This window comes from Tenacibaculum sp. M1.3A (genome assembly GCF_057732375.1).
This window is the reverse complement of record NZ_JBYJEF010000001.1, coordinates 57,672-115,342: the sequence shown is the minus strand read 5'-3', so window position 1 is coordinate 115,342 and position 57,671 is coordinate 57,672. Positions and strand designations below refer to the sequence as shown.

At 30.5% G+C, this 57,671-nt stretch carries 51 protein-coding genes and 1 other RNA gene (2 of these 52 cut by a window edge); 20 read left to right on the top strand and 32 right to left on the bottom strand.

What is annotated here, in order from left to right:
* The 8 genes from AC28QF_RS00545 to AC28QF_RS00510 form a co-directional block, all read right to left on the bottom strand.
* Positions 1 to 18: the start of an aconitate hydratase gene (locus AC28QF_RS00545; protein ID WP_488200301.1), read on the bottom strand. It extends 2,250 nt beyond the left edge of the window; only the first 18 of its 2,268 coding nucleotides appear in the window; its start codon is at positions 16 to 18; its stop codon lies off the left edge, out of view.
* 175 nt (positions 19 to 193) lie between these two features.
* Positions 194 to 2,971, bottom strand: a complete 2,778-nt coding sequence (locus AC28QF_RS00540) for a bifunctional aconitate hydratase 2/2-methylisocitrate dehydratase (protein ID WP_488200302.1) — start codon at positions 2,969 to 2,971, stop codon at positions 194 to 196.
* A 322-nt stretch (positions 2,972 to 3,293) separates the two neighbouring features.
* An RNA gene (gene rnpB / locus AC28QF_RS00535) (RNase P RNA component class A) lies at positions 3,294 to 3,602 on the bottom strand.
* A gap of 230 nt (positions 3,603 to 3,832) precedes the next feature.
* Positions 3,833 to 4,966, bottom strand: coding sequence for a molecular chaperone DnaJ (gene dnaJ, locus AC28QF_RS00530; RefSeq protein WP_488200303.1), 1,134 nt, complete (start codon positions 4,964 to 4,966; stop codon positions 3,833 to 3,835).
* 63 nt (positions 4,967 to 5,029) lie between these two features.
* Positions 5,030 to 5,590 carry a nucleotide exchange factor GrpE gene (locus AC28QF_RS00525; RefSeq protein WP_488200304.1) on the bottom strand — a complete coding sequence of 187 codons (561 nt, stop codon included), beginning with the start codon at positions 5,588 to 5,590 and terminating at the stop codon, positions 5,030 to 5,032.
* Positions 5,591 to 5,697: 107 nt separating this feature from the next.
* Entirely contained in the window at positions 5,698 to 7,011 is a 1,314-nt protein-coding gene (murA, locus tag AC28QF_RS00520; RefSeq protein ID WP_488200305.1) for a UDP-N-acetylglucosamine 1-carboxyvinyltransferase, read from the bottom strand.
* Positions 7,012 to 7,668, bottom strand: a complete 657-nt coding sequence (locus tag AC28QF_RS00515; RefSeq protein WP_488200306.1) for a DUF4290 domain-containing protein — start codon at positions 7,666 to 7,668, stop codon at positions 7,012 to 7,014. It abuts the gene before it with no gap.
* Positions 7,669 to 7,717: 49 nt separating this feature from the next.
* A complete protein-coding gene (locus AC28QF_RS00510) occupies positions 7,718 to 10,045 on the bottom strand; it encodes an ATP-dependent helicase (RefSeq protein WP_488200307.1) in 2,328 nt (775 codons plus the stop codon).
* A gap of 222 nt (positions 10,046 to 10,267) precedes the next feature.
* Between AC28QF_RS00510 and AC28QF_RS00505 the strand changes: the two genes are divergently transcribed.
* From AC28QF_RS00505 to AC28QF_RS00495, 3 genes are read left to right on the top strand one after another with little or no spacing between them, the layout of a single operon-like run.
* Positions 10,268 to 10,882: a SatD family protein gene (locus tag AC28QF_RS00505; RefSeq protein WP_488200308.1), complete on the top strand. Its 615-nt coding sequence runs from the start codon at positions 10,268 to 10,270 to the stop codon at positions 10,880 to 10,882.
* Positions 10,879 to 11,592 (top strand): DUF3307 domain-containing protein, encoded by a 714-nt coding sequence (locus tag AC28QF_RS00500; RefSeq protein ID WP_488200309.1) that lies wholly within the window; start codon positions 10,879 to 10,881, stop codon positions 11,590 to 11,592. Before AC28QF_RS00505 ends, AC28QF_RS00500 begins: the two co-directional genes overlap by 4 nt.
* Positions 11,582 to 12,094 (top strand): DUF7935 family protein, encoded by a 513-nt coding sequence (locus AC28QF_RS00495; protein WP_488200310.1) that lies wholly within the window; start codon positions 11,582 to 11,584, stop codon positions 12,092 to 12,094. The genes AC28QF_RS00500 and AC28QF_RS00495 overlap by 11 nt, the downstream gene beginning before the upstream one ends.
* Before the next feature lie 3 nt (positions 12,095 to 12,097).
* On the opposite strand, the gene AC28QF_RS00490 is transcribed toward AC28QF_RS00495, so the two are convergent.
* Entirely contained in the window at positions 12,098 to 12,937 is an 840-nt protein-coding gene (locus AC28QF_RS00490; RefSeq protein WP_488200311.1) for a sulfurtransferase, read from the bottom strand.
* A 275-nt stretch (positions 12,938 to 13,212) separates the two neighbouring features.
* Positions 13,213 to 14,538, bottom strand: coding sequence for a dicarboxylate/amino acid:cation symporter (locus AC28QF_RS00485; protein WP_488200312.1), 1,326 nt, complete (start codon positions 14,536 to 14,538; stop codon positions 13,213 to 13,215).
* Positions 14,539 to 14,660: 122 nt separating this feature from the next.
* Here AC28QF_RS00485 and AC28QF_RS00480 point away from each other — a divergent pair, with 122 nt between their 5' ends.
* From AC28QF_RS00480 to AC28QF_RS00470, 3 genes are all read left to right on the top strand, one after another.
* Positions 14,661 to 15,308, top strand: coding sequence for a DUF937 domain-containing protein (locus AC28QF_RS00480; protein WP_488200313.1), 648 nt, complete (start codon positions 14,661 to 14,663; stop codon positions 15,306 to 15,308).
* Positions 15,309 to 15,380: 72 nt separating this feature from the next.
* Positions 15,381 to 15,686 carry a DUF6787 family protein gene (locus tag AC28QF_RS00475; protein WP_488200314.1) on the top strand — a complete coding sequence of 102 codons (306 nt, stop codon included), beginning with the start codon at positions 15,381 to 15,383 and terminating at the stop codon, positions 15,684 to 15,686.
* A gap of 214 nt (positions 15,687 to 15,900) precedes the next feature.
* A complete protein-coding gene (locus AC28QF_RS00470) occupies positions 15,901 to 16,353 on the top strand; it encodes a hypothetical protein (RefSeq protein ID WP_488202403.1) in 453 nt (150 codons plus the stop codon).
* A gap of 11 nt (positions 16,354 to 16,364) precedes the next feature.
* On the opposite strand, the gene AC28QF_RS00465 is transcribed toward AC28QF_RS00470, so the two are convergent.
* The 5 genes from AC28QF_RS00465 to guaB form a co-directional block, all read right to left on the bottom strand.
* Positions 16,365 to 17,219, bottom strand: coding sequence for a mechanosensitive ion channel family protein (locus AC28QF_RS00465; protein ID WP_488200316.1), 855 nt, complete (start codon positions 17,217 to 17,219; stop codon positions 16,365 to 16,367).
* Positions 17,219 to 19,933 carry a DNA gyrase/topoisomerase IV subunit A gene (locus AC28QF_RS00460; protein WP_488200317.1) on the bottom strand — a complete coding sequence of 905 codons (2,715 nt, stop codon included), beginning with the start codon at positions 19,931 to 19,933 and terminating at the stop codon, positions 17,219 to 17,221. The genes AC28QF_RS00465 and AC28QF_RS00460 overlap by 1 nt, the downstream gene beginning before the upstream one ends.
* A 241-nt stretch (positions 19,934 to 20,174) precedes the next feature.
* Positions 20,175 to 22,034 (bottom strand): DNA topoisomerase IV subunit B, encoded by a 1,860-nt coding sequence (locus AC28QF_RS00455; RefSeq protein WP_488200318.1) that lies wholly within the window; start codon positions 22,032 to 22,034, stop codon positions 20,175 to 20,177.
* A 132-nt stretch (positions 22,035 to 22,166) separates the two neighbouring features.
* Entirely contained in the window at positions 22,167 to 22,646 is a 480-nt protein-coding gene (locus AC28QF_RS00450; RefSeq protein WP_488200319.1) for a hypothetical protein, read from the bottom strand.
* 157 nt (positions 22,647 to 22,803) lie between these two features.
* The gene (gene guaB, locus AC28QF_RS00445) at positions 22,804 to 24,279 is read right to left on the bottom strand and encodes an IMP dehydrogenase (RefSeq protein ID WP_488200320.1); all 1,476 of its coding nucleotides are present in this window, start codon (positions 24,277 to 24,279) and stop codon (positions 22,804 to 22,806) included.
* A gap of 175 nt (positions 24,280 to 24,454) precedes the next feature.
* Between guaB and AC28QF_RS00440 the strand changes: the two genes are divergently transcribed.
* Positions 24,455 to 25,453, top strand: coding sequence for a metal-dependent hydrolase (locus tag AC28QF_RS00440; RefSeq protein WP_488200321.1), 999 nt, complete (start codon positions 24,455 to 24,457; stop codon positions 25,451 to 25,453).
* A gap of 14 nt (positions 25,454 to 25,467) precedes the next feature.
* Here the strand turns inward: AC28QF_RS00440 and AC28QF_RS00435 are convergent, their stop codons facing one another.
* The 7 genes from AC28QF_RS00435 to AC28QF_RS00405 all read right to left on the bottom strand — a co-directional run bounded on the left by AC28QF_RS00435 (position 25,468) and on the right by AC28QF_RS00405 (position 31,822).
* Positions 25,468 to 26,049, bottom strand: a complete 582-nt coding sequence (locus AC28QF_RS00435; protein ID WP_488200322.1) for a methyltransferase domain-containing protein — start codon at positions 26,047 to 26,049, stop codon at positions 25,468 to 25,470.
* Positions 26,050 to 26,094: 45 nt separating this feature from the next.
* Entirely contained in the window at positions 26,095 to 26,598 is a 504-nt protein-coding gene (locus AC28QF_RS00430) for a hypothetical protein (RefSeq protein ID WP_488200323.1), read from the bottom strand.
* On the bottom strand, positions 26,599 to 27,135 hold the full coding sequence (locus tag AC28QF_RS00425; protein ID WP_488200324.1) for an FMN-binding protein: 537 nt from the start codon (positions 27,133 to 27,135) through the stop codon (positions 26,599 to 26,601). It abuts the gene before it with no gap.
* Between the two features lie 104 nt (positions 27,136 to 27,239).
* Complete coding sequence (locus tag AC28QF_RS00420; protein WP_488200325.1) at positions 27,240 to 28,424, bottom strand: hypothetical protein; 1,185 nt, start codon at positions 28,422 to 28,424, stop codon at positions 27,240 to 27,242.
* Between the two features lie 152 nt (positions 28,425 to 28,576).
* Positions 28,577 to 30,121, bottom strand: a complete 1,545-nt coding sequence (locus AC28QF_RS00415; protein ID WP_488200326.1) for a bifunctional metallophosphatase/5'-nucleotidase — start codon at positions 30,119 to 30,121, stop codon at positions 28,577 to 28,579.
* A gap of 33 nt (positions 30,122 to 30,154) precedes the next feature.
* On the bottom strand, positions 30,155 to 30,901 hold the full coding sequence (locus tag AC28QF_RS00410) for a hypothetical protein (RefSeq protein ID WP_488200327.1): 747 nt from the start codon (positions 30,899 to 30,901) through the stop codon (positions 30,155 to 30,157).
* A 63-nt stretch (positions 30,902 to 30,964) separates the two neighbouring features.
* Positions 30,965 to 31,822, bottom strand: a complete 858-nt coding sequence (locus AC28QF_RS00405; RefSeq protein WP_410016835.1) for a hydroxymethylglutaryl-CoA lyase — start codon at positions 31,820 to 31,822, stop codon at positions 30,965 to 30,967.
* 199 nt (positions 31,823 to 32,021) lie between these two features.
* On the opposite strand from AC28QF_RS00405, the gene AC28QF_RS00400 reads away from it, so the two are divergent.
* Genes AC28QF_RS00400 through AC28QF_RS00390 form a run of 3 tightly spaced genes read left to right on the top strand, consistent with a single transcriptional unit; the run spans position 32,022 to position 34,168 of the window.
* Positions 32,022 to 32,588: an RNA polymerase sigma factor gene (locus AC28QF_RS00400; RefSeq protein ID WP_488202402.1), complete on the top strand. Its 567-nt coding sequence runs from the start codon at positions 32,022 to 32,024 to the stop codon at positions 32,586 to 32,588.
* Positions 32,578 to 33,108: a hypothetical protein gene (locus tag AC28QF_RS00395; RefSeq protein WP_488200329.1), complete on the top strand. Its 531-nt coding sequence runs from the start codon at positions 32,578 to 32,580 to the stop codon at positions 33,106 to 33,108. Before AC28QF_RS00400 ends, AC28QF_RS00395 begins: the two co-directional genes overlap by 11 nt.
* Positions 33,092 to 34,168 carry a hypothetical protein gene (locus AC28QF_RS00390; RefSeq protein WP_488200330.1) on the top strand — a complete coding sequence of 359 codons (1,077 nt, stop codon included), beginning with the start codon at positions 33,092 to 33,094 and terminating at the stop codon, positions 34,166 to 34,168. The genes AC28QF_RS00395 and AC28QF_RS00390 overlap by 17 nt, the downstream gene beginning before the upstream one ends.
* Here the strand turns inward: AC28QF_RS00390 and AC28QF_RS00385 are convergent.
* Positions 34,158 to 34,814, bottom strand: coding sequence for a lysoplasmalogenase family protein (locus AC28QF_RS00385; protein ID WP_488200331.1), 657 nt, complete (start codon positions 34,812 to 34,814; stop codon positions 34,158 to 34,160). The genes AC28QF_RS00390 and AC28QF_RS00385 overlap by 11 nt on opposite strands.
* Positions 34,815 to 34,863: 49 nt before the next feature.
* On the opposite strand from AC28QF_RS00385, the gene AC28QF_RS00380 reads away from it, so the two are divergent.
* Positions 34,864 to 35,592 carry a head GIN domain-containing protein gene (locus AC28QF_RS00380; RefSeq protein WP_488200332.1) on the top strand — a complete coding sequence of 243 codons (729 nt, stop codon included), beginning with the start codon at positions 34,864 to 34,866 and terminating at the stop codon, positions 35,590 to 35,592.
* Positions 35,593 to 35,662: 70 nt separating this feature from the next.
* Here AC28QF_RS00380 and AC28QF_RS00375 read toward each other — a convergent pair whose 3' ends face one another.
* A complete protein-coding gene (locus AC28QF_RS00375; RefSeq protein WP_488200333.1) occupies positions 35,663 to 38,302 on the bottom strand; it encodes a valine--tRNA ligase in 2,640 nt (879 codons plus the stop codon).
* Between the two features lie 185 nt (positions 38,303 to 38,487).
* Between AC28QF_RS00375 and AC28QF_RS00370 the strand changes: the two genes are divergently transcribed.
* Positions 38,488 to 38,895 (top strand): DUF1573 domain-containing protein, encoded by a 408-nt coding sequence (locus tag AC28QF_RS00370; RefSeq protein WP_488200334.1) that lies wholly within the window; start codon positions 38,488 to 38,490, stop codon positions 38,893 to 38,895.
* A 51-nt stretch (positions 38,896 to 38,946) separates the two neighbouring features.
* Here the strand turns inward: AC28QF_RS00370 and AC28QF_RS00365 are convergent, their stop codons facing one another.
* Positions 38,947 to 40,284 carry a retropepsin-like aspartic protease gene (locus AC28QF_RS00365; protein ID WP_488200335.1) on the bottom strand — a complete coding sequence of 446 codons (1,338 nt, stop codon included), beginning with the start codon at positions 40,282 to 40,284 and terminating at the stop codon, positions 38,947 to 38,949.
* A gap of 155 nt (positions 40,285 to 40,439) precedes the next feature.
* Here AC28QF_RS00365 and AC28QF_RS00360 point away from each other — a divergent pair, with 155 nt between their 5' ends.
* The 6 genes from AC28QF_RS00360 (at position 40,440) to lipA (ending at position 45,820) form a co-directional block, all read left to right on the top strand.
* The gene (locus AC28QF_RS00360; RefSeq protein WP_488200336.1) at positions 40,440 to 41,630 is read left to right on the top strand and encodes a pyridoxal phosphate-dependent aminotransferase; all 1,191 of its coding nucleotides are present in this window, start codon (positions 40,440 to 40,442) and stop codon (positions 41,628 to 41,630) included.
* A gap of 4 nt (positions 41,631 to 41,634) precedes the next feature.
* Positions 41,635 to 42,642, top strand: a complete 1,008-nt coding sequence (gene murB, locus AC28QF_RS00355; protein ID WP_488200337.1) for a UDP-N-acetylmuramate dehydrogenase — start codon at positions 41,635 to 41,637, stop codon at positions 42,640 to 42,642.
* An 86-nt stretch (positions 42,643 to 42,728) separates the two neighbouring features.
* Entirely contained in the window at positions 42,729 to 42,935 is a 207-nt protein-coding gene (locus tag AC28QF_RS00350) for a membrane or secreted protein (RefSeq protein WP_488200338.1), read from the top strand.
* A 106-nt stretch (positions 42,936 to 43,041) separates the two neighbouring features.
* Complete coding sequence (locus AC28QF_RS00345) at positions 43,042 to 43,605, top strand: RNA polymerase sigma factor (RefSeq protein ID WP_488200339.1); 564 nt, start codon at positions 43,042 to 43,044, stop codon at positions 43,603 to 43,605.
* Positions 43,606 to 43,690: 85 nt separating this feature from the next.
* Positions 43,691 to 44,911, top strand: a complete 1,221-nt coding sequence (locus AC28QF_RS00340) for an Nramp family divalent metal transporter (RefSeq protein WP_488200340.1) — start codon at positions 43,691 to 43,693, stop codon at positions 44,909 to 44,911.
* A gap of 39 nt (positions 44,912 to 44,950) precedes the next feature.
* A complete protein-coding gene (lipA, locus tag AC28QF_RS00335) occupies positions 44,951 to 45,820 on the top strand; it encodes a lipoyl synthase (RefSeq protein ID WP_218772680.1) in 870 nt (289 codons plus the stop codon).
* 583 nt (positions 45,821 to 46,403) lie between these two features.
* Here the strand turns inward: lipA and AC28QF_RS00330 are convergent.
* Both AC28QF_RS00330 and AC28QF_RS00325 read right to left on the bottom strand, forming a co-directional pair.
* Positions 46,404 to 47,765, bottom strand: a complete 1,362-nt coding sequence (locus tag AC28QF_RS00330; RefSeq protein WP_488200341.1) for a pyridoxal-phosphate dependent enzyme — start codon at positions 47,763 to 47,765, stop codon at positions 46,404 to 46,406.
* Positions 47,766 to 48,544: 779 nt separating this feature from the next.
* On the bottom strand, positions 48,545 to 49,780 hold the full coding sequence (locus tag AC28QF_RS00325) for an ABC transporter permease (RefSeq protein ID WP_488200342.1): 1,236 nt from the start codon (positions 49,778 to 49,780) through the stop codon (positions 48,545 to 48,547).
* A gap of 138 nt (positions 49,781 to 49,918) precedes the next feature.
* On the opposite strand from AC28QF_RS00325, the gene AC28QF_RS00320 reads away from it, so the two are divergent.
* Together AC28QF_RS00320 and AC28QF_RS00315 are read left to right on the top strand one after the other, a co-directional pair.
* Entirely contained in the window at positions 49,919 to 51,208 is a 1,290-nt protein-coding gene (locus tag AC28QF_RS00320) for an exo-beta-N-acetylmuramidase NamZ family protein (RefSeq protein WP_488200343.1), read from the top strand.
* Between the two features lie 170 nt (positions 51,209 to 51,378).
* Positions 51,379 to 52,452, top strand: coding sequence for a serine hydrolase domain-containing protein (locus AC28QF_RS00315; protein WP_488200344.1), 1,074 nt, complete (start codon positions 51,379 to 51,381; stop codon positions 52,450 to 52,452).
* Between the two features lie 4 nt (positions 52,453 to 52,456).
* Here AC28QF_RS00315 and AC28QF_RS00310 read toward each other — a convergent pair whose 3' ends face one another.
* The 5 genes from AC28QF_RS00310 to AC28QF_RS00290 all read right to left on the bottom strand — a co-directional run.
* Positions 52,457 to 53,134 carry a class I SAM-dependent methyltransferase gene (locus AC28QF_RS00310; RefSeq protein WP_488200345.1) on the bottom strand — a complete coding sequence of 226 codons (678 nt, stop codon included), beginning with the start codon at positions 53,132 to 53,134 and terminating at the stop codon, positions 52,457 to 52,459.
* 163 nt (positions 53,135 to 53,297) lie between these two features.
* Complete coding sequence (locus AC28QF_RS00305) at positions 53,298 to 53,696, bottom strand: GlcG/HbpS family heme-binding protein (RefSeq protein WP_488200346.1); 399 nt, start codon at positions 53,694 to 53,696, stop codon at positions 53,298 to 53,300.
* A gap of 102 nt (positions 53,697 to 53,798) precedes the next feature.
* Complete coding sequence (locus tag AC28QF_RS00300) at positions 53,799 to 54,632, bottom strand: helix-turn-helix domain-containing protein (protein WP_488200347.1); 834 nt, start codon at positions 54,630 to 54,632, stop codon at positions 53,799 to 53,801.
* A 10-nt stretch (positions 54,633 to 54,642) separates the two neighbouring features.
* Positions 54,643 to 55,641 (bottom strand): cysteate synthase, encoded by a 999-nt coding sequence (capA, locus tag AC28QF_RS00295; protein ID WP_488200348.1) that lies wholly within the window; start codon positions 55,639 to 55,641, stop codon positions 54,643 to 54,645.
* Between the two features lie 115 nt (positions 55,642 to 55,756).
* Positions 55,757 to 57,671, bottom strand: the 3' portion of a protein-coding gene (locus AC28QF_RS00290; protein WP_488200349.1) for a S9 family peptidase. The gene runs 248 nt beyond the window's last position; 1,915 of the gene's 2,163 nt are visible here — the last part of the coding sequence; its start codon lies off the right edge, out of view; its stop codon occupies positions 55,757 to 55,759.

Genomic DNA, 57,671 nt, shown 5'->3' with positions numbered 1-57,671 from the left:
ATCAATATCAAAAGCCATATAATATTTTTTTAAGTTGTTATTTTTTAAAGTACTAATTTAAATAAAAAATGACAATTTTACTAGATAATCAATTATACATAATAATTCTATACAACATATTTCTAATATATTTAAAAATAAAAAAGCCTGAATATCTAATTCAGGCTTTTAACAATATATAATAAGTTTATATTTATCTAACTAATTGCTTTGTAGAAGGTTTAAACTTCGTTAAAACAATACCATCTACTGCAGCTTCATATTCTGCCATAGTTGGTGTTCTACCTAGAATTGTAGATAAAACGACAACAGGAGTTGATGATAATAAAGACTCTCCTTTTTTCTCACCTGAATCTTTTACAACCCTACCTTGAAATAAACGTGTTGATGTTGCCATAACCGTGTCTCCTGGTGCTGCTTTTTCTTGGTTACCCATACATAAGTTACAACCTGGACGCTCTAAATACAACATATTTTCATACCCTGTACGTGCTACTCCTTTTGGTGCATTATCATCAAATTCAAAACCTGAATATTTTTGTAATACTTCCCAGTCTCCTTCTGCTTTTAACTCATCTACAATATTGTAAGTTGGAGGTGCAACTATTAAAGGTGCTTTAAATTCTACTTTACCATATTGCGCTTCTACATTTTTCAACATTTGAGCTAATATTTTCATATCTCCTTTGTGAACCATGCAAGATCCTACGAAACCTAAATCTACTTTTTTAGTTCCGCCATAAAAAGATAATGGACGAATATTATCATGTGTATAACGCTTAGAAACATCATCATTATTTACATCAGGATCCGCAATCATTGGTTCAGCAATCTCATCTAAATCAATAATAACTTCTGCATGATACTTTGCGTTTGCATCTGGCCTTAAAGATGGTTTAATTCCTGTTTTAAGTTCTACAATTCTAGTTTCTGCTTTATCAACGAGACCTTTAAGTACTTGCTTGGCATTATCCATACCTTTATCAATCATGATTTGGATACGACCTTTTGCAATTTCTAAAGATTCAATTAAAGTCTCATCTTCAGAAATACAGATAGACGCTTTTGCTTTCATCTCTGCAGTCCAATCTGTAAATGTAAAGGCTTCATCGGCTGTTAAGGTTCCGATATGAACCTCAATGATTCTTCCTTGAAAAACATTTTCTCCTCCAAATTGCTTTAACATTTGAGATTGTGTAGCGTGTACTACATCACGGAAATCCATATACGATTTCATTTGTCCTTTAAAAGTAACCTTTACAGATTGTGGAATTGGCATTGAAGCCTCACCTGTAGCTAATGCTAAGGCAACTGTTCCTGAATCTGCACCGAAAGCAACACCTTTAGACATACGTGTGTGAGAATCTCCACCAATAATAATATCCCAATCACCAACTGTAATATCATTTAATACTTTATGAATAACATCCGTCATAGGAAAATATTTTCCTTTAGGATCACGACCAGTAATTAAACCAAAATCGTTCATGAAACTCATTAATCTTGGTATATTTGCTTTCGATTTATCATCCCAAACTGAAGCCGTATGACAACCAGATTGGTAAGCACCATCTACAATTGGAGAAATAGTTGTTGCAGCCATCATTTCTAATTCTTGCGAAGTCATTAAACCTGTAGTATCCTGAGAACCTACAATGTTTACTTCTACACGAACATCTGAACCTGCATGTAGTATTTTACCAGGTGTAGTTCCTACTGCATTTTTGTTAAATATTTTTTCAACAGCTGTTAATCCTTGTCCTTCTATAGTAATTTCTTTTGATGGTGCATAAACTGGCACAACATCAATATTTAATACTTTAGAAGCAAATGTTTGTAATTTTTTACCGAAAACAACAGCATAAGAACCACCTGCTTTCATAAACTCCATTTTTTGTGGTGTAAATGCAGCTGAAATATCTTTTAACTCTTTATCTCCGTTGTATAATTTTTTCTCTTTAGTGTTAATAGTAAGTACGGTTCCTGTTGCAACAGAATACTCTTCTTTTAATATTGGATCTCCGTTTTCATCACGAATTGTATTTCCTTCTGCATCTTTTTGTTGTACCCAGTTTTTAAGGTCTAAACCAATACCACCAGTTACACCAACAGTTGTTAAGAAGATAGGCGAAATTCCGTTTGTTCCTGCAATGGCCGGAGCGATATTTATAAATGGTACATAAGGACTCGATTTAATACCGGTCCATAATGCTACGTTGTTTACACCAGACATTCTTGATGATCCAACCCCCATTGTTCCTTTTTCTGCAATTAGCATCACTCTTTTACCAGGATGTTGTGCTTGTATTGCTTTTAATTCGTTTTGTTGCTCTTTATTGTGTTCAAATAAACACTGACCGTGTAATTCACGATCTGAACGTGAGTGTGCGTCACCACCTGGAGATAATAAATCTGTTGAGATATCACCTACTCCTGCGATAAAAGTTACAACCTCTATTTTTTCGTCTATTTCAGGTAATTTTGTAAAAAACTCTGCTTTTGCATAACTCTCAATAAGCTCTTTTGCAATAGCGTTTCCTAACTTAAAAGCCTCTTCTAAACGAGCAGTATCTGCTTCATATAAAAACACTTGTGTTTTTAACACATCAGAAGCTTGTTTTGCTAAAGTTGCATCATTTCCTAAAGCTAAATCTAATAACACTTCTACAGAAGGCCCACCTTTCATATGAGATAACTGTTCGAAAGCAAAAGCTGTTGAAATTTCTTCAACTACAGATTCTCCTAAAATAATTTCTTTTAAAAATTTAGCTTTTATACCAGCAGCACTTGTAGTTCCTGGTAAAACGTTATATATAAAAAAATTAAGAGAATCTTCTCTAAACTCATTATTTACATCTTTAATTTGATCAATTATTTTACCTACCAATTCTGCACCGTCAATTGGTTTTGGATGAAGGTCTTGTGTTTTTCTCTCTTCTATCTCTTTTATATACTCTATATAAATACTCATTCTAAAGGTTTTTTTAAAACATTAAACACCTAATTACAATCTTTTAATTGTATTTATCCTCTTTTAGAGTTTTATACAAACACTCTTAACTATATATAAATTAAAAGTAAAATTGTGCAATTTTAGTTGAGCAAAAGTACTGCTTTCAACTCAATTTTAAAAAATAAACACATAACTAGATATATTACTAAGAAAATAATAATTTATATTAAAAAAAAGAATAAATTAGCAATAAAAAAGGCAATATTTGTTAATATATTATCAAATTAACAATTTAAAACCATTGAGAAATTAGTACATCAATGGTTATAATTAATAAAAATAAAAAAGCAGACCTATAAGCTGGATTCTGTTCCTTATAAATAAGGCTCTTATCATTTCTCTAGTTTTACAATTACTCGTAAAATCAATCTGCCTACCCCTTAGAATCGCGCGAGTAGCGCTCGAGCTCTAATGTACATGACATTGCACCGCATAGAGTTTACCTGGTTTCACTACAGCATTACCTGTACATACTTTCTGCTGCACTTGTCCTCGGTTTTCACCGGACGGGTGTTATCCGCTATGCTACTCTTTGGTGTCCAGACTTTCCTACTTATACTAAATATAAGTCGATAAGATGGTCTGCTTCAATATTTTTATAAAATTTGCTATTTTCATAAAAAAACCCACTCAATAAATTGAGTGGGAAAATTGCTATGAAAAAGAAAAAGTGTTTAGAACGTCTTCTAAACGACTACAAATATAGAATAGTTTTTTAGATAAAAAAAATATATTACATAAAATTAACATATTTTTTTTATTCACAAAAAAACCACTCAATTTATGAGTGGTTTTTAAATTATAAAAAATAAAATAAATCTAAGAAAACATATCTTTTACTTTCTCAAAAAATGATTTATCTGATTTTTGTGGTCTGGGACTAAAATTTTCGTCAGCTACCATTTTATCGAAAAAAATACGCTGTTCTTTTGTTAACTCTTGTGGTGTCCAAACATTAATATGTATTAAAAAATCACCTGTACCATAACGCTCAATACTTGGCAATCCTTTTCCTTTTAATCTTAATATTTTACCTGATTGAGTTCCTGCATCAATCTTTATTTTAACCTTACCTGTTACTGTTTCAACTTCTTTAGAAACTCCTAAAACTGCTTCAGAAAAATTAATATATAAGTCATAATGAATATTACTTCCCTCTCTCTTTAATGTTTCGTGTTGAACCTCTTCTATTAAAACTAGTAAATCTCCTGAAATAGAATTTTTACCCGGAGCTTCGTTTCCTTTTCCTCCTACTTTTAATTGAACTCCTTCTGTAACTCCTTCCGGAATATTTATTGAAACAGTTTCTTCTTTTACTATTAAACCTTGTGCATCTGATCCGCTTGGTTTACTGTTAAGCATTTCTCCTGCTCCTTGACATGTACCACAAGTAGTTGCTGTTTGCATTCTACCTAAAATAGTATTGGTAACTCGCATTTGCTGTCCACTACCATTACATGTTGTACATGTTTTGTAAGTAACACCGTCTGCCTGAACTTTTCTACGAACTTTTACTTTCTTCTCTACTCCGTTTGCGATTTCTTCTAAAGTAAGTTTTACACGAATTCGCATATTAGATCCTTTAACTCTAGCTTGTCGTTGACCTCCACCGCCACCAAAACCGCCAAAGCCGCCTCCGCCACCGCCAAAAATATCTCCGAATTGACTGAATATATCATCCATATTCATTCCGCCACCACCAAAGCCGCCTCCGCCACCTTGTGGACCATCAAAAGCTGCATGACCATATTGATCGTAACGTGCTTTTTTATTGTCATCACTAAGTATCTCATATGCCTCGGCACATAACTTAAATTTCTCTTCAGCAGTTTTATCATCCGGATTTTTATCTGGATGATATTTTATCGCCATTTTACGATATCCTTTTTTTATCTCTGGTTGTGACGCCGATTTTGAAATACCTAATATTTCGTAATAATCTTGTTTTGCCATTGTATTGTTAATTGACAATCATCAATAAATAATTGATAATTGATAATTGGAAATTATTATTTTTTATGCTTGTCCAACCACCACTTTTGGGTGACGAATAATTTTATCTCCTAATTTATATCCTGTTTCTATGCAATCAATAACTTTTCCTTTTAAATCATCTGAAGGTGCCGCAATTTGTGTAATTGCTTGGTGTACTTCTGCATCAAAAACATCACCTTGCTTTACTTCAATAGCTGTTAAACCTTTTTGCTCTAGAGTTTTTGTTAATTTTTGATAAATTAATAATACTCCTTTACGTAATTCTTCTGCTTCTTTATCATCACCTGCATGTGTCAAAGCACGCTCGAAATCATCTAAAATTGGCAGTAAAACTGTCATTACTTCCTTTCCTGCTGTTTTATAAAGCTCTACACGTTCTTTAGATGTACGTTTTTTATAGTTTTCAAACTCAGCAAACAAACGTAAATGCTTGTCTTTTTCTGCTTGAAGTAACTCTTCAGTAGTTGGTTCTACCTTCTCTACAACCTCTTCTACTTCTTGTTCTTCTTGTGTTTCATTAATTGGCGCATTATCAATAGCGTCTTTTAACTCGTCTTCTTTTGTATATTGATCTTTACTCATTGTAAATCGTTTCTTTAAATTCTTCAGCATAATTTTATCAATAATATTGCCAATAAAAAAATCGTGTCATGTTGACACGATTTTTATTTTATGTATTGTTGTTTTTATTAATCTTCTATTCTTTCAATTTTAGCTCCGATAGACTTTAAACGAGCTTCTATATTTTCGTACCCTCTGTCAATTTGTTCAATATTATTAATAATACTGGTTCCTTTTGCTGATAAAGCTGCTATTAATAAAGAGATTCCTGCTCGAATATCTGGCGAAGTCATTTTTGTTGCTTTTAACATCGATTTAAAATCATGACCAATTACAGTTGCTCTATGCGGATCACATAAAATTACTTTTGCGCCCATATCAATCAATTTATCAACAAAGAACAAACGACTTTCAAACATTTTTTGGTGGATTAATACCGTTCCTTTTGCTTGTGTTGCAATAACTAATACAATACTTAACAAATCTGGAGTAAATCCTGGCCAAGGTGCATCTGCAACTGTTAAAACAGATCCGTCAATATAATTCTGAATTTCATAACTATCTTGTGCCGGAATGTAAATATCGTCTCCTTTTTTCTCTAACTGAATTCCTAGTTTACGAAATACACTTGGTATTTGTCCTAGGTTTTTCCAACTAACATCTTTTATCGTTAATTCAGATCGTGTCATTGCTGCCACACCAATCCAACTACCAATTTCAATCATATCAGGTAATACTCTATGCTCGCATCCTCCTAAAGAAGTTACTCCTTCAATAGTTAATAAGTTAGAGCCTACTCCTGTAATTTTAGCTCCCATAGAATTCAACATTTTAGATAATTGTTGAATATAAGGTTCGCAAGCTGCATTGTATATAGTTGTAGTTCCTTGGGCCAAAACTGCTGCCATAATAATATTAGCAGTTCCTGTTACCGAAGCTTCATCTAAAAGCATATCGGCACCAACCAATCCATCTTCTGCTTCAACACCGTAAAAGTATTCTTCTTTATTATAACGGAATTTTGCTCCAAGGTTAATAAACCCTTCAAAATGAGTATCTAAACGACGACGTCCAATTTTATCGCCTCCCGGACGTGGAATATATCCTTTTCCGAAACGCGCTAATAACGGACCAACAATCATTATTGAACCTCTTAATGAACTTCCGTCTCTTTTAAATTCAGGTGATTCTAAATATTGTAGATTGATTTCATCTGCCTGAAAACTATATGAATTTACACTTAATTTTTCTACTTTAACACCTAACTCACCTAAAATAAAAATTAACTTGTTTACATCAATAATATCCGGAATATTATTAATTATTACTTTTTCGGGAGTTAATAATACTGCACATATAATTTGTAGTGCTTCATTTTTTGCTCCTTGAGGTGTTATTACTCCGTTAAGTTTGTGACCTCCTTCAATTTTAAATGATGCCATTTATTTTTTTCTATGTTTATTATTACTGTAATTCGTTTTTCCTTTGGGAGAACTTTTGTGGTTTGTTTTACCTTGTTGGGTGGTACGTTTTCTTAATAAGTTTTTACTCTCTGCTAAGACTTCTTCAGATTCTCTTAAATCTATTTGTTTGTCTGACAAATCATATAAATGCTTAAAAATAACAGCATCATCAACTGTATCTTTATTCCAATTTAAATAGCATTTTTTCATGTGATTAGCAATAGTAAATACCAAAGCTTCTCTTTTATCTCCTTCTTCCCAATTTAATGCGATATTTATCATGGTTTGAATATTGTTACCATAATAACGATATCTTGAAGCAGATTTTGGATAATCCATCTTCTCTGGCTTCTCTGTTAATTCTTCTTTAGATGGAGTTTCGTAAGGTGAATCAGCATCTAATTTAAAATCAGCAATTATATGTAACTGATCCCACAGTTTGTGTTTAAAATCTGGCACATCTCGTAAATGAGGTTGTAAATTTCCCATTACATCTACAATTGCTTTTGCCATTGTATTTCGCTCTTCTTTTGTTTCTAAAGCGATGCAGTGATTTATTAATTTTTGTATATGTCTTCCGTATTCTGGAATTATCAAGTGGTCTCTTTCTGAATTGTACTCTAAATCAAACGTCATTTCTCTATATTTATATATGCAAAATAGGTAATTATTGCGAACTACGTGGTTATCCGACTACCTTTAATTTTGCGAATTGTAATAATAATTTCTTTTTCCCTACGGTACCAAACTTAATTTCTGCCTTTTTATTGGGGCCTTTTCCTTCTAAAGCAACTACCTCACCTGTTCCGAAACGATTGTGCTCTACAAAATTACCAACCACTATTTCACCATCAAATAAATTGACTGCAGAACTAACGTCTGACACCTTTTTCATTTTACTTTTTGGAGGTATAATATTTGGCTTTTCTTTTTTTGCTAAAAACTCTTTTCGTTGTTTTTGAATTGGTTTTTGAAAACGGATATTCTTAGGAGTGTCATCATCAAACATACTTGCATCAATAAACCTATTAGCCAATGCTGCTGGTACTTTAGGTGCTAAATGCTCTACAAACTTATCATCAATTTCTTCTAAGAAACGACTTGGTTCTCCGTCTGTTAATTTACCCCAACGGTAACGTGTTTGCGCATACGTTAAGTAGGCTACTTTTTCTGCTCGTGTTAAGGCTACATAAAACAAGCGACGCTCTTCTTCTAGCTCGCTACGTGTATTCATGCTCATTCCAGAAGGAAATAAACCTTCTTCTAAACCAACAATATACACATATTGATATTCTAATCCTTTTGATAAGTGAATGGTCATTAACGAAACCATTGGTGTATCGTCACTTTCACTATCAAAATCTGTTGCCAAGGCCACATCTTCTAAGAAAATAGGTAACGAAGCGTCTTCGCCTGTCTCAATTCTATCGGTTATAAAATCTTTTATTCCGTTTAATAATTCCTGAACGTTTTCAACTTTATTTACGCCTTCTGGCGTACCATCTTTTTGTAAATCTTTTACTAATTGTGTTTGTTTTACTACCAAATCGGCAATTTCGAAAGCATTCATTTTTTGAGCGTCTATCTGAAAACGCTGAATCATTCTAGTAAAATTAGCTAGCTTAGTTTTGGTTCCTGAATTTATTTTTAAATCAACTTTATCTAAATTTAATAAAATATCAAAAATTGATTTTTTATAGTGATTTGCTGCTATAGCTAATTTATCAATCGTTGTAGCGCCAATTCCTCGTGGCGGATAATTAATAACTCTCTTTAAAGCTTCTTCATCATTCGGATTTATTAGCATACGTAAATACGATAATAAATCTTTTATTTCTTTACGTTGATAAAATGAAATACCTCCGTAAATTTTATACTTAATATCTTTTTTTCGCAAAGCATCTTCCATTGCTCTCGATTGCGCATTGGTACGGTATAGAATAGCAAAAGAATCATTTGTTAATTGATGATTCATTTTGTTGTCCCAAATAGATTGTGCTACGAAACGCCCTTCTTCTCCGTCAGAAATTGTTCGCATTACTTTTATGCTTTCTCCGGGGTCATTAGCCGTCCAAACTTCCTTATCTAACTTTGTTTTATTTTTATCAATTACACTATTGGCAGCTTCAACAATATTACTTGTTGATCGGTAATTTTGTTCTAATTTAAAAGTCTTAACATCTGGATAATCTTTTTGAAAATTTAAGATATTATTGATATTTGCTCCACGGAAACTATAAATACTTTGCGAATCATCACCTACCACACAAATATTCTGAAAACGATCTGCTAATGCTCTAACAATTAAATATTGTGAGTGATTTGTATCCTGATACTCATCAACCATTATATATTTAAATCGACTTTGATATTTTGCTAAAACTTCAGGAAAACGAGTTAGTAATTCATTGGTTCTTAACAATAAATCATCAAAATCCATTGCTCCTGCCTTAAAACATCTTTCTACATAAGCTCTATAAATATCACCTACTTTTGGCCTACTTGCTTCTAAATCTGCCTCTTGTAAATCTGAATTATTAAAATATGCTCTAACAGTTATTAAGCTGTTTTTAAAAGAAGATATTCTGCTTAAAATCTGCTTTGGTTTATAGCGATCTTTATCTAATTTCATTTCTCTAATGATCGTAGATATCAACCTAACAGAATCTTGTGTATCGTAAATTGTAAAGTTAGAAGGGTAGCCTAAACGATCTGCTTCTGATCGTAAAATACGAGAAAAAACAGAGTGAAAAGTTCCCATCCATAAATTCTTTGCTTCGCTATAACCAACAACGCCACCAATACGTTCTTTCATTTCGCGGGCTGCCTTATTTGTAAAGGTTAGCGATAAAATATTAAAAGAATCTACTCCTTCTTTCATTAAATGCGCTATCCGATAGGTTAAAACTCTCGTTTTACCCGACCCGGCTCCTGCAATAATTATCATTGGGCCATCTTTTTGTAAAACGGCTGCTCTTTGTGGTTCGTTAAGTTGCTCTAAGTAAGTATTCAATAGAAAAAATTTGAAATAATTTTTAAAACGGAAATTTAACCATTCTTTTAGGTTATATAAAGAATGTAACCTTTTTTTTATTCACAATTTTTATTTGTTTAAAAACAGATAAAATAACATATCTGCTTTACAGCGGATAAATAAAATTATCTGCTTAATTACAGATAATTTTGGTCAATTCTAAATATTTAAGTATTTTTAAAACTTATAACCACCATTTTAATGACAAGTATTTTAACAGGAGACATTGTAAAATCTAGAAAATCTGACAGTAGTATTTGGCTAGAAAAGCTAAAAATGATTCTTAATAAATTTGGAAAACAACCTATTGATTGGGAAATTTTTAGAGGTGATAGTTTTCAACTTGAAGTTCCTGTAGAGAAAGCTTTTTATGTAGCTTTTTTATTAAAAGCTCAACTAAAACAAGTAGATAATATTGATGTTAGAATTGGTATTGGTATCGGCACCAAAGATTCTAAAAATTCACACATTACAGAAGCCAATGGACAAGCTTATGTTAATTCAGGTGAAGTTTTTGATAGCTTGGTAAAAAAACAATTAATTGCAATAAAAACTCCCTGGTTAGCGTTAGATGAAGAACTGAACTTAGCTTTAGATTTAGCTTTACTAACAATGAATAATTGGACAAAAAATTCAGCTGAAGTATTTCAATTATCAATAGAAAATCCTTTATTAACACAAAGTGAAATTGGAAAAAAAATTGGCATCACACAAAGTAATATAAGCGAACGACAAAAACGCGCTGGTTACGATGCTATTATCAAATTAGAAAAGAGATACAGAGAATTAATACAACAAAAAACAGCTTCATTATGATCTTATTTTTAAAGTTTCTAATTGCTCATTTTTTAGGTGATTTTATTTTTCAACCAGAAAAATGGATAAAAAACAAAGAGAAAAAAAAGATTAGATCTAAAAAACTATACTTACATATTGCTGTTCATTTATTATTGTTATTAATAATGGTCAACTTTAGTTTTAAATATATTTTAGGTGTGTTTTTTATAACCATAACACACTATTGTATCGATTTAAGCAAACTATACTTGCAAAATAAAAAAAATAAACCATGGTTATTTTTTATAGATCAATTTTTACATATTTTAATATTAGCCTTGGTAACTTATTGGTATATTCCTTATCAATTTAATATTGATTTTCTTTTTTCACTAAAAACACTTCTACTTATATCTTGCCTAATTTTTGTGAGTTTTGTTGCATCAATAATTATACAAACGATAATATCGCAATGGAATCCTGAAAAAGAATTTAAAAAAGAAGATGACTCTTTGGCTAAAGCGGGAAAATATATCGGAATTTTAGAACGTTTATTAATATTTACGTTCATTGTTATCGGACAATGGGCTGGTGTTGGTTTTTTATTAGCTGCAAAATCTATTTTCCGTTTTGGTGATTTAACTTCTGCAAAAGATAGAAAACTAACAGAATACATTTTAATCGGAACTTTATTAAGTTTTGGATTGGCAATTTTAACAGGACTTGTATATTCGCATTATGGAAGATAAATTTTTTGAAGCATTCGCATACGCTTTACCCGCAATGGTAACAGGATTTGTAGCCTATTTTATATTAGGTGCATTTATTAAACAAGATAATAATGAAAAAAAGTTTAATGCTTTAGTTGATAAAAAACGAGAAAGCTTACCTATTAAACTACAAGCTTACGAGCGCTTACTTTTGTTTTGCGAGCGCATAAACCCTACAAAATTATTGGTACGAGTAATTCCTATTAGTGAAGATACTAATAGTTATGTTCAATTATTAATTGCTAATATCGAACAAGAATACGAACACAATATGGTGCAACAACTATATGTATCTGAAGATAGTTGGAAAGCGATTGTAGCTGCAAAACTAACAATAATTGCAAAAATCCGTAAGACATCAGAAACAGCAAAAACGGCAAAAGATTTACGTGAAAGTATATTAATTGATTATTCTCAGAATGAGAATCCTACACAAACATCAATTGCTTATTTAAAACAAGAAGTTAAGAAATTGATTTAAACTCTATTTCTCTACTGGTAAGGTTAAAGTACTCGCCCATTCCGTCCATGAACCATCATATACGGAATAGTTTATATTGCCTGCTAATTCATTTCCTAATGCTAAAATACAGGCTGTAATACCTGATCCGCATGAAAAAATAACTGTTTCTTTCTTCGGATTTAATGCTGAGAAAATTTCTTGTAACTTTTCTTTAGATTTCATCTTACCATCAATCTGTAACTCGGAATGTGGTAAACTTTTAGAATTCGGAATACGACCACCTCTTAAATCTTTTCTAGGTTCTGGCAATGTTGCATCGAACCGTCCTTTAGAACGCGCATCAAAAATATGTTTCTTATCATTTGATGCGATTAATACATCTTTAGTAGTACTTAGGTAGTTAATTTTAAAATCTGCCTTAAAATTACCTTTTAATAATTGTTTAGTATTCAAATTTTCTGTTGGATATTTTGCTTCTTGCCAGGCAGGTAATCCGCCGTTTAAAACAGCTACGTTTTCAAAACCAAACAGTTTAAATAACCACCAAGCTCGTGGTGCAGAATACACACCTAAATCGTCATAAATAAGTACGCAACTATCTTTATTAACTCCCAGTTTTTGAATCTCTTTTTCAAAATGCTTTTCTGTTGGAATTGTATTCGGAAACTCACCTTCTTTATTTAAGAAAACACTTTTTAAATCGAACAAAACTGTATTTACAATTTGTTCGTTGCTTTCTGCTTTATTTTCTTTAGTGCCTACTTTAGCGATACTTGCATCTAAAATAATTAAATTATCTGCTTTTATATTTTCAAACAACCAATCAACTGAAACAAGGGGGCTCGGAATTGTAATTTTCATTTATCTCTTTTTAAAAATCAATTTAAAGATTTAAAACCTTCCTTTTAACCTAAAAAACATCAATGTTAAATTACACATTAATGTTTTTATTCTATTGTTCACTTTTGGTGATTTTTTTGTCAATTCGAGTGAATTTCACGATTGAAATGAGCGAAATTTGTATCGAGAATTAAAGTTGTTACTTCTAAAGTAGTTCTCAATATTATTTTTTATTAAAAAACACTCGAACTGACATTACAAAAATTCTTTTTTAACTCAAAAATCACATTCCTTTTTTATTTTACATCATCGTAATTATCATCCCAATTTTTAGGCTTAGGGTCGTGTAATTTACCTACTGATTTTGCTACAATCATAGAAACAGTTGCATCACCAGTAACATTAATAGTTGTACGCAACATATCTAAAGGCCTATCTACAGCAAAAATTAATGCTAAAGCCACCGGATATAAATCTTTAGGGAAACCAATAGATTCTAAAACAATAACCAACATTACCATTCCTGCTCCAGGAACAGCTGCACTACCAATAGATGCTAGTAAAGCTGTTAAAACAATTGCCATTTGATTTGCAAAACCTAAACCTTCTGGCCATAAAACTTGCATTACAAATACAGCTGCTACTGCTTGGTATAAACTTGTTCCGTCCATATTTATAGTTGCACCTACTGGCAATACAAAACTAGATACTTCTTTATCTACTCCAATATGTTCCTCTACACGCTCCATCGTAACAGGTAACGTTGCCGCACTCGAACTTGTAGAAAAAGCTAACAATTGTGCTGGGCTTAACTGTTTTAAAACCCAAAACGGATTTTTCTTTGTATAAACACTTATTAAAATTGCATAAAATATAATCATTAAAAACAAACCTAAAACGACAACACCTGCATACTTTAATAAGGCAAGTAAAATATCAGGATCACCAGAAGTAACCACAACATTTGCCAATAAAGCAAAAACGGCAAATGGAGAAATTAACATTATAAGATCTACCATTTTTAAAATAGCTTCATTTAATGAATCGAAAAAATTCTTTAACGGTTTTGCTTTCTTTTCTCCTATTAATAGCATTGATATCCCTAAGAAAATAGTAAAAAATATTACTTGTAACATTGCTTTATTATTACTCATTGCACTTACGGCATTATCAGGCACCATATCTACTACAAACTGTAAAGGCCCGCTACTCTGTTGCCTTGTTGCTTCAGTAATTTTAGCTGTTACACCAGAACTTTTTGCGTATGTATTTGTAAGTTTTTCTACTGTTTCTTGCGATATTCCATCTCCTGGCTGAATCACATTTACCAATACTAAACCAATTGTAATTGCAATTACAGTAGTACCTATATATATTAGCATAGTTCTTACACCAATACTTTTAAATTTAGAAATATCTTTTAAATCTGAAATTCCTTTAATTAATGAAGCTACAATTAACGGTACAGCTATTAATTTTAATAATTTAACAAAAATAGTTCCTAATGGTTTTATCCAGTTCTCTATAAAACTATTCCAGCCAAATTTCAATGCTAAAAATCCGAATAAGATTCCTAGAACCATTCCTATTAAAATTTTCCAATGTAACGCCAGTTTTTTCATTTATATGATTTAAATATTTAAAGGGTTGTAAGATAAAATAAATATTTAAAAAATGTGACCATTAATGCGTAACTTGTGTCTCACTATTAAAAACTAATTACTAATCTTATTAAAACAAAAAAATGGCAGGAATTTTAGACTTATTAAACAGCGACTTAGGTAAATCAATTATATCAGGAGTAGCCGGTTCTACAGGACAAGACACGAATAAAACAAGTAGCGTTTTAACTATGGCTTTGCCTGTTTTAATGAAAGCAATGCAGCGTAATACCTCAACCCAACAAGGAGCTGAAGGATTAATGGGAGCTTTAAATAAACACGACGGTAGTATTTTAGATAATTTAGGTGGTTTATTTAATGGCGGTGTAAATGCAGATGTTTTACAAGATGGTGGTAATATTTTAAAACACGTTTTAGGAAATAAACAACAAGGAGTAGAAAAAATTATTGGACAAAAAGCAGGAATAGATGCAGATGCTGTTGCAAACATTTTAAAAACAGCTGCTCCAATTTTAATGGGTGTTTTAGGGAAACAATCTCGCCAGGATAATGTAAACAACTCAAGTGACTTAGGTGGTTTATTAGGTGGACTGCTTGGTGGTAACTCTGCTGATAAAGAGCAAAGTTTTTTAGAGCAAATTTTAGATGCTGATGGTGACGGAAGTATTGTTGATGATATTGCTGGTATGGTTTTGGGCGGTGCCGATCAAAAAAAATCTGGTGGTGGATTACTAGGTGGATTACTGGGTGGTCTTTTCGGAAAAAAATAAATATCACATTTATATAATATCAAAAAGGGGAAACATTTGTTTGCCCTTTTTCTTTTAATTACTTTTGCGCCCATGGAAAAATTAAAACAACGTTGGGGTTTAAAAACCAATTGGGATGTAATTGCTGTACTAATCGTGTTTTCTATTAACGGTTCGTTTGCTTCTTGGGTTGCAAAACCTATTACAGCTTTTTTCGGCCTTTCTCTTGAAACTACTTCGCCTTGGTTGTATTGGCCTTTACGTATTTTACTTATTTTTCCTATTTATCAAACAACTTTGCCTTTAGTTGGTTGGTTATTTGGCCAGTTTAAATTCTTTTGGGCTTTTGAAAAGAAATTTTTAAGTCGTTTAGGTTTAGGTTTTCTTTTTAAAGATTAATCATTTTTAAGCTTAGGAGTAAACAGTTATACTTCTTTATTTTTTTATTGATATTTATTTTAAGCTAACCACGCTTAAAACTATAAGTTTTTCACCATTCTTTTATTGGTTTTTTGTATGTTTATAATGCAATTATGAGTTGGTGCTAAAAGTTCTTGTAGCCTTTTTTATCAAACAAAAAAAACACTTAAATATTCATTTAAAATTATAATATATGAAAGTTTATAAATATATAATTCTATTCCTAATGTTATCATTATTAAGCTCATGCGCTTTAAAACCAATAACTTCTCAATACACTTTTGTAAAGACAGACTTAAACAAAGTAACACTTGATAAATTAGGTAACGGAACAGTTTTAATTTATAACGGAGCGGATATTTTACATAAAATAGATAACACTGCCAGATTAAATGTTTGGATAAACGATAAAGCATTAGGGCAAATTAGACCTAGAGAATATGTTATAATTAATCTAAAAAAAGGAGATTATACCTTTAAGGCATTACATATTGATGTTCTTAAAATGAAAAGCACACATGATGTAAAAATTAGCGAAAACACAAAAATCATAAAAATTAAACCTAATATTACATCTAATAGGCTAAAAATTACAAATGAACTACCTAAAAAATTTGATAAATATAAATACGCAACAAAAAGATAAACCAAAGTTAATTATACCTTTACTACTTTATAAATAGGTATTGGCAAAGCTACACCTTCAGCCAAAAATCGTTTATGAACAGCTTCTTTTAAAGCGCATTTGGTTTTAAACTCCTGAAACGGTTCATTCAACCAAACATAAGCTCTTAAATGTATATGATCTGTATATACATCAATTACTCGAACATCTACTTGTTCTTTATCTGTTATTACCTCTTCTGGCGTTCTAAAATCAATCACTGTAGGAAGCTTAATAGCCTCTTCTTGTATAATTTTTCGAGCTAAATCGATATCCGCCTTTAAGCCTAATTTAAAATTATTAAAACTTAATACATGCGAATCTTCAATGGTGTGATTTAAAACAGAATCGGTACTTATTACAGAATTCGGTATAATTAATCGCTTATTTTCAAAATTATTAATTACCGTATGTCGCAGTGTAATGTCTTCTACAATACCAACACGGGTATCATCTAACCTAATATAATCGCCTACACGAAACGGTCGGAAAATAACAATAAATGCTCCTGCTATTAAATTAGATAAAGCTGCTTGTGCCGCAAAACCAATAATTGCAGCTAATATACCTGCTCCCGAAAAAATTAAAGTTGCCTTGCTTCTAAAAGCAGGCACTGTCATAATAGTATAGATAATACCAAAAAGACCTAGAAAAAACTTCACTGAATTACGTAAAAACAAAATACTTGTTTTCCCATAACGATCTATTTTTCTACGTTTTATTATCTGAACAATAACATAACGTACAATTCTAGACAATATCCAAGCAACAAAAACAACTGCTAGCACATATCCTAAAATTCCAAAAAAAGAATCTAGGTTAAAATGATATTTAAATAACTTATCCATTAAAATAATGCTGTTTGACTATCATCATCTTCTTCTGTTTGTTTTTTCTTTTTTTGAAGTGCACGTTCTAATGCTTTTTTTGCTTTATCTTCTTTCGTATTTACAAATTCTTTTGGTGCTATTTCTTCTATATTAAAGGGTAAAATTTCTTCGATTATTTCTTTCTCATCATTTACTTCAATATCCTCTACCCTCTCTACTTTTGGTTCTTCGTATGGCAATGATTCTAATAAGTTTACCGTACGTATTTTATCAGTTGTTAATTGATTTCCTTGCGCTTTAATACCTTTTACAGCTATAAAATCCTCAAAATTTATATCAATCTTGTCCAAACTACGCTTAGAGAATAATACCTCAGCCATTGGACGATAATCTGTAGAAACAATTTCTAATTTCGATTTTTCTGTTTCTGATATAAATAACTCTTCTTTGTCGGTGGTTTCAATTAAGAATCTTTTTACATAATAACGCTCTTTTTCTCCATCGAAATAAACGGCTGAAATAGGTTTGTTGGGCTTCCATTTTTCTAATACAATCATGTCATTTTCAAAATGCATTGATAACTCTGGAGATATCGCCTTGATTTTACCGGATTGTGTTGCTATTAAAATTTTATCTTCTGCCCTAAACTCTCCTAACAACTCTCCTCTATTATCAACATTCAATCGCTGTACTGCATCATCAAACCATATTTTACGAGGTTTTAAAGTAGATACTCCGGCTGATTTAAAATCAATTTTTCGAATGGCAAATTTGGTTATTTGATTACCACGAACTGCTCTTCCTTTTATTGCTAAGTCAGAGAAATCAATATCCCATTTTAATTTTTTAATACTACCAACAGCACGTAGATTGATCGTTACAACCTCAGCTTCTCCATTCGGATTTGCTGAAAAGTATAACATTTTTGAATCTTTACTACCTACAGTTAAATCATACTCCTTATCACGTGTTACACTAGTTACATTAAAACGCTTCATATAACTAGCTCCTTTAGCACCGTCTTTATACATCATATTATACACGGTACGCCTATCTTTCTTTTTAAAGATTGCAATATGAATAATATCTTTACCTACAAAAGTTTTTGCTGCTACTTTGGTAACAATCATTTTACCATCGCTTTTAAAGATAATAATATCATCAATATCTGCACACTCAGTAACGTATTCATCTTTTTTAAGTGAAGTACCAACAAAACCTTCTTCTCTATTTACATAAAGTTTGGTATTTCGCATTACTACTTTCGTAGCGACGATATCGTCAAAAATTCTGATTTCAGTTTTTCGTTCACGACCTTTACCGTACTTTGTTTTTAAGTTTTTAAAGTAGTTAATAGCAAACTCTATTAAATTATCTAAATAATTCTTTACTTCAGCTATTTTCTCCTCTAACCCTTCAATATGCTGTTTGGCTTTGTCGATATCGAATTTAGAAATTTTCTTAATTCTGATTTCAGTTAAACGAACTATATCTTCTTCTGTTATTGCTCTTTTTAAATGTTTTATATGAGGCTGCAAACCTTTATCAATAGCCTCTATTACACCTTGCCAAGTTTCTACCTCTTCAATATCACGGTAGATTCTGTTTTCAATAAAAATTCGCTCTAACGATGCAAAATGCCATTGTTCTTGTAACTCATTTAACTGAATTTCTAATTCACGTTTAAGTAAGTTTACCGTTAAATCGGTAGAATGCTTTAACATTTCAGAAACTCCTACAAATACAGGCTTATTATCTTCAATAGTACAAGATAATGGTGAAATTGAGTTTTCACAACTCGTAAAAGCATATAAAGCATCAATTGTTTTATCTGGAGATATTCCTGTAGGTAAATGCACTAAAATCTCTACATTGGCTGCGGTATTATCTTCAATTTTTTTAATCTTTATCTTCCCTTTTTCATTTGCTTTTAAAATACTATCGATTAAAGTTGTAGTAGTCGTAGCAAACGGAATTTCAGTAATTACTAAAGTCTTTTTATCTAGTTGAGAAATTTTTGCTCGTATCCGAACCTTTCCTCCTCTTATACCATCATTATAATTGGTGAAATCTGCAATTCCACCCGTTAAAAAATCAGGCACAATTGTAAAGTTTTTTCCTTTCAAATATTTAATAGAAGCATCTATCAATTCATTAAAATTGTGTGGTAATATTTTTGTTGATAAACCAACTGCAATTCCCTCTGCTCCTTGTGCTAATAATAAAGGAAACTTTACAGGTAAATCTATCGGTTCTTTTCTACGACCATCATATGATTGCTTCCAATCGGTTGTTTTTGGATTAAAAACAACTTCTAAAGCGAATTTTGATAAACGAGCTTCTATATAACGAGAAGCCGCTGCGCGGTCTCCTGTTAAAATATTACCCCAGTTACCTTGCATATCAATCAGTAATTCTTTCTGACCTATTTGCACCATCGCATCTGCGATAGAAGCATCTCCGTGCGGGTGATATTGCATGGTATGCCCAACAATATTTGCTACTTTATTGTAGCGCCCATCATCTAAGTCTTTCATAGAATGCATTATTCTACGTTGCACAGGTTTTAATCCGTCTTCTAAAGACGGAACAGCTCTTTCTAGAATTACATACGAAGCGTAGTCTAAAAACCATTCTTTATACATTCCGGTAACTTTCGTTATCGTTTCTGCATTTTCTATTGGTTGACTCAGTTCTTCGTCATGCTCGTAACTATTATTTTCTTCACTCATTGAATAATGGGTATTCTTTTAAGAGTTATTGTTTTTTTTTATTCAGGATAAAAATGATAGCGAAAACTACTGATGCCACCATCATATTTATATAATGCTTACTATTAATCTGCCAACTTAAATTATCTAAATGAACATTTAATAGATTGATAAAAAAGATGGTAAAGGCTATTATTAAGTATATTCTTACTCTTCTTTCTTTATTCATTATTACTTGTATAAAATACTTAAATATTATCTTTTAAATTTCTTCTTCAATAACATCTAATTCAACTTTTAAATTCTCGATGATAAATTTTTGCCTGTCTGGAGTGTTCTTCCCCATATAGAATTCTAGCATTTGCTCTATCGACATTTCTTTATCTAACATAACAGGATCTAAACGAATATCATCACCAATAAAATGAACAAATTCGTTTGGTGAAATTTCCCCTAATCCCTTAAATCGAGTTATTTCTGGCTTTCCTCTTAATTTCTCTATTGCTTCTCGTTTCTCATCTTCTGAATAACAGTAATAGGTATCTTTTTTATTACGAACTCTAAATAACGGAGTTTCTAAAATATATAAATGACCTTCTTTTATTACTTCAGGGAAAAACTGTAAAAAGAATGTGATTAATAATAAACGAATGTGCATACCATCAACATCGGCATCGGTTGCTATTACAATATTGTTGTAACGCAAATCTTGTATACCTTCTTCTATATTTAAAGCCGCCTGCAATAAATTAAACTCTTCGTTTTCATATACAATCTTCTTACTTAATCCGTACGAATTTAAAGGCTTCCCTTTTAAACTAAAAACCGCTTGTGTGTTTACGTTTCTAGATTTTGTGATAGATCCAGATGCTGAATCTCCCTCGGTAATAAACAAAGTAGATTCTAAATAAGCTTCTTTTTTTGTATCTCCTAAATGAACTCTACAATCTCTTAGTTTCTTATTATGTAAACTTGATTTCTTTGCCCTATCTTTAGCTAATTTTCGTATTCCTGATAATTCTTTACGCTCTTTCTCTGCTTGTATAATTTTACGCTGTAACTTATCAGCCGTATCTACATTTTTATGTAGGTAATTATCTAATTTCGTTTTTAAAAAATCGTTTATATACGTTCTTACGGTTGGCAACTCGCCTCCCATATCTGTAGAACCTAATTTTGTTTTAGTTTGACTTTCAAAAACAGGCTCCATCACTTTAATAGCAATTGCCGAAATGATTGATTTACGAATATCAGAGGCTTCAAAATTCTTACCGTAAAACTCACGAATTGTTTTTACAATGGCTTCTCTAAATGCTGCTTGATGCGTACCTCCTTGCGTCGTATGCTGACCGTTTACAAACGAATGGTACTCTTCTGAATATTGCGTTTTACTGTGTGTGATAGCAACTTCTATATCATCTCCTTTTAAATGAATAATCGGGTACAACATATCATCCTGACTGTTGTTATCTTCCAACAAATCTTTTAATCCGTTTTCTGATATATATTTTTCGCCGTTAAAAACAATCGTTAAACCTGTGTTTAAATACACATAGTTTTTAAGCATTTTAGCAACGTACTCGTTTCTGAATTTATAATTTTTAAAAATAGCTTCATCAGGTATAAAAGATACTTTTGTACCTTTTCTACGAGAAGTTTCTTCTAAAAACTCTTGATCTGTTAAATTACCTTGTGAAAATTCTGCTGCTGCAGATTTACCATCTCTTGATGATTCTACTCTAAAAAATGAAGACAGTGCATTTACCGCTTTCGTACCTACACCGTTTAAACCTACCGATTTTTTAAATGCTTTAGAGTCGTACTTTCCTCCCGTATTCATTTTAGAAACTACATCAACTACTTTTCCTAGCGGAATACCACGACCGTAATCTCTAACAATAACTTTATTACCTTGAATAGAAATTTCGATGGTCTTACCGGCTCCCATCACATATTCATCAATAGAGTTGTCTAAAACCTCTTTTACCAAAATATAAATTCCGTCATCGGCAGACGAACCATCACCTAGCTTACCAATGTACATTCCCGGTCGCATACGAATGTGTTCTTTCCAATCGAGCGAGCGAATATTATCTTCGGTGTATTTTGTTTCTTGAGTCATAAAAATAAGGAAATTGAAGTCTCTGCTAAAGTAACATTTACTCTTTAAAAACAAAAAACTCTGTTGAAATAGTTTTCAACAGAGTTTGATTTTATTCTACTATTCCTAAAATTTTCTAATTACTCTATAAAACTATATTCTATAGATTCTTTCTTTGTAATACTTTCTAAAAAAAATAATTAGTGTAATTAATATAGGATAAAAACAAATTTTCAAGAAAATAAAAAAATATAATTCTCTTAACTTACCGTTATAATATTTTGACGGAGCATCTTTTAAATAATAAATCCCTGTTAATTTACTTCTATATACTGGCTGGTATTTTAAATTGAAATCTAGGTATTTTGGAAACCCAATATCTAAACTTATAATAGAGTCATTACTTTGAAGGATTCCGTCAATATCAAAACGAATTGTTTCGCTTGTGTTTACATTACGATCCCTATATCTAGTTATTAAAAGTAAATCTTCAGACATATACTTATCTTTACTATTTAAACTCTTAATATTTTTAATCTCTTTTAAATACCTACTATTAATTACATCATTAATAGTCATAAAAATAGAAGCTACCCCTAAAAAAAATAAAATAAATAAAAATATTGCTCTCATAATAAATTTGCTAATATATAATTTTTACTTTTTCTTTATTCAAACTGTTAAAACGTGATACTTACTCTGTAAATGAGGCTTTACTCTTTAAAAACAAAAAACTCTGTTGAATTAGTTTTCAACAGAGTTTTTTATTTATGAACTTTTTTTATTAAAATTATCTTCTACTATAATTCGGAGCTTCTTTTGTAATTGCTACATCATGAGGATGGCTTTCATTTATTCCGCTTGAAGTAATACGTACAAACTTACCTGTGTTTTGTAAAGTTTCTACGTCTTTAGATCCACAATAGCCCATACCTGCTCGTAAACCACCAACAAACTGATGAATACTTTCTTCTAAATCTCCTTTATATGGCACACGACCAACAATACCTTCTGGTACTAATTTTTTAATATCATCTTCAACATCCTGAAAATAACGATCTTTAGAACCTTCTTTCATTGCTTCAACAGATCCCATTCCTCTATACGACTTAAACTTACGTCCTTCATAGATAATCGTTTCTCCTGGTGATTCTTTTGTTCCTGCTAATAAAGATCCTAACATCACGCAATCTGCACCTGCTGCAATTGCTTTAGGGATATCTCCTGTATAACGGATTCCTCCATCTGCAATTACTGGCACACCGCTTCCTTTTATTGCTGCTGCAACTTCTAACACTGCTGAAAACTGAGGAAAACCTACACCTGCAACTACACGAGTTGTACAAATAGAACCCGGTCCTATACCAACTTTTACTGCATCAGCGCCAGCTTCCACTAAATATTTAGCTGCCTCTGCTGTTGCTATATTACCAACAATTACATCTAAGTCTGGGAACTTTGCTTTTACTTCTTTTAGAACAGTAACCACACCTTTTGTATGTCCGTGTGCTGTATCTATAATTACCGCATCTACGCCTGCTTTTACTAAGGCTTCTGCTCTATCAACAGCATCCGCTGTAACACCTAATGCAGCTGCAACACGTAAACGTCCGTATGTATCTTTATTTGCTATTGGTTTTTGAGTAACCTTTGTAATATCTCTAAAAGTAATTAATCCAGAAAGTTTATAATTATCGTCTACAATTAATAATTTTTCAATTTTATTTTCTTGTAAAATGCTTTCAGCTGATTTTAATGAAGTTCCTACTGCTGCAGTAACTAAATTTTCTTTAGTCATTACTTCTACAATAGCTCTGTCATTTTTATGTTCGAAACGCAAATCACGATTGGTAACAATTCCTTTTAAAATTCCGCTATCATCCACAACCGGAATTCCGCCAATACTATGTTCTTTCATTAACATTTTAGCGTCTAAAACTACAGCTGTTAATGGTAACGTAACCGGATCTATAATCATACCGCTTTCTGCACGTTTTACCTTACGAACTTCTTGAGCCTGTTGCTCGATAGTCATATTTTTATGTAAAACACCTATTCCTCCTTCTCTAGCCATAGCAATTGCCATAGCAGATTCTGTAACAGTATCCATAGCAGCAGAAACTATAGGAACGTTAATTGTTATGTTTTTAGTGAATTTTGTTTGAATAGAAACTTCTCTTGGAAGTATTTCAGAATAAGCTGGTATTAATAAAACGTCATCGTACGTTAAACCTTCGCCTACTATTTTTGATTCGTGAGCTTGCATGTGCAATTAATTTAGTGTGTTGTTAATTAATTACGTGCAAATATACTACAAATAACGGCAACTCAATTTTAAATTAAAGTTAATAAAAATAACGTGTTTACAATTATCATATATAACTATATTAAATAAAGTAATCCATATTTTATCAGATACAAAACTTATTTTTGTTAGCAATATGGATTCACTTACTCAAATAATATTAGGTGCCGCTGTTGGCGAAGCTGTTCTAGGAAAAAAAATTGGCAATAAAGCCATGCTTTATGGCGCAATTGCAGGAACCCTTCCTGACTTAGATGTACTTTCTTCTTATTTTACAGATACAGTAACAGCACTCTCTATTCATCGTGGTTTTACACATTCTATACTCTTTTCTGTACTCTTTGCTCCGGTTTTTGGTTGGTTGGTTTCTAGTTATGAGAAATACAAGAGTTTTAAAAGTTGGTCTTGGTTGTTTTTCTGGGCTTTTATCACACATCCTATTTTAGATGCTCATACTACTTGGGGAACACAATTTTTTTGGCCTTTTGATATCCGACTAGCATTTAAAACCATATTTGTTATCGACCCTCTTTATACGGTTCCTTTTCTAGTTTTTCTACTATTAGCTATGAGGCAAAAACGAACCTCTAAAAAACGTCAGTTTTACAATACAATTGGCTTAATAGCTAGCTCTTCTTATTTAGTGCTTACATTTTTTTTAAAATGGATGGCTTTCAATCAATTTGAAGCTGCCTTAAAAACTCAAAAAATATCATATTTACAATTAGACACCAGACCTTCGCCAATGAATACTGTCCTTTGGAGCGCTAATGCAGAAACAGAAAATGGATATCTATTAACCAATTATTCATTTTTTGATACACAACCTATTACTTTTAATTATTATCCTAAAAATCATCATTTATTAGAAAACCTAGCTGATAATCAAAAAGTAAAACAAATGATTGCTATTTCTGAAGGATGGTATACGATTACAAAAAAGGATGAAAACCTTTATTATAATGACTTACGATTTGGACTTTTAAGTTTGGCGCCAAATTCTCAAAACTTTGTTTTTAAATATAAAATTACTACAGATCGCTTAGGTAATATTCTTTTAAAAGAAGAACCTAAAGATAAAAGAGACGGGAAAAAATTGTTCTCAGAATTATGGATGCGTTTAAAAGGAAATTAAAGATAATATTAAAACTACTTTTTCTGGAGTATTACAAACAACTCCATACCTTTTCTATTATGATACGAATTATAGCAAGACTCCATTTTTTTTATCTTAAAATAAGGTTTAAAGTAAGATAAATATTCTTGTTTATTCCCCCCAAAAGGCGGATGATCTTCATTTAATTTTGCATCAAATAACAAACCTACTAACTTTCCGTTTTCATTAAGCAAATCATTCATTTTTAAAGCATATTTTACACGCAAATTCGGATCTATCGCACAAAAAAAAGTTTGTTCGATTATTAAATCAAAAGTAAAATTTATATCAAAAAAATTAGCATTAATTAATTGTGACAAAGGAAATTTCGGAACTCTTTTCTTTAGATTACTTAAAGGTTCTTTAGAGATATCAACTACAAAAACATTTTTAAATCCGTTGTTAAAAAGATATTCTGCTTCGTAAGAATTTCCTCCTCCAGGAATTAAAATTTTTAGTTCTTTGTTTTCTAGTTGATCAAAATAAGCTTTTATAGGTGGCGAAATAGCTCCTAAATCCCAACCAATTTTATTGGACTTATATTTATTCCCCCAAAAATTCGCAGATAAATCCATTTATTGAATACCTAGTTTTATAAATAAGAACTGATTCTGTAAACTTTATTCTAAAGTCAACTTCTTTTTTGATAACAACTGACTAAAAATCATTAAAACTGCTGTACCGAAAGAAAGCGTCATCAGTAAACCTGAAATCATAATAATATATTTCATCCAAGTAATACCTGTCCACATTAAATAAATACCACCGAAAGTGCTAATAATTGATATAAAAGGTTCAATCATTAAAAATAATTTTAATTTTTTATTGATACTTGTTGTTGATACAATTATAGCTAATAAAAAGAAAATTACTGAAAGCGATAAAATATGATTGTGTACTGTTGTTTTTATTTCTCCTGCAGATTTTTTGAATTTCATTGTGGTAGCCTCTTCAACATCTTCGTTTCCTAGATAACGCTCTTCTATACCTGTTGGATTAGAATTTGTTGTGTCTCTAACAAATGATATTCCGCCAAAAAAACCAATACTTAAAGTGCATATAAAAGCTAGTATTAATAATTTTATTTCTTTCGGAAACTGATGAATTACACCGTGAATTTGCATTTACAACACTTTATTTTGATGAAGAATTTCTAAATTTTGAAGAAAAGTATTAACTGCAATTGTCATTGAAGAAGCTGAAATTGTTGCTCCTGAAATTGCTACAATATCTTTTTCGTATTTTAAAGTATCTTTTGATGTTTTACCTATAAACTGCTTTAACCAACGCTTACTACCTATTTCGCCTCCATAGTCTTCGCGGTATATTAATATCTTCGTTTTTATAACAATTAACTCCTTGTCTAATAAAACCAAATAGTCAAACTCATCTGTTTTACTAGGTGCTTTATTAATAAAAGCAAACCCTAATATTTTATCATCAACTGTAATCTTTAGTAAATTTTCTTCAGAAATTTCACCTTTTAATTTATTATTCACAGATTCAGGTACAATTACTTTACTTAACGAAAACTCATCAACATTAAATGTTTTTTTAATTTCTTTTTCAACTTTTTTCTGTAAATTCTTAGGCACACTAAAAGATAGCAATGCTAATGAAGTAATTATAAATAAGAAAAATAATAAAGTATGAGTTTTCATATTGCAAAAATAATTAGAATTAGTCTAAATAAAAAACAAAAACCGAACCAAATTATAAAAACTTGGTTCGATCTCTACAAATAATAACAAACTTTTAATTTTATTTAGAACCAAACACCAAAGCCAAGGTTTAATTGTTTGATTGTTTGACTTCCGTCAACTGCATTATTTTTAAATTGGTAATCTGCCTTAAATGCAGCACCTGGTGCAACTTTATATGTTAAACCAAACGTCCATTCATCACGGTCATAAGCTAAGTTTTGAGCTAAACCACCATCTGTAGATGCATGCGTATTATAGTCTTCATATCTAGCAAAGGCAAATAATTGTTGTTTTTTATCTTGCGCTAATAAATTATAAGCTGTTTCTAAATACCATCCTTGTAAAGCACTTCCTAAATCTACAGCATTTCCAGAGACAGCACTGTAATATTCGTTATATTCCTTGCTATCAGAAACACCTGCATGGATAAACTGACCTCTTGCTGTAAAACGCTTGTATGCATAACGAGCATCTAAACCAACCATTGCTATACCCACATCTGATCCATCAATATTCTCTATAGCCTGTTCTGATTGAGTTCTACCAAAGTATCCTGATAATCCTAAACGTAAACCTGGTAATCCGTAATAATCTAACTTACCTGAAAAATTTACATTATTCATCATAGATTCAGCTCCTTTTTGGCGTCCGTTACGAAATCCGTTACTACCTCCTAAATACTTACCTTCATTATCAGAAGTAAATCCGTTAAAAACATATGCTTGGTAACGTAAAGATGCTTCATCCCATCTACCTGAAATACCTAAACCAATTTCTCTCCAAGTAGAAGGAACAATAGATTTATCCATACTAGGTCTTTCAACACCATTAAAAGTAGTTGGTTCATGGTATTCATTTATTATACCCATTGGCACCAACATTAAACCCGCTCTTAAGTTGATGTTATCGGTTAAACTATATTGTAAAAAAGCTTGCTCTACATATACTTCTTTTACGTGTTCAAACTCTAATTCAGTAATAAATTGTGTGCGTTCGTTAAATTTATAACCAAATAACACTACAACTCTGTGTACATCTAAATTTGCATTTTCTCCTGTAGCCCTATTATAATGAGCCTCTGCATAACCACCTACAGTTAATCCTTTTTGACTTAAATTTGATGACAAAATACGCTGTGCTGCATTTTGTTGGCTTTGTGGGTTTGTAGGAATACTATCTTGCGGAGCTGATTGTGCTGTTGCGAATAATGATGCAGTTAGTAATACTGCAAAAAGTACTTTTTTCATTTTTATTTAGATTAACTTTAAATAATTAATTGTTTTACGGGTGCAAATGTAAAAGAGTTTATCAATCTAACAAAGCTTATTAAGATTTATTTTAAATAAACTTTAATGTATTATTTAAAATAAATCTTAATAACTTAAATATCACAAAGTTATTATTTAGTAGTCTTTAAGTAATTTGTTACTGCTTTTCTTATATCGTAGCTCAACTCTGTAGATTTTGGTTTATAAATCGAAATAACATTTGGATTTTTATCCGATAAACCAGGAATATCTAATCCTCTTAATAAATAATCTGAAAAAGCTACTGTATATACTTTATTTAAATTTATAGGTTCATTAGCTATTTGCCAACTCTCATTTACTTTATTAGCATTGTAACGCTGTAAATAAGCACCTGTACCTGCGGCATTAAAACCATAATCTAAAACTTCTTTTAATAAATTTCCTTTAATTTCAACTTTTAAAACAGCGCCACCATAAGGTAAAACTCTAAAAATATCTATAACATTTACCGCTCCTTCTAAAACGTCGTCTATACGAACTGAACCTCCATTTACTAGAGCACAATCTACTTTGTTATCATAAGCAAAACTCATTGCTTTTGTAATGATTTTCCCCATATTAGTTTGCACACTTCTTATGGCTGTTTCTGTTGCATCTAATGGCATTTTTGCGTTATAAATTACTTCATAAGGATTTGGCACTATATCTTGAATTTTGTTCTTTAAAATGTCTTGCCATTTAGTTACAATCTTTCCTACGTTTATATCAGTAGAAATTTTATCGTTAATCTCTTTTAATTCTGATTTTAATTGAACTTTTTTTGTTGCTGGATCATATTCAAACCTATGAATATAAGCTGTTTTTGCATTTGCGTCTGCCTTTGCAATAATTACATTTTCTACATGTTCGTAAGTATTAGTGTGCTCATGCCCTCCCATTATTAAGGAAATACTAGGAAACATTTCTGCTACTTTTTTATCTTGCGCTAATGTTAAATGCGTTAAACCTATAACAACATCAACTTTATCTTTTATATCATTATAAGCTCTTTGTATTTCTTCATACACATCTCCATAAAACACATAACTTTTCGGGTTTGACGGAATACAAGCGCTTATAAAACCTACTTTTAATTTTGTACCATCTTCATTATCAAACTCTTTAATGAAAGAATCTTTAAGATTTTCTTTTTTTCCTTTGATAACTTTATGGAAATAAGAATGTTCTCCATCTTTATTATGCAATACATTTGATGAAATCCAATCGAAATTACTTTCATTTAATCGTTCTTGTAAACTAGTATAACTTAAATCTAACTCATGATTACCAAAAGCCACAAGATCAAAATTCATCACATTCATAACTTCAACCATTTGCTTACCTCTTACTCGAGAACCATCAACTTTCATGGTTCCGATTAATGAAGGATTCAAAAAATCTCCTGCCAAAACAAGCATGGTATTTTTATTTTCTTTTAATAAATTTTGATGTACGGTTTCTACTCTAGCCATTCCTCCGAACTTTCCTCCTTGAATAGGCGCTATTTCGTAAACGTCGTTTAATTGCAGTATATTAAAGTAGATTTTTCCTGCTTCTTTTTTAAATTGATGAGCTGTATTGGTGTTTTTATTAGATGTACAACCTATTATAAAGATTGTTAGTGTAACTATAAATAGAATTTTAACTTGTTTCATTGTGTGTTTTTTAATGAAGCAAATTTACATATTCTAATGAAGATATTTACGGGTATTTTGTCTAATCATTTTTCTATATGCTACCAATTCTGGAAATTGATAAAAGAAGTTTATTTTTTTGTGTGCAGTTGTTTTTGGTCTTCTAATTTTAGATCTCAAAACAAAGGCGGTCCAACTTTCTACAATATCTTCTTCAGGGCTTTCGGCTGCATAATCCGTTAAAAACTCCGAGCGGTTATTATTGTACAAATCATATAGTTTTTCTACACAGTTTGCTTCTGTAAAGCAATATTCTTTCTGAATTGTATCCCAGCGGGTTAATAAATTACCTTTCCAAAATAAGTTTACAAACTGGTTTATATAACTATTTTTATATGCTTCACCTTCTAGCGTTAAATACAGCTCTCCTTCTTCTTGCTTTTGCTTTTTGGTTGGCCTAATTTGAGTTTTATTAAGCGTTAATAAATGACCAAATTCATGCACCATGGTATAAATAGATTCATGCAATCTTTTTTTCTCTCTCGATTTTAAGTTAACATCTTTAATATCTATTTCTAACTGCCACTTATCGTTTCTAGAATTTAAAGACACTAACGCACCTGTTTTCTCATCAACTCCATCAGTCATTAAAACAATTCTTCTAACATATTTTGTTGTTAATTCTTGCGGGAAAATTCTGTAAAATTCTTTCCAATAATCGTTTGCTAAATCGTTTTTATTAGACCTGTTTTTTATCAATTCTCCGTTTCGAATTTGCCATACTCCTACCCTTTTGTCCATTTGAGATTGACAAAGTGATGAGAAAAACAGAAAAAGTATGATAAATTTAAACTTCATGTTTCATTAAAAAACTTCAAGTGCTTTGTTGTAAGCACTTTCAAAACTCATTGGTTTTATATTTGTTGTTACTTTATTTGCAGTAAAATATGACAATAATTTTTCAGTTGGCATATTACCTGTTAAATCGTCTTTTGCCATTGGGCAACCTCCATAACCTTTAATTGCACCATCAAAACGATGACATCCTGCTTTAAAAGCTGCATCTACTTTTTCATGCCATTTTGTTGGTGTTGTATGTAAATGAGCGCCAAATTCTATTTGCGGATAACTTGGTATTAGGTTTGAAAATAAATAATCTATATCCTTAGGTGTTGAGCTACCAACAGTGTCTGATAAGGATAAAATTTTAACGCCTAAATTAGACAATTTTTCTGTCCACTCTCCAACAATTTCAACACTCCAAGGATCTCCATAAGGATTACCAAAACCCATTGATAAATACGCTACAACTTCTTTATTAGTTCTATTTGCTATCGCTAATACTTCTTTTAACGTATCTATAGATTGTTCTATTGTTTTGTGCGTGTTTCGCATTTGAAAGTTTTCTGATATCGAAAAAGGATACCCTAAATAATCTATCTCCTCAAACTGCGAAGCATCATTAGCACCTCTAACATTGGCTACAATTGCTAACAACTTACTTGTTGTTGTTGATAAATCTAATTTTGATAAAACCTCGGCAGTATCTCGCATTTGAGGAATTGCTTTTGGTGATACAAAACTTCCAAAATCTATCGTATCAAATCCAACTTTTAAAAGTGAATTGATATATTTTGCTTTTGCTTCTGTAGGAATAAAATGACTTTTAATTCCTTGCATTGCATCTCGCGGACATTCTATAATTTTTATACTGTCAATCATTATGCCAAATATACATATTTTGATTCGGTTTATTAAACCTCATTTTTGTTTAACATATTAAATATAACAATAAATATATTTTACTCAATTACAGATTATTACTAGTTTTATTATCTGCTTTTTAGAATAAAATTTTATTTTTATCAAAATAACTGTCACAATTCAAAAACCAAATTGTCTCTAGTATAGAATGATTTCATTGGAGTCTAAAAAAACACATATCAACCAACTAATCGACCGCTGTAAAAAAAGCGATAGCAATGCACAAATGCAAGTGTACAATGCCTATTATAAAGCAATGTACAATAGTGCTTATCGTATTTTAAAAGACGAATTTGAGGCCGAAGATTTAATTCAGGAAGCATTTTTAACTGCTTTTACTAAATTAAATACTTTTAAAGGTGAAGTTGCTTTTGGGGCTTGGTTAAAAAGAATTGTAGTAAATAAAAGTCTTACTCAATTAAAAAAAAATAATCGATACGAAGAAGTTAAAATGGATGTTATTCCTGATTATGAAGTTGAAGAAACACCTATTAATTATAATTCGTTAGATGTAAAACAGGTAATGGAAAGTTTACAGAACCTAAAAGAAAATTACCGTATTGTATTAACTTTAAATTTAATTGAAGGGTATGATTATGAAGAAATCTCTGAAATTTTAAATTATACGAACGAAAATGTACGTACAACAATATCTAGAGCAAAAAAGAAATTAAAGCAAGTATTACTTGCCAACACAAATAAAGCACAAGCATATGGAGGATAAATTACATCTGTTTTTTGATGAGAATGATTTCGATATATTCGAACCTCATTCTGGTCATTCAGACCGTTTTCTAAGAAAAATTGAAGCTCAGAAAAAACAACAAAAACCAACTATTTTTTGGATTAGCATTGCTGCATCTATCTTACTAATTTTAGGTTTTTATATTGGTAATAACCAACAACAAAACAGTTATGATCTTGCAGATGTTTCACCAAAAATGGCAGAAGCACAAAGTTTTTTTGTATCAACAATAAATCAAGAATTAAAAGAATTAGAACAATATAGAAATATTGAAACTGAAACAATTATTGAAGATTCTTTAAATGAAATAGAGGAACTAGAAGACCATTATAAATCACTTGTTGAAGAATTAACTAAAAACGAAAACAAGCGTCAGGTTATTCAAAAAATGATAGGTAATTATCAACAAAGATTAAAAGTATTAGAAAGACTCTTACTACAATTAGAGCAACAAAAAAATCCTGCTAAATTAGAACTTATAGATGATGAAATTATATAAACTTATATTCCTTTTTATACTGTTACCAACTGTAATGTTGGCTAATGATAAAAAAAAGCATGAAAAAAGCAAAACGATTAGTAAAGACTTTATCGTTACTAAAAACGCAACCTTATACATTAATAATAAATACGGTAATGTTAATGTAATTACTTGGGATAAGAATCGTATTGAAATTGAGGTTAAAATAACTGTAAAAGGAAACGATTTAAGTAGTGTTGACAAAAAGCTTAATTCAATAAACGTTCTTTTTGAAGCTTCTAAAGATTTGGTGGAAGCTAGGACTAAGATCGAAGCAATTAAATCTAATTGGCCATGGGGAAATAATGATAATATTAACTATAAAATTAATTATTTTATAAAAATGCCCGTAACTAATAATGCTGATTTAAATAATAAATATGGCGCTATAGAATTAGACAAGCTTAAGGGGAAGGCTAATTTAAATTGTGATTACGGAAACATAAATGTTGATCAATTATTAAATGACTCGAATGCAATTAACCTTGATTATTGTGGTAGCTCGGAAATTAATTTCATGAAATCTGGTAATATTAACATTGATTATTCTAAACTAAAAATAGAAAAATCAGAAACATTAAATGTTAATGCTGATTATTCTACAGTAAAAATTGGCACTAGTGAAAACTTAAATTTTAATAGCGATTATGGTAACATATCTGTAAATGATGTTAAAAACATTTCTGGAAGTTCTGATTACGCCGGAATATCAATCGGAACATTAAGAAAAAAACTTAAAATTAATACAGAATTTGGCGGAATTAAAGTAGAAAACATCTTGAAAGGCTTTGAAGAAATTATAATAGATGGTAGTTACGCTGGTATTAAACTAGGCACTAGCAGCGATAATAATTTTAAATTTACTGTAGATTTAGATTATGCAGGTTTCAATTACCCTGAAAGCAAAGTGGAATTTTATAAAAGTATAAAAAAACATACATCAAAATATTACGAAGGAGTTTTTGGTCAAGATAATTCTAAATCTACCATTATTATAAAATCTAAATACGGAGGTGTTTCTTTAAAAATTAAAGACTAGATTTTTTATCTATCATTGATAAACAAATTAAATACCTTGCTATGTAATACATTATAGTGTAAACTATTACAAGAAGAATATGGTAATCTAAAAATTTATTAAAAGCTATTAAAATATCAGCAATAACAATTAGTAATATACCAAACAAAAAGAACATATTCTTTTTATTCATTGTCTTTAAGTAATTAAAAAACGACAGCCCTATCATTATTGCAGAAGTTATTCCCATTAAAAAAAAAGGCAATGATATTTCTTGAATATAAGGTTTTAACAAAATAAAAATTGTTATAAATAAAAGCAAACTTGGTATTAAGTAAGTTAATAAAATTTTAACCGAAGTATTAAACAATGCTTTTCTTGCAAGAATTATATATAAGAATCTATTTATTAATAATAATAAAATTCCAAACATCATAAAATCATCATCGAAGATTAAAAATGCATCAGAAGCAATAGAATTCATTAATATGAATACATAAAAATAATTTATTTTTTTAGAAGAACTTAAATATAAAAATGACAAAAACATCAACGAAAAAACCTTGATAACCATCTCAGTAATTGATTTATCTGTATCAATAAAAAATAAAGATAGTAAACATGCTGAAAAATAAACTAAGCTGTATGCTTTAAAACTTCTTGACATATTTTATAAAAACATAAAAGTAACTAATTATAACTCAAAAAACAATACAATGAAAAAACAACTTTTAACAACTGTTATAATCTTAGTATCAATATCAATCAACGCACAAAGTTGGTGGAACTCTAAGAAAATTAAAGGAAATGGTAACGTAATTACAAAAACCAGATCGATAGATAAATTTGACAAAGTAAATGTAGGAGGCTCTTTTGAAGTAAATTTAGTAGATGGAACTGAAGGAAAAATAACGTTAGAAGGAGAAGAAAATATATTACCATATATTGAAACAACAGTAAAAAACGGTAAATTAAATGTTCAATTTAAAGAAAACACAAATATTAAAACCACTGAACGCTTAGTTATCACCATTCCTTTTGAAAGTATTGATGCAGTTTCGCTGGGAGGTTCTGGTAATATAAACGTTAAAAAACGTATAAAATCAGATGAAGCATCATTTAATATTGGTGGCTCTGGTAATATTACTGCAAATGTTAATGCTAACACTGTAAAAACATCAATTGGTGGCTCTGGTAATATTAAATTAAAAGGAAATACTGATAACTTTAAATGTTCTATAGCTGGATCAGGTAGTGTAAATGCTTACGAATTAGATGCAAATAGTTTAAAAGCAAGTATTGCTGGTTCTGGAAGTGTGCAAGCCACTGTTTCTTCTAAAATAAAAGCAAGTATTGTTGGCTCTGGAAGTGTTTATTATAAAGGAAATCCTAAAAATATTGATACAAGCTCGATAGGTTCTGGTGATGTGATTGATAAAAATTAACCTGGTTTTAATCCTTAAAAAAACCGCAAAGCATACTGCTTTGCGGTTTTAATTTTTTACTAAATATATTTTAACTTAAACTCGCTAAACTAGCTTTAATCGTTTTTATTTTTGCCAATGAATCAGCCTCTTTTTTTCGTTCGATAACAATTACTTGCTCTGGAGCATTACTCACAAAACGCTCATTAGATAATTTTTTCTGAACTCCAAATAAAAATCCTTCAGCTCTTTTTAACTCAGCTTTTAACTTAATTATTTCAGCTTCTACATCGATATTCTCTAAAGATATCGGTACAAAATACTCGTTCGACTTTACTCTAAACGAAGCAGCTTCTTCAACTTTATCTGTTACATAATTAATTATAGAAGCGTTTGTTAACTTCTGTATTATTGCATCAAAATCAGTAGTATATTTTTCGTTATTTACAACCGATAATTCCACCGCTTCTTTAAAAGAAATGTTTTTATCTTTTCTTATCGTTCTAATTCCCGAAATAATTTCTGTAGCAAGCTCAAAATTCTCAACTAAATCTTCATTTACAGTTTCTAACTTCGGATATAAAGCAATTACTAAAGCCTCTTCTGGAGTTCTTTCGGTAATATGTTGCCAAATTTCTTCTGTTAAAAATGGCATAAATGGATGTAATATTTTTAGGTTATTTTCTAATACCTGTATTACTTCATTATATGTTTTAGCATCAATTGGCTGCTGATAACCTGGCTTTACAATTTCTAATAACCATGAAGAAAAATCATCTGTAATTAGTTTATAAATAGCCATTAATGCGTCCGATAGACGGTATTTAGAAAAATGATCTTCTATTTCTACTAATGCTTTTTGAAACTTAGCTTCGTACCATTCTAAACCTATTTTGGCTGTTTCTGGTTGCGCTAAACTAGCATCTATTTCCCAACCTTTTATCAAACGGAACGTATTCCAAATTTTATTAGAAAACCCTTTTCCTTGCTGACATAAGTCTTCATCAAACATTAAATCGTTACCTGCAGCAGAGCTTAATAATAAACCAACTCTTACTCCGTCTGCTCCGTACTCTTCAATTAATTTTAATGCATCAGGTGAATTACCTAATGATTTAGACATTTTACGACGTTCTTTATCTCGCACTAAACCTGTTAAATAAACATTCTCGAACGGACGTTCATCTTTATACTCATAACCTGCAACAATCATACGTGCAACCCAGAAAAATAAAATATCTGGTCCAGTAACTAAATCGTTTGTTGGATAATAATATTTAATTTCTTCATTCTCTGGATTATTAATTCCGTCAAAAACACTCATTGGCCATAACCAAGAAGAAAACCAAGTATCTAAAGCATCTTCATCTTGTCTTAAGTCGGATGCCGACAGCGAAGTATTCTTAGTTCTATCTTGTGCTAATTTTACTGCTTCTTCAATAGTTGTTGCAACTACAAAATCTTCTTTTCCGTCTCCATAGAAATAAGCAGGAATTTGTTGTCCCCACCATAATTGACGAGAAATATTCCAATCACGAATGTTTTCCATCCAATGACGGTAGGTATTTTCGAATTTCTTCGGATATAAAGTAACCTCACTATCTTCTCCTAAAACAGCTTCAATAGCGGGTTTTGCTAAATCTTCCATCTTTAAAAACCATTGATCTGATAATCTTGGTTCAATAACAGCTTTTGTTCTTTCTGATGTTCCTACTTTATTCATATGAACTTCAGTTTTCACTAAAATTCCGTTTTCTTCTAATTCTTTAACAATTGCTGCACGAGCTACAAAACGATCTTTTCCTTGATAATGCAATCCGAAAGAATTTAAAGATGCATCGTCATTAAAAATATCAATTACTTCTAATTTATGCTTATCTCCAAGAACTTTATCATTTTCATCATGTGCAGGCGTTACTTTTAAACATCCTGTACCAAATTCAATATCAACATATTCATCTTCAATAATCGGAATTACACGATTACAAATAGGTACGATTGCTTTCTTTCCTTTTAAATGTGTAAAACGTTCGTCATTCGGATTGATACAAATAGCCGTATCACCAAAAATAGTTTCAGGACGTGTAGTTGCAATCGTTAATTTATCGTTTGAACCTTCTATTTGATATTCTAAATAATAAAGGTTTCCTTGTTTTTCTATATGAATAACTTCTTCGTCAGAAAGTGTTGTTTTAGCTTCAGGATCCCAATTTACCATTCTATATCCGCGGTAAATTAATCCTTTATTGTATAAATCAACAAAAACTTTAATAACAGATTCAGACAATGCCGGATCCATTGTAAAAGCAGTTCGCTCCCAATCACAAGAAGCTCCTAACTTTTTTAATTGATCAAGAATAATTCCTCCATATTCATTTTTCCATTCCCAAGCATGTGCTAAAAATTCCTCACGAGTTAAATCGTTCTTATCAATTCCTTGCTCTTTTAACTTAGCAACAACCTTTGCTTCGGTAGCAATAGATGCGTGGTCTGTACCAGGAACCCAACAAGCATTTTTACCTTGTAAACGTGCACGACGAATTAATACATCTTGAATGGTATTGTTCAACATATGCCCCATGTGCAACACTCCGGTAACGTTTGGTGGTGGAATTACAATTGTATATGGCTCTCTATCATCTACTTCAGAATGAAAGTAATTATGCTTCATCCAGTAATCGTACCACTTCCCTTCTACTTCTTTAGAATTATATTTTGATGGAATATTCATCTGTTTTTTATATCTTTATAACCAAATTAGTAAGCTTTGTGCTTTTTGGCATTATTTTTGAAATTCAATTAAGCAAAAATACAACTATCTCTGAGGTACAGAAAATAAGATGTAGATTTTTTTAAAACTAAAAAAATAACCCTAAATTTGTGGTGGTTTAAACCCCTAAATTAAATTTATCAATTATGAAAACAATTTTATCAATTATCGCTGTTTGTTTTATTGCATTAACAGTAAACGCTCAAGAATTTAAATTTGAAACTGAAACTATAGACTACGGTAAAGTAGGTCTTGGTTCGGAAGGAACACGTGTATTTGAATTTACAAACGTAGGTGATGCTCCTTTAATTATTGAAGATATTAAGTCTACTTGTGGTTGTACAGTTCCTAAAAAACCTGAAGCACCAATTATGCCAGGGCAAAAAGGACAAATTGAAGTTTCTTATGATACTAAAAGAGCAGGTGGTTTTTCTAAAGCTATTACAGTAATTTCTAATGCTAAGAAATCTAGAACAATGCTTAAAATTAAAGGTTTTATTTCTAAAGATGTAGCTCCTGCAAAATCAAAAACTATGATGAGTGATAGTGAATAATCTATCCTTTTAAATATAAAAAAAGCGTCAATTTTTAAATTGACGCTTTTTTTATATCTTTTTTTCTAATCTAAATTCGAAATTTAAATTAACACCTAATCTTTCTACTTTAATCTTTATTTTTCTATTAGGCTTTGTTTGAAAAATATGTGATATTTCACTTAACTCAAACTCATAAGCTTTTTTACCATTTATAGATTTTATAACATCACCTCTTAAAAGACCTACTGTTTCAGCTGGAGAGTCTTTAACTACTCTATCTACGCTATATTTTGATTTAAATTTGTAATAGTAAGTATCTACATAAGAAAAAACATTGTTTTTATTTGATTGATTATTCCCATAAGAATCCATCACTTTTGTTTTTCCTTTTTGCTTCACTAATTCTTGACCAGCATAAATTATATGTAAGCCACTCATATTATAATAAAATCCATCTTTTAATGAAGCATTCTTTTTTAACGTAATTGTTTTATTATGGTAATCTATCCATATTTTAAAACGCTTTAAGATATTACCTCCAATACTTCCATTACGTTCTTTAAAACGACGTGCATTAAAAGTTGATGTAGAATCTAAAAAAGAAACTGTTGGTTTCTCTATTAAAAACTTACCTAAAGAAACATGTGGTATTTTAGCTCTGTTTCCATAAATAGTTCCGCTTATACCTTCTCCTAAAATATCTTTAAAATGTTTTATCGGAGTTTTAATAGCTTCTTTAGTACCCTCAAACAACCACATTGCGTCTGTACCTCCAGTATCGATCAATAACTTTACATCTGTCTCTATGTTTTTAACAGTATCAATTCTTACTTTAACATCTATATATGGTTTGTTTCTGTAAAATTGTAACGGAAAAGTTTCACATTTTTTACATTTTGATTTTTTATAGGTTTTGGGGTTATAAAAAGTAACTCTTTTACTATTGTAGTTTATTTTTACAATAACATCTTTTAATAAATCGTAGCCTATAATACCGTGAATGGTCGTTCCCATTTTTGCTGATAAACTAAAGGCATCATTTAAAATAACATATAATTCTTGATTTGAGCTTAAGATGTTTTTAACTCTAAAATTATTTCCTTTAGATAATAAAGCTTCTACTGGTTCTCCACTTCCCAAACCTCTTATCGATACTTTCTCTACATTATTTAAACCAATACTATCTTTTTCTGTTAGGTTAAATAAAATAGTTTTATTCACTCCTGTATCTAAAATAAAAGACAATTTATGCCCGTTAATTTCTAAAGGAATAACAATTAAATTATTTATTAACTTGAATGACAGCTCTTGCTTATTCTTGTTTGGTCCTAAAAACTGAAATTTATCTTGTGAATAAAGAGTAAAGCAAAAAAAAGAAACGATAATATAAAGTATATATTTTCTCAAATAGAAGGTATTAATGATTAGCTTTAAATATACAATCTTCAATTTACAATTTTATTTTTTTATGATTTTTTTAACCATTAACTTTCAGTGCTACAAGTTTATTAAATGAAAAATAATTCGCAAATTTGCCTTTTAAACAACTAATTCTATTCACAATGCCACATATTTCTAGAAAAGGAAGCATTATGCCTCAATCGCCAATACGTAAATTGGTGCCTTTTGCTGAAGCTGCTAAAAAAAACGGAACTAACGTTTTTCATTTAAACATAGGTCAACCCGATATAAATACACCTCAAGTTGCACTTGATGCTGTTAAAAACAATACTATTAAAGTATTATCGTATGCACGCTCTGAAGGTTCTGAAGAATACAGAACTAAATTAGCCAATTACTATGCTAAAAATGATATACACGTTAATGCTAATAATATAGTAGCTACCACTGGTGGTTCTGAAGCTTTATTATTTACTATTGGTAGTATTACAGACCCAGGTGATGAAATTATTATTCCTGAACCTTTTTATGCCAATTACAACGGATTTTCTACTGCATCTGGAGTAAAAGTTGTTCCTGTAATTTCTAAAATAGAGAACAACTTTGCTTTACCCTCTATTGATGATTTCGAAAAATTGATTACTTCAAAAACAAAAGCAATTTTAATTTGTAACCCAGGAAACCCAACAGGATATTTATACAGCAAAGAAGAAATCGAAAAACTAAAGCAAATTGTTTTAAAACACGATTTGTTTTTAATTGCTGATGAAGTATATCGTGAGTTTACCTATGATGGTGTAAAACATAACTCTATAATGTCTTTAGATGGCTTAGAGCAAAACGCTATTATGATCGATTCTGTCTCTAAACGTTATAGTATGTGCGGAGCAAGAATTGGCTGTATCGTTTCTAAAAACGAAGAGTTTATTAGTACTGCTATTAAATTTGCCCAGGCACGTTTAAGTCCGCCAACCTACGCTTTATTAGCTAGTGAAGCGGCATTAGAAACTCCACAAATTTATTTTGATGAAGTTATTGAAGAATATCAAGATCGTAGAAATACTTTAATTTCTGAACTTCAAAAAATCGAAGGAGTAAAAGTTGCTAATCCTAAAGGAGCGTTTTACTGTGTTGCTGAATTACCTGTAGCCGATACAGATAAGTTTTCACAATGGCTATTAGAAGATTTTAATCATAATAACGAAACCATTATGGTAGCGCCTGCAAGCGGATTTTATTCAACCGAAGGAGAAGGTAAAAACCAAGTTCGTATCGCTTATGTATTAAATAAAACAGATTTAAAACGTTCGGTAGAAATATTAAAAATCGCTTTAGAGCAATACAATAAATAATTTATTGAACATTCAAGAAAACATACCTTTAAAAGAATACAATACGTTTGGTATTAATGCAAATGCCAAACGTTTTGTTTCTATTGATTCTCTTTATAGTTTACAACAGCTTTTAAAAACAGAAAAAGATATTTTTTTAATATCTGGCGGAAGTAATATGTTGCTTACCAAAAATATTGATAAACTTGTTGTGCACATTAATATGAAAGGAATTTCTATTGATAGAGAAAACAACAATGATGTATACTTAACCGTAAATGCGGGTGAAAATTGGCATGAATTTGTATTATGGTGTGTTTCTCAAAACTATGGAGGTCTTGAAAACTTATCTCTAATTCCAGGTAATGTAGGTACTTGTCCTATTCAAAATATTGGCGCATATGGTGTAGAAGTAAAAAATACGATTACACGGGTAGAAGCTATTGAAATACAAACAGGAAAATTAATTGAGTTTTCGAATACTGAATGTGAATTTGGATATCGAAATTCTATTTTTAAAAACATCCAAAAGGGAAAATACATTATTACTGCTGTTAATTTTAAACTTACAAAAAACCAGCATAAACTTAACTCTTCTTACGGAGCTATTGAAACAGAGTTAGCATTAAAAAACATTACGAACCCTACCATTAAAGATATTTCTGATGCAATTATAACCATTCGTCAGTCAAAATTACCAGACCCTAAAAAAATAGGTAATAGCGGTAGTTTTTTTAAAAACCCCGTAATATCTAGAGCTCTTTTCCTTAAACTTCAAAAAGAGTATCCAGAAATTCCAAATTACCCAATATCTAAAGAAACTGTAAAAATACCTGCAGGTTGGTTAATTGAAAAAAGCGGATTTAAAGGAAAACGTTTTGGTGGATATGGTGTACATGAAAAACAAGCCTTAGTACTTGTTAATTATGGAGGCGCAACTGGTATAGAAATTTATAAATTAGCTCAAAAAATTCAGAACACCATTAAAGATATATTTTCTATAGATTTAGAAATTGAAGTAAATATCATTTAATTAAATCAGTTACTTTAAAATTATTTTTATAAAGCAATTCTCAAAAAAAAGGGAATTCGTATCTTTGCGAGACTAAATTATATAAGATGAAATTATTTTTTGTTACTATCGGATTATTGGCATTAGCTTTTGCAGGAATCGCTATAAAGATTTGGGCAAAAAAAGATGGGGAATTTGCAGGTACTTGTGCTAGTCAGAACCCAATGTTAAATGAAAATGGTGAAGCATGTGGATTTTGCGGAAAAACACCAGATCAGTTTGATACTTGTGCAGAACCTGAACACAAAGATTAAATAAATTATTCTATTATCCTTACAGCTTTTTCAGCTAGAGCATAACATTTGTTTGGTATTGCGCTAAATGATTATATTTATCAAATACAATTTCTAAACCTATATATTGGAAATAAATAAAGAAAAAATACTTAATCATATTCTCCAAGCAAAAGAAGGTAATCAAATTTCTTTTAATTTTTTGTTAGACACTTTTTGGAGCAGCGTATATCATTATCAATTATCAAAAATAAAAAATGATAATGAGGCTGAAGACATAACAATTCGCACCTTTTCTAAAGCTTTTGATAAAATTAATACTTATAATGAAACGTATGAATTTAAAACTTGGCTAATTAGTATTTCTAAAAATGTATATATTGATTCTTTAAGGAAGAAAAAAGCATCTATTTTAACAGAAACTACTAAAGAACAAGAAGAAGCTGCATTTAGAGTTATTGACAATTCTCCTTCTCCTGAGGATAAAATTATTACAGAACAAAATTTAGCGAAACTTTTAAGAGATATAAAAAAGTTAAAGCCAAAATATCAAGAGGTTATAAATTTGCGTTTTTTTCAAGAACTTAGTTATAAAGAAATCTCTGATAATATTGGTGAACCTATAAATAATGTAAAGGTTAAATTACTGAGAGCTAAAAAATTATTAGCTGAAATAATAAAGAAGTCTTAACTTACCATAATTTTAGTTTTCAAATTATATATATAAATAATCTTTACTAAAAGACTTTCACCAATAATATCCCCAGCATCTTTACATGAAAAAATCTATTTTAAACACACTAGGTCCAGGATTTTTATTTGCTGGTGCAGCTATAGGTGTGTCTCACTTAGTGCAATCAACAAGAGCTGGTGCCGATTTTGGTTTTGGATTACTTTGGGCATTGTTAATTGTAAATATTTTTAAATATCCTTTCTTTCAGTATGGTCCGCGTTATGCAGCTGCAACAGGCGAAACTCTTTTAGATGGTTATAAAAAATTAGGTAAAGGTGTTTTAATCAGTTATTATATTTTAAATTTTGCAACTATGTTTACCATTCAGGCGGCAGTTACAATTGTTACTGCTAGTTTGGCTTCTACTATTTTTGGTTTAACCAACGATCTTGTAATATGGTCTGCAATAATAATGGGTATTAGTATTGTTATTTTAGGAATCGGAAAATACAAACTACTTGATAATTTAATAAAGTATATTATAATTATACTAATTATAAGTACCATTATTGCAGTAAACGTAGCTTTATTTAGTACCGAAAAAGGATTTAACTTTCAACAAATAATACCAAGCGGAACGGCACAAATCACCTTTTTAATTGCTTTTTTAGGATGGATGCCTGCTCCTTTAGATATTTCTATTTGGCACTCTTTATGGACTGTCGAAAAAAGCAAAACAACATTTGAGCAAATTAAACCAAAACATGCTATTTTCGATTTTAATGTAGGTTACATCGCAACATTCTTTTTAGGTGTTTGTTTTGTAATGCTTGGCGCATTCGTTATGTATCAATCAGGAGAATCTTTCTCTAGCAAAGGAACTATTTTTGCTTCACAACTAATAAACTTATACACTAAAAACCTAGGAGAGTACTCTTATATATTTATAGGTATTGCCGCCTTTACAACCATGTTTAGCACCACTTTAACAACTCTAGATGCTTCACCAAGAGCCATGACAAAAACATCAAACCTATTGTTTGATAAAAAAAACAAGTTTAACTATTGGTTTTGGCTACTTTTCTTAGCTGCTGGTACTTTTATAATATTAAAATACTTTTTAGCAGATATGGGCTTTTTAGTTAAAATAGCTACTGTTTTATCTTTTTTAACAGCACCTTTTTATGCTATTTTAAATTACATACTTATTACAAGTAAACATACACCCAAGAAAAATCAACCAAAATTATCTTTACGTATCTTAAGTATTGTTGGTATCATTTTTTTAGTGGGATTTAGTATTTGGTTTTTAGCCAATTTATAACGCTTTTCTTCGTAAATTTGCTTTTCAATTTTGATTACAATGGCAAACGAATCTGTAACATTACCAGAAAGAGTAAAAAAACCAAAATGGTTACGTGTAAAATTACCAGTAGGTAAAAAATATACGGAATTAAGAAGTTTAGTAGACAAGTATAAATTGAATACAATTTGTGCTAGTGGAAGCTGTCCGAACATGGGTGAATGTTGGGGAGAAGGAACGGCTACTTTTATGATTTTAGGTAATATATGTACTCGTTCTTGTGGTTTTTGTGGTGTAAAAACCGGTAGACCAGAAACTGTTGAATGGGACGAACCTGAAAAAGTAGCACGCTCAATTAAATTAATGAGTATTAAGCACGCAGTTTTAACATCGGTAGATAGAGACGATTTAAAAGATGGTGGTTCTATTATTTGGGCAGAAACTGTAAATGCTATTCGTAGAGCAAATCCGAATACAACTTTAGAAACATTAATTCCTGATTTTCAAGGAAACGAAAAACAAATCGACAGAATCATAGAGGTTGCTCCTGAAGTAGTTTCTCATAATGTAGAAACTGTTCGTAGATTAACGCGTGAAGTTCGTATACAAGCAAAATACGATCGCAGCTTAAGTGTTTTAAAATATTTAAAAGATAACGGAATGCGAACTAAATCTGGGATTATGCTAGGTTTAGGGGAAACCGAAGAAGAGGTTATTCAAACTATGAAAGATTTACGTGGTGTAGGTTTAGATGTAATTACTATTGGGCAATATTTACAACCTAGTAAAAAACACTTACCTCTTAAAGAATTTATTACTCCAGAGCAGTTTAAAAAATATGAAACTTTAGGTTTAGAAATGGGCTTTATGTATGTAGAAAGTGGCCCTTTAGTAAGATCTTCTTATAAAGCACATAAACATGCTAGCTAATTTTAATGATTCCTTAACATTTTAACTTTTTAAAGTTAAAAAAATGTCAAATATTTAAAATTCAAAGAATTTATTGAGTTTTATATTTACTTTTGTAGAGTACTTATTAAACAAGTATATGAAAAGAGCCTTGTAAACTGTTTTCATTGTGTAAATTATTTGAATTAATTGATTAATAAAATTCCATTCGTATGAATGGAATTTTTGTTTTATAACTTTTTTATTACAACTATTACCCCTTTTTAGGAAATTTTATTTTTTCTTCAACAACCTCTAAGCTAACAACCTCAACGCCACCTACTGATAAATCAATATTTAGCTGATTTCACCAACATATTAATACCTTTACATCATTATTTTAAAGATATCACAAATAAAATAGATGAAAATGTTAATTAATAATAAAAATAGCATTACTAAGTCATAAAAATTACGAAAAACACTTTATGGCACAATACTTGTAAAAGAAGTTTCGGAAACAGCCTTGTAAACTGTTTTCATTGTGTAAATTATTTGAATTATTTGAAAAACAAAAATCCCACTCGTATGAGTGGGATTTTGTTGTTATAAAAACAACGTAATATTAAATAGCATTTATAATATCGTACTTAGTTATAATATGATGTTTACCATTTTCTAAATCGACTAATACAGCTTGATTTTCTTTTGTTATTAACTTAGAAACCTCATCTACAGAAGCTGTTAATTTTACAATAGGATACATTGCCCCCATTACTTCTTTTATAGGCGTATCTGCAATGTTTTTATCCTCTATATAAGCATGTAATAAAACTGATTCATCTAAAGAACCTACAATACCTTTTGAATCACTTACCGGAATTTGTGATATTTTAAAATCACGCATTCTCTCAATAGCATGAGAAACCAATTCTTCTGTTTGCACAGTTATTAAAGGCTTATCAATATGTGACTGTATTAAATCTTTTGCTGTAGCAACTTCTTTTTCTTCCAAGAAACCACGCTCACGCATCCAATCATCATTAAACATCTTTCCTACATATCTAGTTCCGTGATCGTGAAATATAACAACCACTACATCATCTTTCTTAAAATGATCTTTTAATTGCAACATTCCTTTTATTGCCGAACCTGCTGAATTCCCAACAAAGATACCTTCTTCTTTTGCTATTTTACGAGTATAAACCGCAGCATCTTTATCTGTAACCTTTGTAAAGCCATCAATTACTGAAAAATCCACATTTTTTGGTAATATATCTTCTCCGATTCCTTCAGTGATGTACGGGTAAATTTCATTCTCATCAAAAATACCTGTTTCATGGTATTTTTTAAATACAGAACCATAAGTATCAATCCCCCAAACCTTCACATTCGGATTTTTTTCTTTTAAATATTTAGCTGTTCCAGAGATTGTTCCACCTGTTCCTACTCCAACCACTAAATGCGTAATTTTACCTTCAGTTTGTTCCCAAATTTCCGGTCCTGTTTGCTCGTAATGTGCTAATGCGTTACTTGGGTTGTCATATTGATTTACATACCAAGAATTAGGCGTTTCTGATCCTAAACGTTTAGATACTGAATAATACGAACGAGGATCTGTAGGTTCTACATCCGTAGGACAAACAATAACCTCAGCTCCTACTGCACGTAAAATATCCATCTTTTCTTTAGATTGCTTATCAGAAAGAACAAAAATACATTTGTAACCTTTTATAATTGCAGCTAAAGCTAATCCCATACCTGTATTTCCCGAAGTTCCTTCAATAATAGTTCCTCCTGGCTTTAAGCGTCCGTCTGCTTCTGCATCTTCTATCATTTTTAACGCCATTCTATCTTTTATAGAGTTTCCCGGGTTAAAGGTTTCTACTTTAGCTAAAACTAAAGCATCTATTTCTTTTGTTACAGAGTTTAACTGAACTAATGGTGTATTACCTATAGTTTCTAATATGTTTTTTGCGTATTTCATTTCTTAATTTTACAGTTGCAAAGGTAATTTCTTTTTGGGCGTTCCACAAGTGTCGTGCTTTTCATTACTCGCTTTTTTTAGTTTTGTTCTCGATACCAATTTGTTCATCCTTCACAAATTAACTCCAACTAAAATAAAAAAGAGCTCAAACAGACCATTCAATCACTAACGCAGCATATTTGTTAAGGTTTGTGTATTAAAAAAATTAGCTGTTATATTTATTATTACTAAAATAGTTCTCGATACTTTTTTATTCCGCTTTACTTCATAAAAACACTCGAACTGACATCGTGTGTTAAAAAATCAGTATTTATGCGCAATACAAAATTGAATAATCTCTTTTTGCAAAGACATCATATTTTTACTCTATCTTATTCCACCTATTATCACTTCGAGTGATTTCGATGCAAAAAGAAATTGTATCGAGAAGTAATTATTCCTAAAATAGTTCTCGACACTTTTTTACTCCGCTTTGCTTCATAAAAACACTCGAACTGACATCATTTTTAAAAAATCAGTATTTACGAGCAATCCTAATTTAAAAAACATATTATGATAAAAATCTTAAATTTTTACTCTTCGTTACACTACCTATTGTCACTTCGTGTGATTTAGATGCAAGAGAAATTGTATCGAGAAGTAATTACCTATAACCTTATAAATATGTTTAGCCCCGATTGTAGCATTTGTTTGAGCTCCTCGCAGAGAGCGAGTGCGAAAAGCGGGAAACAGCTTCTAAAAAAATACTTGAAAATAAATACACCTATTAAAAATTGTATTTAAGCAAACTTAATGGATTTTGAAGGCTGTATTTTGGTAATTATATAAGACGGAATAATAAGCATTAAGAAACACAGTAAAAGGGTACCTAAGCTTAATAGAATTATTGCCCAAAAACTAATACTAACTGGTATTGTTGCTACTGAATATGTTTCGGGATCTAAGCTGATAACTTTAAAGTATTTTTGAATTAATAAGATTGAAATTCCTATTAAATTCCCCCAAAACAATCCTTTTAAAATTAAATAAGAGGCATTGTATAAAAATATTTTCTGAATACTAAAACTAGCGCTTCCTAAGGCTTTTAAAACACCTACCATTTGTACTCTCTCTAATATTAAAACTAATAGCGCTGTTATCATGTTAATACCCGCTATTAAAATCATAATAGCGATAATAAACCACACATTATTATCAAAAAGTTTAATCCATTCGAAAATTAAAGGATAATTTTCTACAATCGTTGTGCTGTTTAGCGTTGATCCTATCGTGCTATAAATTTCATTACCTTTTACTGTTAATTGATTAAAATCATCAATTAACACTTCAAATCCGCCTATCTGATCATCACTCCACCTGTTAATTTGACGTACTTCTCTAATATCACCAATTAACATTGTTTTATCAAACTGCTGAAAACCTGTATTGTAAATTCCTACAATAATTGGCTTACGCATTTTATATTTTAACCTACTTTTTTCTGCGCTAAATAAGGTTTGTATCGTGTCGTTTAATTTAAAATGTAACCGGTTTGCTATAGATTCTGATATTAATATTTCTTTATTTCTATTTTGATTAAAGTTTGGTAATCGCCCTTGGGTTAAATATTCTTTAAAAAATGTAAAATCATAATCAGAAGAAACACCTTTAAAAACAATAGCCTCAAAATCGGTTGACGTTCTAATAATACCACCAACATTACCAAAAACCTGAACGTTTTTAATCCCTTTTATATTTTTAAATTCAGGGTAAAAATCTTGATTTACACTTATAGGAACTGTAGATATATCCGAGTTATTAGTATCGTAATTTACTATTTGAATATGACCTTTAAAACCGGTCATTTTATCACTTATTTTATTTTGAAATCCAGCTGCTATTGATACTGCTATTAACATAATAGCAATACCTAAAGTAATAGCAATCGTAGCAATTTTAATTATTGGCGACGAAATACTACCTTTATACTCTTTACCTGCGATGATTCGTTTGGCTATAAATAGTTCGAAATTCAAAAGTTCTCTTTTTTAACGGTATCAAAAGTAATTAATTATAACTTAACTGATATTACGAAATACCTGATTTTAAATTATCGCCTCTTTTTCTTATAATAAGATTTTTAATGGTAATTTTATGTTTTAATACTCTTTTAGATGAAAAACAATTTTAGTTACCTTATTTTATTTTTATTCGCTGTTAATTTTCTATTTATAGCATGTGCTAAACAGCAAAAATCAGCAAGTACAAAAACTGAAGAAATCACTAAAATAGAAGCTCCGTTAAAAATTGCTGCCGATAGAACAGTTTTATATCTAAATAAATTAAAAGGCAAGAATATTGCTATTGTAGCCAATCAAACATCTGTTTTAACGGTATCACAAAGAGCTGAGGTAGCACCAAATGTGATGGGGAGTAAACTAGTACAACATCATTTAGTAGATTATTTACACACGTATAACAACATCAATGTGAAAAAAGTTTTTGCTCCCGAACATGGTTTTCGTGGTAAAGCAGACGCGGGTGAAACTGTTGTGGATGGTATTGATACTAAAACGCAATTACCTATTATCTCTTTATATGGAAAAAACAAAAAACCTTCGCCAGAGCAATTAAAAAATATTGATGTGGTGGTTTTTGATATTCAAGATGTTGGTGCACGTTTTTATACGTATATATCTTCACTACATTACGTTATGGAAGCTTGTGCTGAACAAGGCATTGAAGTTATTTTACTAGACAGACCAAATCCGAACGGACATTATATAGACGGACCAACATTAGAAGCGAAACATAAAAGCTTTGTGGGCATACATCCTATACCTGTTGTGTACGGAATGACTATTGGTGAATACGGACAAATGATTAATGGCGAAAAATGGCTGAAAAACGGAATTCAATGTGATTTAACGGTTGTTCCTTTAAGTAATTATACTCATGACACCCAATATAGCTTACCTATAAAACCATCGCCTAATTTACCGAATGATAAAAGTATAAACCTATACCCTAGTTTGTGCTTTTTTGAAGGAACAAATGTTTCTGTTGGTCGTGGTACTGAAATGCAGTTTCAGGTTGTTGGTTCGCCGTTATTCTCTTTAAAAAATGATTTTTCGTTTACACCAAATCCAAATTTCGGAAGCAAATATCCGAAGCATCAAAACAATGTTTGTTATGGTTATAGTTTAACAGAAAAAGAACGTTTAAATACACTCGATTTAAAATGGCTCCTTACTTTTTATAAAGATTATAGTGGTTTTAAAAACGCACAAGGTTATCCTTATAAAGAATCTTTTTTTAATACTTTTTTTACCAATCTTGCAGGTACAGAAAAACTACAACAACAAATTGAGCAAGGTTTTACGGAAGAAGAAATTAAAGCCACTTGGACTGATGATCTTGAAAAGTTTAAAATAGTTAGAGAAAAATACTTAATTTATAAATAATTTTTTCATTCTAAACTTAAGTAATATTGCTGTCTTAACATAGTTAAAGTAAATATTGTATTTAAAACCTCTTTAGTATTTAAAAAAACAAAGTTGAATTAACTTTTTTTTGTAACCTATAGTCCTGATTTTTCGTCCAACGAGCAAATAAGAATTATAAATAACAAAAAATGAAGAAATCAATTTATTTAAAGACTGTATTAACTGTAGTTACAATTTTATCTATTAATTTTCAATCAATAGTAAATGCCCAAAACTTAACTACGATTGATAGTTTATTACAGACTAAATATTCATCAAATACTCCTGGGGCGGTTTTCTTGATTTCTAAAAATGGAAATATAATATATAAAAAAGCATTTGGTCTTGCAAACTTAGAGCTGAATGTACCTATGAAAACAGACAATGTATTCAAAATTGGCTCAATCACAAAACAATTTACAGCTATCGCTATCTTAATGCTTTTAGAACAAGGTAAACTTAATTTAACAGACCAAATAACTAAGTTTATTCCTGATTATCCTACCAATGGAAATAAAATAACGATACATCATCTACTAACGCATACCTCAGGTATTAAAGATTATACAAGGGTTAAAGGTATAAATGCTATTTCTCAAAAAAACATGTCTCCTTTAGAGCTAATTAATTTCTCTAAAAACGAACCTATCGATTTTATTCCTGGAGAGAAATATAAATATAGTAATTCAGGATATGTGGTCTTAGGTCATATCATTGAAAAAATAACAGGTAAATCATATGCTAATTTTATTGAAGAACAAATATTTAAAAAAGCAAAAATGACTGCCTCTAAATATGCAAGTCAAAAAGAAATAATTAAAAAAAGGGCTTCTGGGTACCAAAAGAAAGATGTTTATATAAACAGAATGGATTTTAGTCTTTCATTAGCTTATTCTGGCGGAGGTTTAATGTCTACCGTTCACGATATGTTTAAATGGCAAGAAGCTATTAAAAACAATATTTTAATTAACAAAGAAACAACTAAAAAAGCATTTACAAATTACACATTAAATAACGGAGAGTATATTAATTATGGTTATGGGTGGCATATAAAAACTATAAATAATAATAAAACTTTTGAACACGGAGGTGCTATTTGGGGTTTTAAATCGATGGGGGTTTATTTACCTGATTTAGATATTTATATAATTGCTTTAACTAATTGCCTTTGTAACTCACCAACCATGATTACAAGAAAAATTGCTGAGTTAGTGGTGAAATAATAATTTAAAGAACTTGATAAAGTTTTGTTCGTATTATTCCTTTTTTATTATTTAAAATAGTAGTTACTAACTCTTTTTCTTTTTTTACTTTAAAGTTAAATGGGGGTGCTAATAAATTTAATCCGCTCTGTTTTTTAAGCCTTATACCTTGTCCTGAAATAATATCTTTATTCGGAATAAAATCTCCTTCGGGTAAATGTTCTGTTAAAATAACGTACTTATAACTACTTAATTTTTCAACAACCTTTTGCACTTCATTGTTTGATAAATGCTGTAACACTTGTCTTACAATAACACAGTCGGCGATAGGTAAATTATCTATAGCAATATCTAAACACTGAAATTCTAAATTAGCCTCCTTAAACCTTTCGTTATTGTAAGCAATAAGGTCTGATACAATATCTACAGCAATGTATTTTTTAGTGTATTGTATTAATTGTTTGCCTATATTAAAATCACCACAACCCAAATCGCACACTATTATTGGGTCTTTAAAAGAACTTAAAAATGAAGTTACCGCATCTATATAGGGAGCAACAATATTAGATTGATGAGAACCATTCCCAGAGTAAAAACTGGCAGTATTGGTTCCCCAAAGGTTCATTTCATAAACCTGCTCCATTGCCTTTTTAGTTGGCCAAGGTTTTTTATTCTTTTTTGATAATTTTTCTTTATTATTCATAAAATAGATACACAATTATACAAATGTACTTCTTTAAAAAGAAGACCTATTATTTTCATTTTAGATTTTCTGCCGTTATCATCAAAACGTTTTTTTTAGATGCTATTTTTTTACAAAAAAAAGGATAGCCATGGCTATCCTTTTCTATACTGTAATTTATTTTTTAAATAGCGTTTGCTCCTGCGTCAGCAACTGTATGATCATTTTCTACTGAACTTCCACTAACCCCTACAGCTCCGATAATAGTACCATCTGCATCTTTAACAGGTACACCTCCTGGAAATGTAATTAACCCGCTATTAGAGTGCTCAATATTAAACAAAGGTGCTCCTGGCTGCGATAACTCACCAATAATTCCTGTATTCATATCAAAGAAACGAGCTGTTTTTGCTTTTTTAATAGAAATATCTAAAGATCCTAACCAAGCGCCATCCATACGTGCAAAAGCAACTAAATTTGCACCTGCATCTACCACTGCAATGTTCATTTTAGTATCAATTGCTACTGATTTAGATTTTGCTGCTGCTATAATTTTTTCTGCTTGTTCTAATGTAATGTTCATCTTATTTAATTTTTAGTGTATTAGTATTTACAACAAAATTAAGCTAAATTTAATGTTAATTAATTACAAAAAAAGTTCAATAGGTTATTAAAAAAGGTCATATTAAATTTCAGATGGATTTACTCCAAATTTCACTTTAAAAGCAGTACTAAAATTAGACAGATTGTTATACCCTAAATCTAAATAAACATCAGACGGAGACATCTTTTTGTTTACTAATAAATCTTTCGCTTTTAGTAAACGTTTATTTCTAAACCATTTACCGGGAGATTCATCATATTCTTTTATAAAGTGTCTTTTAAAAGTAGATAAACTCATGCTGCATAAAAAAGCAACTTCTTCTAAACTAAGTGAAGTATATGTATTTTTTGTTATTATTTTTTTTAGATGAGAAACTTCTTCTGTAATTAAAGAGAATAAATAGTTTTCAAAAATTACGCCATATTTATTTATTAAATATAATAGCAATTCTTCGTACTTAACGGTTAGTAAAGTATTCATAAAAGCACTAGGTGCCGTCATGATAGTAGACAGTGAATTTAAGTATGAATCTATATAAGAATCGTTTTCTATAATAAAATAAGATGTTGCTTTTTGTAACTTACGTTTTTCTTTTATATGTTTTTGTAGAAATTCTTTTAGTTGCTTTTCTGAAAAAAAAAGAAGTTTACAGTAATATTGCTCTTCAGTTTCTAACAACTCCGTCCAAAGACAATTTCCTTTTTTAATTAATAAAGATTGTGAATTATCAACAAAAATTGAAGTTTCAGCAAAATGGACTTGCTTTTTACCTGTTTGAAGAAAACTAAACATATGCATATTTAAATTGACCTTTGTTTTAATGATATCTTCAGTCATTTTAAAATCATAAACGAATAAGTTAGGGAGTTTATCTTGATTTTTAATATATGATTCTGGTATGTTTTCTATTTCCATATATTTTTAGTTATTCTAAAAAACCTTGTTTCTTCATCCAACTATCTGAATAAATTTTATCCATATAACGTATTCCGTGATCTGGTAAAATAACGACTATAAAACTATCTTTATCAAATAAACCTTTGGTAGCGTATTGCTGTGTTGCCTGCATTACTGCTCCAGAAGTATAACCACAAAATAAACCTTCTGCTTTTACTAATTCGCGTGATTTTAAGGCCGCATTTTTATCTGATACTTTTTCATACACATCAATAACATCAAAATCGGTAGCTCCAGGTACTAAGTTTTTACCTAATCCTTCAATTTTATAAGGGGCTATTTCTTTCTCATCAAACTCACCTGTTTCGTGATATTTCTTTAAAACTGATCCTATAGCATCTACACCCAAAACTTTTATACTCGGATTCTTTTCTTTTAAATATTTTCCTGTTCCAGATATTGTTCCTCCAGTACCACTTGCTACAACTATATGTGTAACTTTACCTTGAGTTTGTTCCCAAATTTCTGGACCTGTAGTTTTATAATGCGCTTCAATATTTAATTCATTAAAATATTGATTAATGTATATAGAACCTGGGTTTTCTTTATGCAACCTTTTTGCTACTTCATAATAAGAACGAGCATCATCGGCAGCTACGTTAGCAGGGCAAACATGTACCGCTGCCCCCATTGTTTTTAAAACATCAATTTTATTTTGAGATGATTTATCGCTAACAGCTAAAATACATTTGTACCCTTTTACCAAAGCAATCATAGCTAAACTAAACCCTGTATTACCAGAAGTGGTTTCTACAATAGTATCACCTGGTTTAAGGATTCCCTTTTTTTCTGCATTTTCAACAATATGCAATGCTATTCTATCTTTAGCAGACTGCCCTGGGTTAAAAGCTTCTACTTTTGCGTAAAAATTACCTGGTAAATCTTTTGTTATTCTATTTAACTTAATTAAAGGTGTTTGGCCTACTAATTCTAATATATTATTGGCAATATGTTGATTTCTATCCATTTTTATATAATAAAAAACGTCATTACTAGAATAAATGACGAAGTAATCTTAAATTGTGAGATTGCTTCTTTACTCTTTTAATGACGCTTACACTCAATTGAGCGCAAAAATATAATTATTTTTCTAACTTACCTTCTAACATTAAAAAGAAGCTATATTCTTCTGCTGTTTCTTTTAAAGCATCAAATCTACCAGATGCTCCTCCATGACCAGCTTCCATATTAGTATGCATAAACAACATATTATCATCTGTTTTTACATCTCTTAATTTCGCTATCCATTTTGCAGGTTCCCAATACTGTACTTGACTATCGTGCAAACCTGTTGTGATTAACATATTCGGGTATTTTTGAGCTTTAACTTGATCGTAAGGAGAATATGATTTTATATAATCATAGTATTCTTTATCATTCGGATTTCCCCATTCGTCGTACTCACCTGTTGTTAACGGAATCGTATCATCTATCATCGTAGAAATTACATCTACAAATGGTACCGCTGCTATAATACCGTTGTACAATTCTGGATTCATATTAACAATGGCTCCCATTAATAATCCACCTGCAGATCCGCCCATGGCGTATAAATGTTTTGGAGATGTATATCCTTGATCTATTAAATACTTCGAGCAATCAACAAAATCGTTAAATGTATTTTTTTTATTCAACATTTTACCTTCTTCATACCATTCACGACCTAAATATTCGCTTCCTCTAATATGTGCCAAAGCATATACAAAACCTCTATCTAACAAACTTAAACGAGTTGTTGAGAATCCGTCTGAAATAGTATATCCGTAAGATCCGTATGCATATTGCAAAATCGGAGTATCTTTTGTTAACTTCGTGTCTTTATGGTGTACGATTGATAATGCTACTTTTTTACCATCACGAGCAGTAACCCAAATTCGCTTACTTACATAATTATCTTTATCAAATTTACCTCCTAAAACCTCTTGCTCTTTTTTAATTTCTTTTGATTTATCGTTCATATTAAAATCAACAACCGAGCTAGGAGTTGTCATCGAATTGTATGAATAACGAATAATATCGGTATCAAATTCAGGATTTCCATACACTCCTGCTGAATATGTTTCCTCATCAAAAGGTAAATAATAATCTGCTGTATCGTCCCAACGTTTAATACGAATTTTGTTTAACCCGTTATTTCTTTCTTCTAAAACAATATAGTCTTTAAAAATTGAAAAATCTTCGAATAATGTATCTTCTCTGTGCGGAATTACATCTACCCAGTTTTCTTTTTCCGTTTTATCTTCAGGAGTTTTCATCAACTTAAAGTTGGTTGCTCCATCTTTATTGGTTTTAATATAAAAATGATCTTCGTAATGTGCAATATCATATTCTAAATCGCGCTCACGAGGCTGAATCATTCTTAATTCTTCCTTCGGATTATCAGCATTTAAAACCTGATACTCTGTAGATACAGTACTATAAGAACCTACTACAATATATTTTTTAGATTTAGTTTTGGTTACAAAAGCACCAAAAGTTTCATCCTTTTCTTCAAAAACTAATTCATCTAATGCTGAATCTGATCCTAAAACATGCTTGTATATTTTTGATGACCTTAAGGTTACAGGATCTTTTTTAGCATAAAACAATGTTTTATTATCGTTTGCCCAAACACTTCCTCCTGTTGTATTTTCTATAATATCTTTATACAGCTTACCTGTTTCTAAATTTTTTATTCTGATAAAATACTGACGACGACTTACCGTATCTGTAGCAAAAGCAGCCAATGTATTATCTGGCGATACACTTAATCCGCCTAACTGAAAATAATCGAAACCTTTAGCTTCGGTATTTACGTTAAACATAATTTCTTCTGCTGCCTCTAGGTTATCCTTCTTACGGCTATAAATAGGATATTGCTGTCCTTTTTCATAACGTGTTATATAAAAATATCCGTTGCTTTTATAAGGTACAGATTCGTCATCTTCTTTTATACGCCCTTTCATTTCTTCAAATAACTGCTCCTGAAACTCTTTTGTTTCTTTGGTACGCTCTTCG

Coding starts and splice junctions, on each gene's coding strand:
- AC28QF_RS00540 (WP_488200302.1), bottom strand. CDS start 2,971: ATGAGTATTTATATAGAGTATATAAAAGAGATAGAAGAGAGAAAAACA.
- dnaJ (WP_488200303.1), bottom strand. CDS start 4,966: ATGGCAAAACAAGATTATTACGAAATATTAGGTATTTCAAAATCGGCG.
- AC28QF_RS00525 (WP_488200304.1), bottom strand. CDS start 5,590: ATGAGTAAAGATCAATATACAAAAGAAGACGAGTTAAAAGACGCTATT.
- murA (WP_488200305.1), bottom strand. CDS start 7,011: ATGGCATCATTTAAAATTGAAGGAGGTCACAAACTTAACGGAGTAATA.
- AC28QF_RS00515 (WP_488200306.1), bottom strand. CDS start 7,668: ATGACGTTTGATTTAGAGTACAATTCAGAAAGAGACCACTTGATAATT.
- AC28QF_RS00505 (WP_488200308.1), top strand. CDS start 10,268: ATGACAAGTATTTTAACAGGAGACATTGTAAAATCTAGAAAATCTGAC.
- AC28QF_RS00500 (WP_488200309.1), top strand. CDS start 10,879: ATGATCTTATTTTTAAAGTTTCTAATTGCTCATTTTTTAGGTGATTTT.
- AC28QF_RS00495 (WP_488200310.1), top strand. CDS start 11,582: ATGGAAGATAAATTTTTTGAAGCATTCGCATACGCTTTACCCGCAATG.
- AC28QF_RS00490 (WP_488200311.1), bottom strand. CDS start 12,937: ATGAAAATTACAATTCCGAGCCCCCTTGTTTCAGTTGATTGGTTGTTT.
- AC28QF_RS00485 (WP_488200312.1), bottom strand. CDS start 14,538: ATGAAAAAACTGGCGTTACATTGGAAAATTTTAATAGGAATGGTTCTA.
- AC28QF_RS00480 (WP_488200313.1), top strand. CDS start 14,661: ATGGCAGGAATTTTAGACTTATTAAACAGCGACTTAGGTAAATCAATT.
- AC28QF_RS00475 (WP_488200314.1), top strand. CDS start 15,381: ATGGAAAAATTAAAACAACGTTGGGGTTTAAAAACCAATTGGGATGTA.
- AC28QF_RS00470 (WP_488202403.1), top strand. CDS start 15,901: ATGAAAGTTTATAAATATATAATTCTATTCCTAATGTTATCATTATTA.
- AC28QF_RS00465 (WP_488200316.1), bottom strand. CDS start 17,219: ATGGATAAGTTATTTAAATATCATTTTAACCTAGATTCTTTTTTTGGA.
- AC28QF_RS00460 (WP_488200317.1), bottom strand. CDS start 19,933: ATGAGTGAAGAAAATAATAGTTACGAGCATGACGAAGAACTGAGTCAA.
- AC28QF_RS00455 (WP_488200318.1), bottom strand. CDS start 22,034: ATGACTCAAGAAACAAAATACACCGAAGATAATATTCGCTCGCTCGAT.
- AC28QF_RS00450 (WP_488200319.1), bottom strand. CDS start 22,646: ATGAGAGCAATATTTTTATTTATTTTATTTTTTTTAGGGGTAGCTTCT.
- guaB (WP_488200320.1), bottom strand. CDS start 24,279: ATGCAAGCTCACGAATCAAAAATAGTAGGCGAAGGTTTAACGTACGAT.
- AC28QF_RS00440 (WP_488200321.1), top strand. CDS start 24,455: ATGGATTCACTTACTCAAATAATATTAGGTGCCGCTGTTGGCGAAGCT.
- AC28QF_RS00435 (WP_488200322.1), bottom strand. CDS start 26,049: ATGGATTTATCTGCGAATTTTTGGGGGAATAAATATAAGTCCAATAAA.
- AC28QF_RS00430 (WP_488200323.1), bottom strand. CDS start 26,598: ATGCAAATTCACGGTGTAATTCATCAGTTTCCGAAAGAAATAAAATTA.
- AC28QF_RS00425 (WP_488200324.1), bottom strand. CDS start 27,135: ATGAAAACTCATACTTTATTATTTTTCTTATTTATAATTACTTCATTA.
- AC28QF_RS00420 (WP_488200325.1), bottom strand. CDS start 28,424: ATGAAAAAAGTACTTTTTGCAGTATTACTAACTGCATCATTATTCGCA.
- AC28QF_RS00415 (WP_488200326.1), bottom strand. CDS start 30,121: ATGAAACAAGTTAAAATTCTATTTATAGTTACACTAACAATCTTTATA.
- AC28QF_RS00410 (WP_488200327.1), bottom strand. CDS start 30,901: ATGGACAAAAGGGTAGGAGTATGGCAAATTCGAAACGGAGAATTGATA.
- AC28QF_RS00405 (WP_410016835.1), bottom strand. CDS start 31,822: ATGATTGACAGTATAAAAATTATAGAATGTCCGCGAGATGCAATGCAA.
- AC28QF_RS00395 (WP_488200329.1), top strand. CDS start 32,578: ATGGAGGATAAATTACATCTGTTTTTTGATGAGAATGATTTCGATATA.
- AC28QF_RS00390 (WP_488200330.1), top strand. CDS start 33,092: ATGATGAAATTATATAAACTTATATTCCTTTTTATACTGTTACCAACT.
- AC28QF_RS00385 (WP_488200331.1), bottom strand. CDS start 34,814: ATGTCAAGAAGTTTTAAAGCATACAGCTTAGTTTATTTTTCAGCATGT.
- AC28QF_RS00380 (WP_488200332.1), top strand. CDS start 34,864: ATGAAAAAACAACTTTTAACAACTGTTATAATCTTAGTATCAATATCA.
- AC28QF_RS00375 (WP_488200333.1), bottom strand. CDS start 38,302: ATGAATATTCCATCAAAATATAATTCTAAAGAAGTAGAAGGGAAGTGG.
- AC28QF_RS00370 (WP_488200334.1), top strand. CDS start 38,488: ATGAAAACAATTTTATCAATTATCGCTGTTTGTTTTATTGCATTAACA.
- AC28QF_RS00360 (WP_488200336.1), top strand. CDS start 40,440: ATGCCACATATTTCTAGAAAAGGAAGCATTATGCCTCAATCGCCAATA.
- AC28QF_RS00350 (WP_488200338.1), top strand. CDS start 42,729: ATGAAATTATTTTTTGTTACTATCGGATTATTGGCATTAGCTTTTGCA.
- AC28QF_RS00340 (WP_488200340.1), top strand. CDS start 43,691: ATGAAAAAATCTATTTTAAACACACTAGGTCCAGGATTTTTATTTGCT.
- lipA (WP_218772680.1), top strand. CDS start 44,951: ATGGCAAACGAATCTGTAACATTACCAGAAAGAGTAAAAAAACCAAAA.
- AC28QF_RS00330 (WP_488200341.1), bottom strand. CDS start 47,765: ATGAAATACGCAAAAAACATATTAGAAACTATAGGTAATACACCATTA.
- AC28QF_RS00320 (WP_488200343.1), top strand. CDS start 49,919: ATGAAAAACAATTTTAGTTACCTTATTTTATTTTTATTCGCTGTTAAT.
- AC28QF_RS00315 (WP_488200344.1), top strand. CDS start 51,379: ATGAAGAAATCAATTTATTTAAAGACTGTATTAACTGTAGTTACAATT.
- AC28QF_RS00310 (WP_488200345.1), bottom strand. CDS start 53,134: ATGAATAATAAAGAAAAATTATCAAAAAAGAATAAAAAACCTTGGCCA.
- AC28QF_RS00305 (WP_488200346.1), bottom strand. CDS start 53,696: ATGAACATTACATTAGAACAAGCAGAAAAAATTATAGCAGCAGCAAAA.
- AC28QF_RS00300 (WP_488200347.1), bottom strand. CDS start 54,632: ATGGAAATAGAAAACATACCAGAATCATATATTAAAAATCAAGATAAA.
- capA (WP_488200348.1), bottom strand. CDS start 55,641: ATGGATAGAAATCAACATATTGCCAATAATATATTAGAATTAGTAGGC.